Origin of the sequence: Glutamicibacter sp. NPDC088483, assembly GCF_044753145.1 — a bacterium.
Lineage (GTDB): Bacteria > Actinomycetota > Actinomycetes > Actinomycetales > Micrococcaceae > Glutamicibacter.
Map to the genome: position 1 here is coordinate 226397 of NZ_JBIVMP010000005.1, position 57671 is coordinate 284067.

Here is a 57671-nt window from a genome sequence, read left to right on the forward strand (position 1 = left end):
TGGCATGGCGGCGGCGCTCGCCGGAGCTGCACTGCTCGTAGTGCTGCTCTTCGTCATTGCTGTTGTAGTTACCCTGGTCAATGTATTGGCTCTCTGGTTGCCCGGTTGGGCAGCCGCATTGATCGTTGCAGGATTCTTCTTGCTGATTGCTGCCATCTTGGGATTGGTTGGATATGCCAAGGTCAAGAAGGCACTGCCGCTGAAACCGGAAGCAGCTATTCGCGGACTCCGCCACGACTTGGGCGTGCTCAAGGACGGCAGCGCCTTCGATGTCAGCACTCTTGATGAGCCGCTGAAGAAGAAGTCGGCTGAGGATGACGAGAAGGCTGAAAAGAAGAAGGAACCGAAGCCTCCGGCACCGAGTGTCGATGAGCTGATCCTTCGCACCAAGCGTCGCCGCCGCCAGATCCAGGCTCTGCGTGACAACCTGGGCGAGAGCGTGCAAGCGCCACTGGCCAAGATCGACAAGATTCGTTCCTTCACCCAGGGAGCTGGGGAAAAGTTCTCCGGAGCAGCTGCCAAGGCGAAGGGATTCGTTCGCCCTTCCTCGTCTTCGTCTTCCGAAGACCAATCGGAGGCTGACAGAGCCGGCTCAAACCGCTTAGAGCAGGCACGACCGTATATCGTGATGGCAGGTTCCGGGCTGGCGCTGATGGCTGTTGTCCGCGCATTGTTCAAGCGCTCCTAGGTCTTTCGCCGACGGGGCCAGGCATTAGCCGTACCAAGCGTGCGCGTGCCCCGTCGTATGAAAACTTAGGCTAGAAAGGCACTGACATGGTTTGGATCGCTATTGCAGCGGCACTATGCAGTGCCTTTTGTCTTGCCTTTGGAGCGCACTTCCAATCGCAGGCAGTCCGCAGTGCTGTTGGCGGTCTGGACCTGACAATTAAGAATGTCGGGAAGCTGGCCCGCAACAAACGCTGGATGAGCGGACTGGGGCTGATGGCTCTTGGCATGGCCTTGAATGTTTTCGCGCTAGCCAGCGCGCCCTTGACGGTGGTGCAGCCAATTGGTGCCATTGCATTGGTGATCACTGCGATGGTCAATGCCAAGGAAACCGACCTGACGATGAATCGTCCCACCGTATTGGCGATCATCAGCTGCATGGTGGGTTCGGTTGGCTTCGTGCTTCTGGCCGTCACTGCCACTAGCAGCAACCAGGAGGTAAACGACTACGAAGCGCACTTGATTGAAATGATCTTGGCGGTAGTCGTTGCCATCGTGGGATTGGCCACCATCTTCTTCCACAAGAAGCTCGGTGCGTTCTTCTTCATCCTCGGTGCTGGCGTTCTATTCGGATTCGTCGCCGTACTGGTTCGAACCATTGCAATCGCCGTGATGAATATCGGCGACGGCAGCTTTGTCCAGCTGCCTTGGCTGGCTGGCCTAGCGGTAGTTGTAGCTGGCCTTCTCGGCTCGTATTTTGTGCAAAAGGCCTACTCAAAGGGACCTCCTGACCTTGTCATCGCAGGGTTGACGGTGATTGACCCAATAATTGGCATTGCCATTGGAATCGGCATCCTCGGGGAGCTGCGTCCTGATGTTCCGGTACTGGTCACCGTGCTGATGCTGGTGGCTGCTGGTTTGGCTATCGTCGGTGTGACCGCACTGTCCAGGCATCACCCGGATGTTATTGAACGCCGGAACCAGTCTGAAGCAGAAAAATCCATGCCTGATTCCAAATAGACTGAAGCTGCAGATTTTAATAGAAACTACAACGCGTGTGAACGCCGAAGGATGCTCGTGGCCAAGGAAAAACCGCTGACCATCGTCATTGCTGCTGACACTTATCCGCCAGACGTCAACGGTGCAGCGATGTTTTGCTACCGGTTGGCTACTGCGATGCATGCACGCGGCCACCGGGTGCATGTGCTGGCGGCCCGTGGAGATAAGGGCAAGACCTACACCGAGATCCGTGATGAAGCAATTGTGCATCGTCTGGAATCGCATTCGGTACCTACCCACGAGTACTTCCGCATCGTGTTCCCGTGGGAAGTCAATCGGCAGATCAGCAAGCTGCTCTCGGATATCAAGCCCGATGTAGTCCATGCCCAGAGCCACTATATGATTGGCCAGCGCACGATCGGATGGGCTCGCAAGAACAAGGTTCGTTCCATCGCCACGAACCACTTCATGCCGGAAAACCTTGACCCATTCCTGCCTTTCCCGCAGTGGTTCAAGCGAATTGTCGCGCAGAATTCGTGGAGAGACATGGGGAAGATCTTTGGGCGGGCAGACGCCGTCACGACCCCGACTCCACTGGCGGCCAAGGCAATGCGTGAGCGTGCCAAACTGAGCCGGGTGCTTCCGCTGTCTAACGGGATCGAGATCGGCAACTACGAGCTGGCGGCAGGGGAAGAAATCATTAAAAACGAGTTCCCCACGATCTTGTTCGCAGGCCGTCTTGCCGTTGAGAAGAACATCAATGAACTCATCGAGGCATTGCCTTTAATGAGCCAGGTGCCGGATGCCATCATTGAAATTGTTGGCGGGGGAGAGCAACGCCCTCACTTGGAGAAGATCGCTGACGAATTGCAGCTGCGAGACCGTGTCCGTTTCCTTGGGCATGTAAGTGATGAACAACTGCGCCAGGCCTACCTGCGTTGCGATGTGTTCTGCCAACCAGGCACCGCCGAACTGCAGTCATTGGTAACCTTGGAAGCACTCTCGGCTTCCAAACCCGTCGTTCTGGCCAACGCGATGGCCCTGCCGCACCTGGTAGACGAAGGCATCAATGGTTACATGTTCACGCCGGGAGACCGGCAGGATCTGGCCAACAAGCTAGACCAGGTTCTGGCCTTGGATGAGCAGCGCCGTGCCAAGATGGGTGAAGCCGGGCATGAAAAGGTGAAGAACCACGCGCAGGAAAAGACGATGAACTCCTTCGAAGCCCTTTACCGCGGCCACGAAGTTTCCAGCCATTAATAGGTTCATCGTCATCGGGTGCGTCAAATCGGTGTTTCGGCTAGTGATGCCCTAGAATATTTCGAGTGTGGTTACACCGCTTCGGCGATGGGCCCATGTGGGGAGTTAGCTCAGTTGGTTAGAGCAGGGGACTCATAATCCCTTGGTCATGGGTTCAAGTCCCATACTCCCTACCAAACAAGATCGTCCAGCAGCTTATGCAAGAAAGCTGCTGGGCGATTTTTCGTTCCGGGGTATGGAAACTGGAAGAAGCAAGTTCCCGGCCATTGCGCGGTGCCAACTTGCAACTCTCATGGCAGTCCAAGGAACAGGCTGCGCGGCTGCGCGGCATGGAGCTCTCGCCAGGGGCAAGAACACGCAGAGGATCCGGTCTGCAAGACCCGCGACAGTAACCGTGGCTCTTCATGGTGCACCCCTGGGAGCCTTCACGGTCATTCGTGCAGCGGCAAGAGTATTGATGGACGCATGTCGCGGATCAGCAACACCGGGTCAATGTATTCTCCTTCGAGTCGCACGCCCCAGTGAATGCATCGGCCCGAGCAGTGCGCCCCGGTTGCTACCTGTCCCACCTTCGCGCCAGCCTCGACCCAATCGCCCACCGAGACTCCGGCGGCTACCGGTTCGATGCTGGTCTTGAATCCGGAACCGTGGTCGATGACCAGCACGGGTCGATCCACGATCACTGAAGCGAAGGCGACTTGGCCGCGCTGGGGCGCGAAGACCGAGTCTCCGGAGCTGGCAGCCAAATCCACGCCGCGATGACCGGGAAGCCAATTCTCCTCCGGCTTATCGAAGGGCTCCAGAATTTCCGGTTCGCCAGCTAGTGGCCAACGCCAGCCGTTGCCGGCGGCGAGTGCAGCTTGTGCTTGGACTGGTTGTGGCGCCGCAGTCAGGGGCGAGGCCGGAGGACCACTGAAGGCCAGCAGCAAAACCTGCAGCCCGGCGACTAGATACTTGGATTTCATGCTCTCAGGCTGGACCCAATAGCCGGATCTTGAGCAGTTGGAAGAGCGAATTGTGGGCAAGCGAATGGGCTGCAGATCACCGATATCGCCGTGTAAAGCGTTGAGTTCTCTGTAGTACACTTGAAACAGCAGTGTCCTGTCACAGGTGTGTCCAAAACTGGGTGCGTCGGGCAGGGGATTGACTTCGCGTATGAGTATCCACAGCTCCATGAGCTGTGGCCTGAGGTTCCAGTGGTCCGAGAGAATCGGTGGACCGAAGGCGAGATGCCAAGCATCTATCGGTATTCATGCTAGGGCGGATATCCACAATGGCTATCTGCATCAACCCGAACAAACAAGAGCAGTTACCGCGGGCGCATGCGCGCCCGGTCCGCCACTGCTGAAAGGAGTTGCGACATGCCAGTCGTAACCATGCGAGAGCTGCTTGACAGCGGCGTCCACTTCGGCCACCAGACCCGTCGCTGGAACCCAAAGATGAAGCGCTTCATTTTCACCGAGCGCAACGGCATCTACATCATCGACCTGCAGCAGTCGCTGTCGTTCATCGACCGCGCTTACGAGTTCGTCAAGCAGACCGTTGCCCACGGCGGCACCGTACTGTTCGTCGGTACCAAGAAGCAGGCTCAGGAATCGATCGCCGAGCAGGCTAACCGCGTTGGCCAGCCATACGTGAACCAGCGTTGGCTCGGCGGTATGCTGACCAACTTCCAGACCGTCTCCAAGCGCGTTCAGCGCATGAAGGAACTGGAAGAGATCAACTTCGAGGACGTTGCTGGCTCCGGTCACACCAAGAAGGAACTGCTGCTGCTGAAGCGCGAGCTGACCAAGTTGCAGAACAACCTCGGTGGTATCCGTAACCTGACCCGCACCCCTTCCGCTATCTGGATCGTTGACACCAAGAAGGAACACTTGGCTATCGACGAAGCACAGAAGCTGGGCATCCCAGTTGTGGCCATCCTGGACACCAACTGCGATCCGGACGAAGTTACCTACCCAATCCCAGGCAACGACGACGCAATCCGCTCCGTCAACTTGCTGACCCGCGTTGTTGCTGACGCTGTGGCCGAAGGCCTCATCGCCAAGAACAACAAGGCTGCCGGCAAGACCGAGGGTGCTGCTGAGCCAATGGCTGAGTGGGAGCGCGAGCTGCTTGAGGGCGAGAAGGCCAAGGCCGAAGCTCCAGCTGCAGAAGCTGCAACTGAAGCACCAGCTGCAGACGATGCAACTGAGGCACCAGAAGCCAAGTAGTCACCTCGGTGACTCCAGAAGTTTGCCTGGGCGCACTAGCGTGTAGCTCGGGGTGAACTTCACCAAGTCTTGTGGGACGGGCCGGAAATCCGACCCGTCCCATAAGCAAAATAAACTTGAAACTCCTAGCTGAATGGGATTGCACGTGGCAAACTACACCGCTGCTGATATCAAGGCACTGCGCGAGCGCACTGGCGCCGGCATGATGGACGTTAAGAAGGCACTGGACGAGGCTAACGGCGACGCCGAGAAGGCCATCGAGATCATCCGCGTCAAGGGCCTGAAGGGCGCTACCAAGCGCGAAGGCCGTTCGACCGCTGAAGGCCTGGTTGCTGCCAAGGTTGAAGGCAACGTCGGCGTCATGATCGAGATCAACTGCGAGACCGACTTCGTTGCCAAGAACGAGAAGTTCATTGCACTGGCCAACAAGGTCCTGGATGCCGCTGTGGCTTCCGGTGCTGCAGATGCAGAAGCACTGCTGGCTTACGAGCTGGACGGCAAGACCGTTGGCGACATCGTTATCGAAGAGGGCGCAATCCTCGGCGAGAAGGTTGTTGTACGCCGTGTTGCACGCATCGAGGGTGCCAAGGTTGCTTCGTACCTGCACAAGACCAGCAAGGACCTGCCAGCTCAGGTTGGCGTTCTGATGGCTGTTGACGCTGACAGCGAAGCTGCCGCAACCGTCGCACACGACGTTGCTGTCCACACCGCTGCAATGGCTCCTACCTTCCTGTCCCGCGAGGAGGTTCCAGCTGACAAGGTTGCCGACGAGCGCCGCATCGCAGACGAAACCGCTCGCGCGGAGGGCAAGCCAGAAGCTGCACTCACCAAGATCGTTGAAGGCCGCCTGACCGGTTTCTTCAAGGAAATCGTCTTGGTTGACCAGGCTTTCGCCAAGGACGCAAAGAAGTCCGTAGGCAAGGTCTTCGAAGAAGCTGGCACCAAGCCAGTTGCCTTCGCACGCTTCCGCGTTGGTGCCTAAGCTTTTACAGCTCTAAGCATTAGCCGTACGCATTAAGCGAACCGCGTTCAGGGCAACCTGAGTGCACAAGATCAAAGGGAGGTGAGCACCGAGAGAAAACTCGGTGACTCGCCTCCCTTTTCTTGAGCCCGGATCTCACGATAGCTTGGGATCTGGGAAGTAGTACCCCCAGCTTGATTCCGACCTCCAGGAGTAAGACACCTCATGCCAAGCACCCCAGAAACCAAACGACGCCGCGTACTGCTCAAGCTCTCCGGTGAAGTATTCGGCGGCGGCAAGATCGGCGTTGACCCGGATACCGTTCGCGGCATCGCCAAGCAGATCGCTGAAACCGTAGGCGAAGTAGAGGTCGCAATCGTGGTTGGCGGCGGCAATTTCTTCCGCGGCGCAGAACTCTCGGCCTCCGGCATGGACCGCTCGCGCGCAGACTACATGGGCATGCTTGGCACCGTCATGAACTGCCTGGCACTGCAGGACTTCCTGGAACAATGCGGCGTCGAAACCCGCGTCCAGTCGGCCATCGCCATGGCCCAGGTCGCAGAAAACTACATCCCACGCCGTGCCATCCGCCACATGGAAAAGGACCGCGTTGTCATCTTCGGCGCTGGTGCAGGCCTGCCGTACTTCTCCACCGACACCGTGGCCGCGCAGCGTGCCCTGGAAGTCGATGCTGACGAAGTTCTGATGGCCAAGTCGGGCGTCGATGGCGTGTACACCGCGGATCCGAAGAAGGATCCGACCGCCAAGAAGCTGGAGACCTTGACCTACAGCGACGCGCTGGTCAACGACATCCGCGTGATGGACCAGACCGCCATGACCATGTGCCAGGACAACAAGCTCAATATGCTGGTCTTCGGCATGGAAGGCGAAGGAAACGTGGCCGCGGCAATTCGCGGCGAGCGGATTGGCACCACCGTCACCGTCTAATCGGTGATCGTGGCTTAGGATTGAAGTAGATTTAATTTCCCGTAGCGGAAATACAGATGAAGTACTTGAGGAGTACCGGTGATTGACGAAACGCTGGCGGAAACCGCCGAAAAAATGGAACGCACCATTGAGGCCGCCAAGGAGGACTTCGCGACGATCCGTACCGGTCGCGCCCACCCAGGCATGTACTCGAAGGTCATGGTGGACTACTACGGTTCCCCGACCCCACTGCAGCAGTTGGCTTCCTTCGCAGTGCCAGAAGCACGCACCATCACCATCACCCCATTCGATGTGACCGCTATGCGCGCAATCGAAAAGGCTCTGGGCGATCCAGAAGTTGGGGCAAACCCATCTTCGGACGGAAAGATGATCCGCGTTGTCCTTCCAGTGCTGACCGAAGAACGCCGCAAGGAATACGTCAAGCTGGCCAAGGCCAAGGGTGAGGACGCCCGCGTTGCGCTGCGTAACCACCGCCGCAAGGCCAAGGACTCCATCGACAAGTTGGTCAAGGATGGCGAAATTGGCGAGGACGAGGGCACCCGTGCAGAAAAGGACCTCGACGCGCTGACCAAGAAGCACGTTGACGCAGTTGACGAGATCTTGAAGAAAAAAGAAGCAGAGCTGCTGGAAGTCTAATGCCAGGCTCGACAGACAACACTGAGGGCAACGCTTCGGCGGTGCCCTCAGTGGCATCCGGAGAATCCCAGCCCCTGACCCGACGTGAAGCTCGTGCCCAGCGCGAGGCTGCCGCCAAGGGGAAAAAACGCGGTTTCATGAAGAACCGCGCGGCTAGGGAAACTCCAGAACCTGCCACTGGAATCCAAGAACCGGTCACGACTGAACCGGCCAATCCGGTAGCTGCTCCAATGGCCACGCCAGCACCGGCACCAGCCGTGGAGCAAGTTGCCGGCACCGATGGCGTTTTGCCGACCCCTCAGCCAGGGGCTGGCGCGAACTCGGCAGCCGAGGCTTCCCCAGGCAAGGATGCAGCCGCTACGGCTGATACCGGGCAAGCGAAAGAGCGTGCCAAGGCAGCCTTCATGGCCGATACGTCCAAGCCAGTGACGGCTCCGGGGCCGGTAGCTGCCCAGCAGGCCGGACCAGCCGAGGAACCGGCTGAGCCCGTAGAACCGGCGGAACCCGGCAAAGCCAAGATCTTAGCGGCCCCAGCTGCCCGGGGTGGTAAGCCAGCGAAGGGCGAAGCGACCAAACCGGACGCCGAATCAGCGGCGCAGAATCCAGCGCCTGCCGAGGGCAAGGTGCCTGCTCCACCGGTTTCCGACTCCACGGACCTGGCCGAGACCGGCCAGCCCGACGCGGCAGAAGCAGACATCCCTGCCGAGCTGTTGGTAGGAACCCCGGAGCCGAAGAAATCGCGCGCCGGACGCAACCTGCCCGCGGCAATCGGCGTAGGCTTGCTGATGCTCGGCGTCGTCCTCGTTGGCCTGATGTGGTCGCAGCCGTTGCTGGTCATCGCGCTGATTGCGCTCAGCGGCATTGGCTGCTGGGAAGTTGCGAGAGCTACTACTCACGCCAAGACCGCGGTGCCTCAATTGCCGTTGTACCTGTCCTCGGTCTTGCTGCCGGTCAGTGCCATCTGGGGCGGGGTGGAAGCCCTTGGATTCAGCTACATTGCCTCTATCCTCATCGCTTTGCTCTTCCGGCTCATGGAAGGACTCAAGGGTGCTGTGGCCTCGGTGATGAGCAGCGTGTTCATCATCAGCTGGGTGCCGCTGCTGCTTTCCTTCGCCCTGCTGATTCTTGATTCCGAGAATGGCCAATGGCTCATTGCCACGCTTTTGCTGCTCGCGGTCGCCAACGACACCTTCGGCTACATCGTGGGTGTGCTAATAGGCAAGCATCCGATGGCGCCAAAGATTTCTCCGAAAAAGTCCTGGGAGGGCTTCGCCGGATCAATGATCGGTTCGATGGCTATTGGTGCTTGCGCAATGCACTTCTGGCTGGAAATGCCATGGTGGACGGGCGTCATCTTGGCGTTCTTCACCACCATTGCCGCGACCACTGGCGACTTCGCGGAATCCATGGTTAAACGTGAACTGGGCATCAAGGACATGAGCAACTTGCTGCCGGGCCATGGCGGAATCATGGATCGCTTGGACTCGATTTTGTTTGTCATTCCTCTGGGCTACGTGATTTCGCATGTGCTGGCCTGGAGCGTCGAAGTCTTCTGACCGGTCCCGCCAGCGGGTGTGATCCTCTACTGGAATACACTGGCTGGTGTGGCCATTAAGCCAACTATTGGCCCAAGCCAATAGAATATGAGGGGTATCGCCTTACCGGGGTACCCAACTGATATCTCTCTAGAGAAAAAGGAACTGTCGTGTCGCAGCAGCAAGATGCTCCGTTTTCCCGCGTACCGGACTCGGAATTCGGCTACAACGCAAAGCAAGTTGATGCATTCCTGAGCCGTGCCCGCGCCACCTTCAACGGTGGAGGAAACGACGACAGTGTGGTCACCAGCCACCTGATCCGCCGCACCACTTTTGCGCCGCAGAAGGGCGGGTACCAGGCCCGCGAAGTCGATGGCGCGCTGGACCGCTTGGAAGATGTCTTTGCCAAGCGCGAGCGCGACGACTTGATTGCCCATCAGGGCGAGGAGGTCTGGCTGCAGCAGGTAGGCCGCCTGGCCGCGATCCTGCGTGGCCGCCTGCACCGTGCCAAGGGTGAGCGTTTCCGTCGCCCGTCGCGTTCCAACGCGTCGAGCTACAACATCGAAGATGTCGATCGCCTATGCGATCAGCTCATCGACTATTTCGAGAACGACGTGCCCATGGCCGTTGACACCGTACGCCGCGTGGAATTCCGCTCTTCGCAGGGAACCGATGGCTACGAGGAATCGCAGGTCGATGCATTCCTTGACCGCGTGGTCGAGCTGATGGCTTCGATCGACTAGCAGCTGTCTCCAGCGCAAACGCATTGCCGCGCAGGGCAGTGGGAAATTCTTCCCGCTGCCCTGCGCGGCTTTTTGCATTCTTGGCGACGCGCTGGCCGATAAGGCTAGGGCCGGGTCTGTTCATAGTGGGCCAACCAGTTTCGCAGCATTTCTTCGAGCACAGGACGATCAGCGGGGGCCAGCTGGTCCACGAGGCGCTTTTCGTTGCGCATGTGGGCGGTAAACGCTTCATCGATTTTCTTCTTGCCGCTAGCCGTCAAGGAGATGCGGCGCCCACGCCTGTCATCACCGGATAGCGCGCGGGTGACCCAGCCGTTGCTGACCAGCTTGTCGAGCCGCTTGGTCATGGCTCCGGTGGTCACCATCGTCTGCTGTGCCAGCTCGCCGGGGGCCAGGGAGTGGGGTTCTCCTGCCCGCCGCAAGGCCGCGAGCACATCGAATTCGGCTTCGGTCAGCCCATGCTCTGCATAAACCGTGCAGAGCTCCTCGGTCAGGTAATTAGCCAAGCGATGCAGCCGGCCGATGATTCCCTGGGGAGCTGGGTCGAGATCCGGCCGTTGTTCTGCCCACTGCTGTTGAATGCGCGATACGTGGTCGTTTTGCTCCATGCCTTTATTATATCTTCCAAGGAAGCTAAAGTATCTTCCATGGAAGATACTTTGAATTCTGCGGGGCACCGGCTTCGAACGCTGGGCTGGGTAGCACTGACCGCGATAGCCCCGATCGCGTGGGGCTCCAATTACTATGTCACCAAGGAATTTCTTCCCGACGGCTCAGCGCTCTGGGGTGCGGCGATCCGCGCATTGCCGGCGGGCTTGGTGTTGCTGGGGCTAGCCAGGAAACTCCCGCAGGGCAGCTGGTGGTGGAAATCCGCGGTTCTGGGAGTGCTGAATATCGGTGCCTTCTTTGCCCTGATCTACGTGGTGGCGCAACTTTTGCCATCGGGTGTCGCTGCTACGACCATGGCGATTTCTGCCGGTGTGCTCATGCTGTTCGCATGGCTATTGCTCGGTGAACGTCCTGCACGTTGGCCTTTGGTTGGGGCCCTCTTGGGCTTCGTCGGCGTGGGCATCATGGTATTCGATGCACAGGCCGGCATCGATATCCTGGGGATCGTCTTGTCGCTGGTAGCAATGGTCCTATCCAGTGCCGGGTTCATCCTGACCAAACGATGGTCTGAAGGGATGCCGATTATCCGTGTCACCGCCTGGCAGCTGGTGGCCGGAGGGGCAGTACTGGTCCCCTGCGCGCTGTTCGTGCATGGAGCACCCCCTGAGCTTGACCTGCAGGCGATGGCGGGCTTCGGCTATGTCAGCCTCATTGCCACCGCGGCTGCCTATCTTGCCTGGTTCACCGGGCTGCGCCATCTCCCTGCATCGTCAGTTGGCCTCATTGGCCTGCTCAATCCAGTGACAGGGGTCCTGCTGGGAACATTGCTGGCAGCGGAAAGCCTCGGCCTCCAAAGCCTGATCGGGATGGGCTTGGTTCTCGGCGGAGTCCTTCTGGGGCTGGCCAAGGGATCCCGGCGCAGATCAGCTTCGGCACGCGAAGCATCTGGCCGCGACGCGCCTGCCGGAGAATCCGTGGAGACTGGCTAGAACTTCGTCCGCCAGTCCGGGACATGGAGCAACGCCATGACGCGTTCAACGTTGGCGGGCACGCTCCGCTTGGTGCTGCGCGATACGAAGATCATCACCATGAAGGCCAAGGGAACACTCCACGCCGCAGGCTGGCGCAAGAGGTGGATCCAGATCTCATCTTCCTGGGGCAGGAAGGCGCCGGTCATCAAGGCCAGCCCGCAGGAGATGCCGCCAGCCAGCAGTCCGGCAACAGCACCTCGAGCGGTCAGTGAACGCCACCAAATGCCCAAGAGCAGCAGCGGGCAGATGGTGGATGCAGTGAAGGCGAAGACGTTTCCAATGGCGCCCGCCAAGGCCAATGAATTGGTCACCACCGCGACCAGGACGGGCAGGGCGGTGGCCAGCACGGTAGAGATCCTGAAGCCCCGCACGGTACCCGAGAAGAATTCCTGGGACAGCGCACCAGCCAGGGATACCACCAAACCGGAGGTGGTGGAGAGGAAAGCTGCGAATGCGCCACCGACGACAATTGCGGTCAAGGCGTCGCCCAGGAATCCGTCGAAGAGGCGCCCGGGCAAGAGCAGGATGGTGGCATCGGTTTCATTGGTGGCACCGAGCTCCGGGGTGTAGAGCAAGCCCAGCACGCCCAAAGTCGTCGGCAAGAGGTAGAACGCGGAGAGCAGGCACAGCACAATCACCGTGGTGGTACGCGCAGTCTGGCCTGTGGGGTTCGTGTAGAAGCGCACCAGCACATGCGGCAGCCCCAGGGTGCCGAAGAGCAATGCCAAGATGATGGATACCGTCTCGTAGAGGTTCATCGCGTTCACGGACTCCAGCTGCGCATACAGGGCCTGGGCATGCCCGGATGCCGAATGCTCGGGGATGGCCCGCCCCAGCAGGAAAATCGTGGGAATAACCAAGGCCGCCAGCTTGAACCAGTACTGGAAGGCCTGGACGAAGGTCACCGAGCGCATCCCGCCGGACAGCACCGTCACGCAGACAACCGCGGCAACAATGACCGGACCGGCCCAACTCGGGAATCCGGTAGCGATGGATAGGGTCAGGGCTGCTCCGTGCATTTGCGGAACGATATAGAGCCAGCAGATCACCACCACCAGATAGGTGGTGATTTTCCGCAGCATCGGCGAGCCTTCGAAACGGATCTGCGCGAAATCGGGAATTGTGTATGCCCGGGAACGTCGCAGGGGAGCGGCAACAAACAGGAGCAGCATCAAGTAGCCTGCGGTGTAGCCGATGGGGAACCACAAACCTGATTGCCCAGAGAGCACAATCAGCCCGGCAACGCCCAGGAACGAAGCTGCCGACAGGTATTCGCCGCCAATCGCAGAGGCATTCCACCACGGGCGTACGGTGCGTGAAGCTACGTAGAAGTCGGAAGTCGTGCGGGACAGGCGCAGGCCGTGGAAGGCAATCAGCATGGTGGTGAGGCAAACGATCACCAGGGAGGAAACGGACAGCAGGCTAGCCACGGCTGATGCTCCGATACCGTTCTTCATTGCGTCCCGCGGCCCTGTTGTAGAGCATTCCGGCCACGATGATCAGTGGATACATGCCGATGCCCAAAACCCACCATGGCAGGGGCAGGCCTAGCAGGTGGATGTCCTCGAAGACCGGCCAAAAGACGAGCAATGCACTGATGCCTACCAGCATCGCCAGCAGGCCCGCCGCGACGGCACAGGCCAGCCGCAGCTGGGAGCGGATCAGCTGGCGAACATAGAATTCTTCTGCTGTGTGCTCGGGACGGTCGGGGGAGACAGTCAAGGATGCATCCTGCGGAGCCTGGACACGCACGCGTTTTGGACGCTGCTCAGCGAAACGTCCGGGCATGAGGGGCTCTCGCCGGCTGTTGTCTTGGGGAAGGTGCTCCACGGAAGGCCAACAGCTTCCTACAGCGGGCGGACGCGGTTGGCAGCCAAGCGTTCCCGCAGGTATGGCAACGCGCGACGAGAAATCGGAAGTTCGGTGCTGTTGACCAGCACAGCGGCCTTGCCGGTCTGCAAGCGAACGGTTTCGATCTTATCCATGCACACCAGGTAGGAACGGTGGATCCGAACGAAACCGGACTCGCCCCACTGCTGTTCCAAATCGTTGAGCGGAACCCGGATGAGATAGCTCGAATCCTTGGTGTGCAGCCGGGCGTAGTCTCCCTGGGCTTGAACGTAGGCGATATCCGCCCGAGGGATCAGCTTGGTGATGCCTCCCTGGTCCACCGTGATCATTTCAGGCTTGGCAGGGGTCTCCTCGACCAGCTCGCAGATGCGGCGAACGGATTCGGCCAGGCGCTGCGGGCGAATGGGCTTGAGCACGTAGTCGATGGCGGCCAACTCGAATGCTTGCAGCGCTTGATCTTCATCGGCGGTGACAAAAACAATCAGTGGGGGATTGGTGAAGCGGGAGATGACGCGGGCAATATCCAAGCCTGACAAAGCCGGCATGTGGATGTCGAGGAAAAGTGCGTCGACAGTATTTTCCTCCAGCGCCTTCAGCGCCGCGGCACCAGAGGTGGCGCGGTGAATTTTCCCGATGCGGGAATCCTGGCTGAGCAGAAAAGCGATTTCTTCTACCGCTGGAAGTTCATCATCGGCGACCACCACGTTAATCATGCGAAAATTCTACCGTTTATTGGATTTTTCTATGCATCGGAAGTGATCGTGTTGGGCGGACGGAACTTCGGGACACGCAAAGTGATCAGCGTTCCGGCCCCCGGCGCGGTCTCCACCACCAGTCCATTGGAATTGCCGTAGAGCTGGCGCATGCGCAGGTCGACGTTGCGCAGGCCTACGTGCATATTCGGGGTATCGCCAGCTAGCACACTGGACAGCTGCTCGGGATCCATGCCCATGCCGTCATCTTCCACGCTGATAACTGCGTGCATTCCGTCTTCGGTGGCCGTGATGGAGATGACTCCGCCATCTGGCCGGGCTTCGAGTCCATGGCGTACCGCGTTTTCAACCAGCGGCTGCAAGGCCAGGAAGGGAATTTGCGTGGGCAGCACCTCGGGAGCGATCTGCAAGGAGACCTTGATGCGCTCACCGAAACGGGCCTTTTCCAGCAACAGGTAGCGGTCAATGGCTTCCAGTTCCTCGGCCAGGGTGGTGAATTCACCGCGGCGGCGGAAAGAGTACCGGGTGAAGTCGGCGAATTCTATGACCAGCTCACGGGCTCGAGCGGGATCCGTATTGATGAACGAAGCGATCGCATTCAGCGAGTTGTAGATGAAGTGCGGGGAGATTTGAGCGCGCAAGGCACGCATCTGCGCTTCGAGCAGCATGGCCTTGGATTCATCGAGCTGGGCGGTGGACACCTGCGCGGATACAAAGACCGCTACCTCGGAAACTGCCCGAACGAAGCTGGCGCCGGCCCTGCGTGATAGCGCGGTCACCGTTCCCACGCTTTGATCTCCTACGGTGATCGGAGCGGACACGAAGTCCATGCCGGAGGAACGTTCTACCTGGGTTTTGCCGGTTGCCAGCGCGCTTTTGGAAACCTTGGAGGCTGCTTCTTCGAGTTCCGCGGTGAAATCGGCCCCTGCATCGGTGGCCAGCACATGGGTGGTGTCGCTGATCAGCAATACCTGGCAGTTCAAGAGCCTGCGCAGCGCCTTGGCGCTTTTGGCCGCCCCGTCCTCAGTCAGGCCGCGCTCCAAATGGGGAACCGCAACGGACATGTGGTGCAACGTCTTGTAGGTGGCTTCCTCGACGTCGGTACCCATTTCCTTGGTGGAGCGGGAAATCCTGAAACCGATGTAGCCGACAAGAGCGATTCCGACCATCGCAATGGCGACGATCAGGGTGACTTGCAGCGCTGGAGACATGTATCCCATCTTAGGGCCCTGCCTGATCTGCCGACCGTTCAGCGCGCCATGCTGCGCCGTTGGGCGCAGAAAGCAGTCCGTTGAGCCACGAGGTGTGCAAGCCCCCTAGTCGCCAACGGGTTTATCGCCAATAGTGAACTTAGTCACAAAACCGATGTGCGCCCAGTCACATCATCAACTCGCTCAAGGAGGGCATCATGAGTGCCAACCCGGAACACGGCGTCGCTGCTGACGTTGATTTCGTCAAGGAGAGCCAATCCGAGGAATTCCAGGAACTGCGAAAGACCCACCGCAGTTTTGTTTTCCCGATGGCAGTCTTCTTCCTCGTCTGGTATTTCGCCTATGTGCTGCTAGCCGACTACTTCCACGACTTCATGTCCATCAAGGTTCTCGGCAATATCAACATGGGTATTGTTCTCGGGTTGCTGCAGTTCGTGTCGACCTTCGCGATCACCGCGGCCTACGTCAGTTTCTCGAATAAGAAGCTCGACCCCAAGGCAACCAAGATCCGTGAACGCCTAGAGAGCGAGGGAGTGAACTAAATGAACCAGCTCAGTATCCTGGCCCAGGCCGCGGGAGAGTCGACCCAGGTCGGCAACCCCTTGGTCAATATCGCCATCTTCCTGGCCTTCGTGGGCGTCACCATGGTGATCGTGCTCCGCGCCTCCAAGAACAACAAGACCGCTGCGGATTACTATGCAGGCGGCCGTTCCTTCACGGGAACGCAGAACGGCACCGCAATTGCCGGTGACTACCTCTCGGCAGCCTCCTTCCTGGGCATCGTTGGCGCTATCGCCATCCAGGGCTACGACGGCTTCCTCTACTCGATCGGCTTCCTGGTTGCTTGGCTGGTTGCCTTGCTGCTGGTTGCGGAGCTGCTGCGCAACACCGGCAAATTCACCATGGCCGATGTGCTGTCCTTCCGCCTCAAGCAGCGTCCGGTGCGCATCGCCGCGGCCATCTCCACGCTGGCAGTGTGCGTCTTCTACCTGCTGGCGCAGATGGCTGGCGCCGGCGCGCTGGTTTCCCTGTTGCTGGGTATTGACGAGAAGCTGGGACAGTCGCTGGTGATCGTTATCGTTGGCGCATTGATGATCCTCTATGTGCTGGTTGGCGGCATGAAGGGCACCACCTGGGTGCAGATCATCAAGGCCTGCCTGCTGATCGCCGGCGCGCTGATCATGACCGTGTGGACGCTGGCCATGTTCGGCTTCAACTTCTCCGACCTGCTGGGCAAGGCAGCTGAAGTAGCCGGCAACCCCGAGATCCTGAATCCGGGCATGAAGTACGGTGTTTCTGAAACTGCCAAGCTGGACTTCATCTCGCTGGCCCTGGCCTTGGTGCTTGGCACCGCCGGCCTGCCGCACGTGCTGATGCGCTTCTACACCGTTCCTACCGCGAAGGAAGCCCGCAAGTCCGTCGTCTGGGCTATCTGGCTGATCGGCGCCTTCTACCTGTTCACCCTGGTGCTGGGCTTCGGCGCCGGTGCACTGATTGGCCCGGATCGAATCCAGGCGGCTCCAGGCGGCGTGAACTCTGCGGCACCGCTGCTGGCCTACGAATTGGGCGGCACAGTGCTGCTGGGCCTGATCTCTGCAGTGGCCTTCGCAACCATCCTTGCTGTGGTGGCGGGCTTGACCATCACCGCGGCGGCATCCTTCGCCCATGACGTGTACGCGTCGGTGATTGCCAAGGGCAAGTCCACTCCAGAGAAGGAAATGAAGATTGCCCGCCGCACGGTCTTGGTTATCGGAGTCTTCGCTATCGCTGGCGGCATCGGTGCCCAGGGGCAGAACGTGGCCTTCCTGGTGGCATTGGCCTTCGCGGTGGCCGCTTCGGCTAACCTGCCAACCATCTTGTACTCGCTGTTCTGGAAGGGCTTCAAGACCCGCGGCGCAGTGTGGTCCATGTACGGCGGCCTGGGTTCGGCTTTGCTGCTGATCATCTTCTCGCCAGTGTTCTCGGGCTCGGAGACCGCAATGATCCCAAGCATCGATATGGTGATCTTCCCGCTGGCTAACCCGGGTATCGTCTCCATTCCGCTGGCCTTCTTCCTAGGCTGGCTGGGCTCGGTTACCGACAAGCGTGTCGAGGACATTACCAAGCAGGCGGAAATGGAAGTTCGTTCGCTGACCGGTGTCGGTGCCGAGAAGGCAGTCGACCACTAAGGCGAAGAATTCATAAAACTCAATAGCGAAGTTCCGGGAACCAGCCAGCAGGCTGGTTCCCGGAACTTTTTGCTGCCCTGTGCGCTACGCGTTATTGGCTAGCGAGTGCTGAAGCAAAGCGGTGGTGCGGTAGGGGACGAGCTCGGCCATGGATAGTGCCGAGTCCGCACGATTCACTCCGTCTATATGCAGCAGCTGTCCATGGACCCGAAACAGCTCCTCGGCGTCTTTGGCCGCTACCCGCACCAAGATGTCGGCAGAGCCGGTGAGCCCGTGTGCTTCAAGCACCTCGGGGATGGCTTCGAGCTTGGCGGCGATATCCCCGAGATGGCGTTGCTCAACATGCAGCTCGACAAAGGAAAGCAGCCCGTAGCCCAGCACTTCGGGCGGGATGCGGCGGTCAATGGAATCAAGAACTTCATTCTCCAGGCGGGTCATCCGCGTCTGCACGGTATTTCGCCCGAGGTTCAAAGCCGTGGCGATAGCCGAGCCGGTGCGTTTGGCTGCGGTCGAGAGGGCCAGCAGGATGCGCCGGTCGGTAGTGTCCAGAAGTTGCATAATGTGCACGTTAGCACTGACCGGTTCTCATAAACAGTGCGTTTTGCTCTAATTCCAAAAACACCATTGTGCATCCTGCCTTGCGTGAGTAGCATCACATTAAGCGGTGTTTGTGAATGAAAACCCGCAACCGACTACGTGAGAGTAAGGATGCCGATCGTGTCCACACAGCACATTGACGTAGCCGCCGGATGCCTACCCACGCATCAGCTGCTGAACGTCGACGGGAAACGAATCCCGGACGAAGAACTTGACCATTATCTGAAGGACCTCAAAGAAGCGGACCTTGCAGATTTCCTTCGCGACATGGTGGTCCTGCGCCGCATGGACAATGAAGCCACCGCATTGCAGCGCCAGGGCCAGCTAGGACTCTGGGCCCCGTTGCTCGGCCAGGAAGCCGCACAAATCGGCTCGGTCCGCGCCACCGAAGCGGATGACTTCATTTTCCCTTCCTACCGCGAGCATGGCGTCGCATGGGCCAGGGGAGTGAAAGCAGAAGATCTGCTCAGCGTGTGGCGCGGGGCCCAGGCCAGCGGCTGGGATCCGAATGAAGTCAATATTGCTTGCCAGCAGATTGTCATTGGCTCCCAGGCTTTGCACGCAGCCGGATACGGAATGGGAATCAAATTCGACGGGGGCAAGCAAGTTTCTGTGGCCTACTTTGGCGATGGCGCCACCAGCCAGGGCGACGTGAGCGAAGCCATGGTCTTCGCCGCCAGCTACCAGGCGCCAGTGCTGTTCTTCTGCCAGAACAACCAGTGGGCCATTTCCGAACCAGTCCACCTGCAAAGCCGCACCCAGATTGCCGACCGTGCCCACGGCTTCGGGCTGAAGACCTGGCGGGTGGATGGCAATGACATCCTTGCAGTCTACGCAGCCACCAAGGCCGCCCTGAATCACGCGCGCAACGGCCTGGGCCCAACCTTCATTGAAGCGGTCACCTATCGCATGGGGTCGCACACCACCGCCGATGATCCAACCCGCTACCGCAAGAGCGAGCAGCTCGAAGAGTGGAAAGCCAAGGACCCTATCGACCGCCTGGTGAAGTACCTGCATGAGATGGGTGCCGATGTGCAGTCCTACGAGCAGCGTGCCCAGAACGCAGCCGATGATCTGGCCGCGAAGCTTCGCGCCGCGATCACCACCATGGAGGACCCCAAGGTGGAAGAGCTGTTCACCAATGTATATGCCGAGAAGCACGAACCAACCGAACGCGCAGCCAAGAACTATCTGGACTACTTGGCAGATTTTGAAGGTGGAGAGTAACTGTGGTAACCACCATGCTCAAGGCGCTGAACAAGTCGCTGCACGATGCCCTGGACGAGGACGAGAAAGTCATCCTGCTTGGTGAAGACATCGGAACCCTCGGCGGCGTCTTCCGGGTCACCGATGGCCTGAAATCCAAATTCGGCGAGCACCGCGTCGTCGATACCCCGCTGGCAGAATCCGGCATTGTCGGCAGCGCCATCGGCCTGGCCTACCGAGGCTATCGCCCAGTAGTGGAGATCCAGTTTGACGGCTTCACCTACCCGGCCTTTGACCAGCTAGTTTCCCAGCTGGCTAAATTGCATTACCGTTCCCGGGGCCGTGTGAAGATGCCGGTGACAGTTCGAATTCCCTACGGCGGAGGAATCGGTTCACCGGAGCACCACTCCGAATCGCCGGAAGCATATTTCGCCCACACCGCCGGTCTGCGCGTCTTCGCGCCTTCAAGTGTCGAAGATGCCTATAGCATGTTGCGCCAGGCCATCGATTGCGATGATCCGGTCATCTTCTTCGAGCCGAAGCGCCGCTACCACGAGAAAAGCACGGCTGAACTTCTGGCTCCAACGCCAGACGGATCGCCAAAGGCCAAGATCATCCGACCCGGTGAAGATGTCACCGTGGTCGGCTATGGCCCGACCACCTACACCTTGGTGGATGCGGCCAAGGCCGCAGAAGATGAAGGCACCAGTCTGGAGGTCATCGACCTGCGCACCTTGGATCCGTTGGATATCGACACCGTGGCCGAATCCGTCAAGCGCACCGGCAAGCTGGTTGTAGTCCATGAAGCCAGCCGCACCAGCGGTATTGGTGCAGAAATCTGTGCCGAAATCACCGAGCGCTGCTTCGACTATCTGGAGCACGCCCCATTGCGCGTCACCGGATTCGATATTCCGTATCCGCCATCGCGGCTCGAAAGCCACCACCTGCCCGATTTGGATCGAGTGATGCACGCGGTCGATACCGTGATGCGCCACCACGAGGCAACCGAAGGAGCTGCCAAGTGATGACCGCCCACACATTCAAACTCCCGGACCTCGGCGAAGGGCTCACCGAGTCCGAGGTGCTGAATTGGAAAATCAAGGTTGGCGAGCATGTTGCGCTCAACCAGATCATTGCCGAAGTTGAAACCGCCAAGGCAGTGGTTGAACTGCCCTCGCCGTATGCCGGCTTCGTTCAGGCTCTGCATGCCACCGAAGGTGAAACAGTGCAGGTTGGCGGTCCGCTGGTCACTTTTGATCAGGAGCCAGGCGCTTCCGGCGGGCAGCCGCCAGCAGCAGGTCCCGGAAATCATGGGGAAAGTGCGGCCTTCGAGCGCACCCCAACCCTCGTTGGCTACGGTGCCCCGGCAGACACCGGCAACCGTCCAACGCGAAAAGCTCGTGGCTCCCGCAACGGGGGAGCGGCGCAATTGGCGGAACCAGTTGCATCCGCACCGGATGCCGCGCCGGCCAGTCCTGAGCGCGAACAACATGAGACGACTCGATGCACACCGCCCGTACGCAAGCTGGCACGCGATCATGGAGTCGATATTTCGGCGCTCGCCGGCAGCGGCGAGGGTGGGCTGGTGCTGCGTAGGGATGTTCAGCAGGCCATCGATTCCGTAGGTACCAGCACCTCATCGGCAAGGGGAAATGAGCCAGCGTCCTCGCCGGATGTGGACCGCCATGTGAAGATCACCGCCGTCCGCAGAGCCACAGCCAAAGCGATGGTGCAGTCGGCGTTTACTGCACCGCATGCCACCGAGTTCCTCACTATTGACGTCACCGAATCCATGGCGTTGGTGGAAAGAATGCGTTCGCATCGCTTGCTGAAGGACCGGAAACTCAACATCACAACGTTGGCGGCGCTCGTGGTGACGAGATTGCTGAAGACTTATTCTGCGCTGAACTCGACGTGGGATGAAAAGGCTGACGAAATCATTGAGTTCGGGTCAGTGAATCTGGGCATGGCTGTGGCAAGTGACCGCGGCTTGCTGGTTCCGGTGCTGAAAAATGCCCAAGCCAAGACGTTGCCCGTATTGGCAACTGAACTCAGCGAGATTATTCTCCAGGGCCGCGAAGGAACGTTGTCACCAGCCCAATTGACCGGTGGCACATTCTCCATTACCAATGTGGGGGTTTTCGGCGTGGATGCCGGGACCCCGATTCTACCTCCGGGGCAGGCTGGAATCCTGGCATTAGGCCAAGTGAAACGAAGGCCTTGGGAATACCAAGACCAAGTTGCCCTTCGCCATACCATGACTTTGGCTTTGTCCTTCGATCACAGAGTGGTTGACGGCAAGGAAGCAAGCGAGTTCCTCGCAGGTGTCGGCTCGGTATTGGAAGACCCCGGAATGATGAATATTTTTATTTGAGCTTAAATAAAAACTGACCCGGCTGAAGTTATTTCAGCCGGGTGAGTAACCCGATTTCAAGCATTGCTTTCATGACTATTCATTGGTTGTTTCGCAATGTTTGATGTAATCTCATTCACTACGTGCTATAGCTCACGCTTGCCTGCACGGCTCTGCGAAATGCAGAAGCAGCAACGATCTGTTGAGGAGAAATAGGATGCGATACTCGCACGCATCTAAGGCTGTCGTTTTATCTGCAGCCTTGGCGCTGACCCTGTCCGCTTGTGGCGGCGGTTCCAATGAAACCGCCGGTGGCGAAGGTGACGGCTCGTACGTCGTCACCGCAAACACCACCGAACCGCAGAATGGCCTTCTGCCGGCTAACACCAACGAAGTTGGCGGCGGCCGCGTAATGGACCTGATCTTCACCGGTTTGGTCAGCTATGACGCAAAGGGCGCTCCGGTCAATGAACTCGCTGAGTCCATCGAAACCGAAGACTCCCAGAACTACACCATCAAGCTGAAGGCCGGACATACCTTCTCGGATGGTTCCCCAGTAACTGCTGCTTCGTTCGTGGATGCCTGGAACTTCGGCGCCGCGGCAAAGAACGCACAGCTGAACTCGTACTTCTTCGAATCCATCAAGGGCTTCGATGAGGTCAACAAGGAAGGCTCCAAGAAGGAAGAGATGGAAGGCCTGAAGGTAGTGGATGACACCACCTTCACCGTCGAGCTGTCCCAGCCTGAGTCCGACTTCCCGCTGCGCTTGGGCTACACGGCGTTCATGCCGTTGCCGGAAGCGGCCTTCGAGGATCCAAAGGCCTTTGGCGAAAAGCCAATCGGCAACGGCCCATACACGTTGACCGAGTGGAACCACGATGTGAACCTGAAGCTGGACGTCAACGAGAGCTACGACGGACCACGCAAGGCGGCTAACGCCGGTATTGACTTCAAGGTCTACCAGTCCACCGACTCGGCGTACAGCGATCTGCAGTCCAACAACTTGGACGTGCTGGACCAGATCCCGCCAAGCTCGCTGGCTTCCTACGAGACTGATCTGGGCGACCGCTCGATCAACTCGCCCTACGCTGGCAACGCAACCATTACCATTCCGGGTTACCTGGAGCACTTCAAGCAGGGTGAAGAGGGCAACCTCCGCCGTGCAGCGATCTCCCGCGCCATTGACCGCCAGCTGATCATCGACAAGGTGTACAACGGCGGCAAGATCAAGGCCGACGACTTCACCGCACCGGTACTTGAAGGCTATAACGCAGAGGTTCCAGGCAGCGAAGTCCTGGACTTCGACGGGGCTGAAGCCAAGAAGCTGTGGGAAGAGGCTGATGCAATCAGCAAGTGGGACTCCGGCGATGAATTCTCCGTCGGCTACAACGTTGATGGCGCTGGCAACAAGGAATATGTCGAAGCTGTCGTCAACCAGTTGAAGAGCAACCTGGGCATCAACGCCGTGGCCAAGCCATTCAGCTCCTTCAAGGAATTGCGCGAGAAGGTCACCAGCTACGAGATGACCGGTGCATTCCGTACCGGTTGGCAGGCCGACTACCCATCGCTATACAACTTCCTTGGTCCACTATTCGGTACCGGGGCTGGTTCGAATGACGGCAAGTACTCCAGCAAGGAATTCGACGCCAAGCTGACCGAGGGCCTGTCCGCCACGGATCCTGTTGAGGGTGCGAAGATCTTCAACGAAGCACAGGAAATCCTGTTCAAGGATCTGCCGGCTATCCCGCTGTGGTACCAGGCAGTTCAGGGTGGTTGGAGCGAAAACGTGGATAACGTCGAGTTCGGCTGGAACGGTGTTCCTATGTACCAGCAAATCACTGGCAAATAAGTTTCCTTCAGCATTCGGCCTAATCAGAGCGAATAGAAGCTGAAAACTCGTCAAGGGAGATCCGAGCAGCTCAGGGTCTCCCTTTGGCGTGTCCGTCCTGCCTCGCAAAAATAAACGTCGATTACTTTATCGACGGAAAGAGGATAAAAATGGCCTTGTGCCCTCATGTGTCTCGAGGTGAGATGCAAGCATGTTAAGTTTTACCCTGAAGAGAATCGCGCAGCTGATCCCGGTGTTTATCGGTGCTACTTTGCTGGTGTACTTCTTGGTTTTCGCGACTCCCGGTGACCCAATCGCGGCACTCTCCGGCGGCAAGCCAATGAGTGATGCCACCAAAGCGGCCCTAACTGCGCAATACAACTTGGATAAGCCTTTTTGGGTCCAATACGGCCTGTACTTGAAGAACCTGGTGACTTTGGACCTGGGAACTTCATTCTCGGGCCAAGAAGTCAAGGAGATGCTCGCACGAGCATTCCCTGTCACTGCACGCCTGGCGATACTGGCGTTGCTGATCGAATCTGTCTTCGGCATCATCTTCGGCGTCATCGCCGGCATGCGCAAGGGCAAATTGTTCGACTCGACCGTCCTGATCGCATCGCTGCTGGTCATCGCAGTTCCAACCTTCGTACTGGGCTTCCTGCTCCAGTACGTGGTCGGAGTCAAGCTCGAATGGGCAAAGCCAACCGTTTCCGGTTCGGCAACCTGGGGCGAACTGATCCTGCCGGCCTTGGTCCTGGGACTCGTTTCTCTGGCTTACGTTTTGCGACTGACGCGTACCTCCATCATTGAGAACAAAACCGCTGACTATGTGCGCACCGCAACTGCCAAGGGCCTGAGCCGCAACCGCGTTGTCACCGTGCACATCTTGCGCAACTCGCTGATTCCAGTCGTGACCTACCTTGGCGCCGACTTGGGCGCACTCATGGGCGGCGCCATTGTTACCGAGGGTATCTTCAATGTCCCCGGTGTCGGCCACTTGCTCTACCAGGCAATCCAGAAGGGCGAAACCCCGACGGTGGTTGCCGTTGTAGGCGTCTTGGTGATCGTCTTCGTGATCGCCAACCTGATCGTGGATATGCTGTACGCACTGCTTGACCCAAGGATCCGTTATGCCTGAGAACCAGAACTTTAATCCCGAAGACGGCCTTCCCATCCGAAACACCCGTGCCGGCAAAGTTTCCAAGTACAAAATTGAGCACTACGTGGCCCCATTGGAGGAGACTCCGCTGCAGGCGGTGGATTCTGTCAAGGAAACCGGCAAGCCATTGTCCATGTGGGCTGAAGCATGGCGTTCACTGCGCAAGCAACCGCTGTTCATCATCTCCACGCTTCTGATCATCGCCGTCGTGGTTGTAGCTGCGTTCCCGCAGCTGTTCACGTCCATTGATCCGACTGGCAACCAGGCATGCTTGCTGGAAAATTCCAATGAGCCAGCACGCCAAGGACATATCATGGGCTTCAACCTGCAGGGTTGCGATATCTACGCCCGTACGATCTACGGCACGCGTGCTTCGCTGCTCGTAGGCGTATTCACTACCCTCATCGTGGTGCTGCTCGGCGGTGCCATTGGCGCCCTGGCAGGCTACTACGGCGGCTGGATCGACACCATCCTGGCTCGTCTGGGCGATATCTTCTTCGCGCTGCCGCTGATCCTTGGCGCCATCATCGTGATGCAGCTTCCTGCCTTCCGTGAAAACCGAAGCGTTTGGACGGTTATCATCACCCTTGCGATCTTCGGCTGGCCGCAGCTGGCACGCATTACCCGCGGCGCAGTGATCGAGGCCCGCAACGCGGACTTCGTGAAGGCCTCGCGCGCGTTGGGCCTGTCCAAGTTCAGCGCTTTGGTCAAGCACGTCATCCCGAACTCGTTGGCACCGATCATTGTTGTTGCCACGGTGAACCTCGGCGTATACATCGTTGCCGAGGCCACGCTGTCCTTCCTGGGCGTCGGGCTTCCGCCAGACGTCATGAGCTGGGGCAACGATATTTCCTCCGCACGTACCCAGCTGCGCAATAACCCGACCATGCTGATGTGGCCAGCACTGTTCCTTTCGGTAACGGTATTGAGCTTCATCATGCTCGGCGATGCAGTGCGCGACGCACTGGATCCGAAGGCCCGGAAGGGAGCCTAAGCAATGACTCAGAGTGCAACTCCCAAGCCTCTGCTGGAAGTCAAGGACCTGGCGATCACTTTCTCCACTCCTGACGGTCCAGTGCACGCAGTGCGCGACGCCAACTTCACCGTGATGCCCGGGGAAACCGTGGCCATCGTGGGCGAGTCCGGTTCCGGCAAGTCAACTTCGGCACTGGCTGCTATCGGCCTGTTGGCCGGCAACGGCAAGGTCTCATCCGGCCAGATTCTTTTTGACGGCGAGGACATCGCCCAAGCGAGCGAAAAGCGATTCGTAGAGCTGCGCGGCAACCATATTGGCATGGTTCCGCAGGATCCGATGTCCAACTTGAACCCGGTCTGGAAGATCGGGTTCCAGGTCAAGGAAACCCTGAAAGCCAACGGCTTGGCGGGGGATAACCCGAACAAGCGTGTAGCCCAGGTCTTGGCCGATGCAGGTTTGCCCGATCCGGAGACGCGTGCGAGGCAGTACCCGCACGAATTCTCCGGTGGCATGCGTCAGCGTGCGCTGATCGCCATTGGCCTGGCCTGCCGCCCGCGCCTGCTGATTGCCGATGAGCCAACCAGCGCACTGGACGTCACCGTGCAGCAGCAGATCCTGGACCATCTGGACACCATGACCAGTGAACTGGGCACCGCCGTGCTGCTGATTACCCACGACCTGGGCTTGGCAGCAGAGCGTGCCGAGAAGGTCGTCGTGATGTACAAGGGGCGTGTCGTCGAATATGGCCCAGCGCTGGAGATTCTGCGCAACCCCAAGCACCCGTACACCCAGCGCCTGATCAACTCGGCTCCATCGTTGTCAGCACAGCGTGGAGACAAGCACGAGGCGATTGTTGATGAGGTAATTCCGGGCAAGGCCGAGCCGCTGCTGAAGGTCAGCAACCTGACGAAGGTCTTCGATATCCGCAAGGGGTTCGGCAAGAAGGAGAAGTTCACCGCGGTGGACAACGTGTCCTTCGAGATCCCCAAGGGCACCACCACCGCCGTGGTAGGCGAGTCCGGTTCCGGCAAGTCCACCATCGCCCAGATGGTGCTCAACCTGTTGGACAAGACCGAGGGCGAGATCATCTTTGATGGCGAACAGATTGGCAACCTGAGCGAGAAGCACTTGTTCAAGTACCGCCGACGTGTCCAGCCGATTTTCCAGGATCCGTACGGATCCTTGGATCCGATGTACTCGATATTCCGAACCATCGAAGAACCACTGCGCATTCACGGTATTGGTAACGCGGCATCACGGGAGAAGAAGGTCAAGGAACTGCTGGATCAGGTTTCCATGCCGGCATCCACCATGCACCGCTTCCCGAACGAGCTGTCCGGTGGACAGCGCCAGCGCATCGCGATCGCGCGTGCTCTGGCCTTGCAGCCGGAAATGATCGTTTGCGATGAGGCTGTTTCGGCGTTGGACGTGCTGGTGCAGGCCCAGGTGTTGGAGCTGCTCGATGAGCTGCAACGCGAAATGGGCCTTACCTACCTGTTCATTACCCACGACCTGGCTGTAGTCCGCCAGATCGCGGACAACGTATGCGTGATGGAACACGGAAAGATCGTCGAACAGGGAACGACGGACGAGATTTTCGATGCGCCAAAGAGTGCATATACCCGCAACCTGCTGGCTGCGATCCCTGGAGCTTCGCTGATCTAGCAGCTCGGAAATCCGCTGAATGGGCCGGTGAAACCGTAAGGTTTCACCGGCCCATTTTGCGCTTAACCTGAGCTCAAGCAACGTCATATTCAACGAATATTTCAGATTTAATCAATCTGAAACAAACGTTGCAAAAATGTTATAAATCACTCCGCGAGTCAACATGCATGAAACAGTTGCCCGATTGATTTTTCCCAATCTGAAAGAAATCCTTGAAATCTCGGGGATGTGAGCTGGATCTCGTAAACCCGTGGGTAACAAGCGCGTTGCGAATGACTCTCAGGGGGAGAGTCGCGGCAATATCTGAAGCGCTTCTTTCTATATCCAAGCCAGAAAATTCGGGTTAGTCTATTGCTCAATGGATTGATCATGTGATCTGATCCACATTGGATCCACCGATCCAGCACTCGTATCGTTCAAGAACTCAAGGAGGCGAAATGCGGTTTCAGCGCGTTTCGAAAGCAGTAGCTGTAGGCGCAGCACTGGCCCTGGCCCTTTCGGCTTGTGCACCAGGCGGCGGAGACACAGGCGCCGATGCATCAAAGGATGCTGGCGCAGGTGGCGGCAACGGTTCGGCAGAAGCAGCAAACAGCGGCAAAGCCGATCTGGGTGATATCAAGACTGCCGAAGACAATATCAACGTCACCGTAGGTGCCCCGGAATTCCTGAGCTACAACGGCTTTACTCCGAACACCTATTCCACCTACAACTCGGCCATCGTGGACCGGATGTTCGCTGGGTTCAGCTACTTCGGTACTGACGGCACGCTGTACCCCAACGAGGCCTTGGGCAGCTATGAGAAGGTGAGCGACGATCCGCTCACCATCAAGTACACCATCAACGAAGAAGCCAAATGGTCCGATGGCACGCCGATCACCGTAGCCGACTCCGTGCTGGCATGGGCAGTGCAGAACCTGAACCTCAACGAAGGTGCCAAGGACAAGCCGCTGTTCAACTCGGTCTCTGTTGATCTCGGCGACACTGTTCCAGCTGGTCCGCAGGGCGACTGGGATGGCAAGGAATTCACTGTTGAATTCGCCGAGCCTGACCCGGACTGGGCCCTCCAGTCATGGATGCTCCACCCAGCACATGTGGTGGCCGAAGAGTCGGGCATGAGCACCGAAGAGCTCGTCAAAGCCATTCTCGGTGGGGAGTCCGACAAGCTGAAGAAGGCTGCCGATTTCTGGAACGAAGGCTGGATGACTGACCCGGGCAAGCTGCCCGATGAGAAGATCTCGCCTGTATCCGGCCCCTACAAGCTGGGTAGCTGGAAAGCTGGAGAGTCCGTAACCCTGGTTGCCAACGAGAACTACTATGGCCCCGCGCCTGCAACCAAGGAACTGACCTTCCGCTTCCTTGAAGACGCAAGCATGGTCCAGGCATTGCAGAATAAAGACGTTGACGTCATTAACCCGCAGCCCACCGTTGATACGCTCGCGCAGCTGGAGAATCTTGGCGACGCTGTAGCAATCCAGAAGGGCGACACCCTGACCTGGGAGCACCTTGACTTCAACTTCGCCAAGGGCAACGAAATGACCAATCTGGAACTGCGCAAGGCCTTTGCCATGTGTGTTCCACGTCAGCAGATTGTTGACAACCTGATCAAGCCGCTGAACCCTGACGCCATCGTGATGAACTCCCGCGAAGTCTTCCCGTTCCAGGATAACTACCAGGAAGTAGTGGACGCATCCTACGACGGCCGCTACGACCAGGTGGATATCGAAGGCGCCAAGAAGATCCTCGAAGAGCAGGACGCTGTGGGTACCGAAGTACGCATCGGCTACTCGGCACCTAATGAACGCCGCGCCAACCAGGTCTCGGCCATCAAGTCCTCCTGCGATGAAGCGGGCTTCAAGATCGAGGACACCGGTTCGGCTGACTTCTTCTCGCCAAACGGTGCGCAAGACCGTGGCGACTACGAAGTAGCACTGTTCGCTTGGGCAGGTTCCGGCCAGATCAGTTCCGGCCAGAACATCTACGCCACCGGCAAGCCGCAGAACTTCGGCCAGTACTCGAACGCTGAAGTCGATGCAGCATGGGCGACCCTGGCAAGCTCGCTGGACCCGGCTGTCCATGCCGAGCAGACCAAGAAGATCGAGAAGCTGTTGTGGGATGACCTGTTCGGCATCCCGGTATTCGCCCACCCAGGCTTGAGCGCCTCGGGTTCGGATATCCAAAATGTCCGTCACACCGCAACGCAGGACCAGATCGTCTGGAACGCCGAGCAGTGGGTACGTGCTGAGTAATTGCCCCTAGGCAACGTACTTGCACAATGTGAGTGAGCACATGTGGGGCCCGATCAAAAATCGGGCCCCGCAGTGTGTTCAAAGGTCCCCAACCTCAAGGGCCGGCTCACTTCCGTGAGATGAAAGTAGGACATTAGAACCGTGTGGAAATTTATCGCCAAGAGACTAGGCTCAGCACTTGCCGTGCTGTTCGCCGCATCGCTCTTGCTCTACGTACTGGTAATCAATTCAGGTGACCCGCTCAAGGACCTCCGCGAAAGCAACGCGGATAACCGCGAGTACTTGATGGCCCAGCGTGTGGAATACATGAACCTGGATGCACCCTGGTACGGACGCTACTGGGACTGGCTGACCGGCGCCAGCAAATGCCTGATTGGCCAATGCGACCTGGGACAGAATATCAACGGCGTAGAGGTCTCCGGCTTGCTGGCCAACGCCGCATCGTCCACCTTGCGGCTGGTAGTGCTCGCTACGGTGATCGCCGCGGTTCTGGGTATCGCCATTGGCGTTTTGACTGCAATCCGCCAGTACTCCGGCCTGGATTACATCGTTACCTTCATGACCTTCCTCTTCTTCTCGCTTCCCGTCTTCTGGGCAGCTGTGCTGCTCAAGGAGTACCTGGCAATCAGCTACAACGACTGGCTGGCGGATCCGCAGATATCCCTGGGGTCATCCATAGCCATAGGCATCGTCGTCGGACTCGTCCTGCAGATGTTCCTCGGGGGCTCCTTGAAGCGCCGTGGCATCACCTTCATAGCTGCCGCTGTTTTCGTCCCGCTGGTGCTGCAGTACAGCATTTGGCTGAATTTCTACCGCTACCCGCAAATGGGCCCCGCAATCATCATCGTGCTGACGGCACTCGTGGCCTTGAGCGCCACTGCCATGAGCGTTGGCCTGAAGGAAAAGCGCGTGCTGTACCCGGCGCTGATTACCGTCGTGCTGGTCTTGGCCATGTACTACGCGACCTTCTACATGCTGCTGGAACCAAACGCATGGATCCTCTTGTTCGGATTGGTCCTCGCGGTAGCGATTCCGGCAGTAGTCGGGCGCTTCATGGGCGGCCGCTTGCGCAAAGCAGCGATGTCCGTCTCCGTAGCCACCGGTGTTGTCGGTGCAGGATTGACCGTTGTCGATCACATGTTCCGCGCCTGGCCTGGTTTCCTGGACGTCAAGGGACGCCCCATCGCGACCATCGGGTCGTCCACTGCTAACCTCGAAGGCGGTTTCTGGGATCACTTCCTGGATAACGGCACCCAGTTGCTGATGCCGACCATCCTGCTTGCAGTGATTTCTTTGGCTAGCTATTCGCGCTACACGCGTTCTTCCATGCTCGAAGTGCAGCGCCAGGACTACATCCGCACCGCCCGTTCCAAGGGATTGAGCGAACGCACCGTGATTTTCCGGCACGCGTTCCGCAACGCGATGATCCCCATCGCCACCATTGCAGCCTTCGACTTCGCCGGCCTGATCGGCGGCGCCGTGATCACCGAGCGCGTCTTCGGCTGGAAGGGCATGGGCGAAATGTTCGCAACCGGCCTGGATCATGTCGACCCGGCACCTGTGATGGCGTTCTTCCTGGTTACCGGTACCGCCGCAATCATTTTCAACTTGCTGGCGGATATCGTTTACGCCCTGCTTGACCCACGAATCCGAGTCTAGGAGGCATGGACCAATGAACATCCTTCATGCCTGCAACCCTAAGGACCAGCGATGAGCACCCCGAACAAGAACTTGAACGAGAACGAGCCGCAGAACCTGAATTCCGTGGCCGAGGTGGAAGACGCCAAGCTGGCCCAAATCCACGAAAAGCCGAAGAGCCAGGGACGCATTGTTCTCGAGCGCTTCGTCAGCCACAAGCCGGCGATGATTTCCGCAGTGATCCTGGTCGTCATCACCGTTTTCGCTTTCAGCTCCATTGGCTGGGGACCGATCCCCGGCTGGTGGGGACAGAACTTCTACCACGCTGGTGCCGTTGTGGATGGCGGCAAGCCGACCTTGAGTCTGGTCCCCGCCTGGCTCGGCGGCGAAGGCATCCGCATCGGCGAGCACCCCTTCGGGCAGGACTCGGTCGGCAAGGACTACTTCGCCCTGGTCATGAACGGCACGCAGAAGTCCATCATTATCGGCGTTGTGGTTGGCTTGGTCGCCACTGTCCTGGGAACCGTCATCGGTGCTGTTGCCGGCTACTTCCGCGGATGGGTCGACGAAATCCTGATGCGCATCACTGACCTGTTCATCGTGATCCCATTGTTGGTCCTGGCCGCTGTTCTGGGCAAGATGGCTGGTGCATCCACCGGTTCCATCATCATCCTGGCCCTCGTGCTCGGCCTGGTGACCTGGACCGGCTTGGCCCGACTGGTGCGCGGTGAAATCCTTTCGCTGCGCGAACGCGAATACGTTGCTGCCGCCCAGGCCATGGGTTCGAAGACCAGCCGCGTGATCTTCAAGCACCTGATCCCCAACACCATGGGCGTGATCATCGTGAACGCAACCTTCGCGATCGCTGGCGCGATCCTGCTGGAGTCCTCGCTGTCCTACCTGGGCTTCGGCGTGAAGGCTCCAGAATCCTCGCTGGGCCTGCTGATCAGCCAGTACCAGAACGCCTTCACCACCCGCCCGTATTTGTTCTGGTGGCCAGGCATGATCATCGTTACCATCGCCCTGTCGGTGAACTTCTTGGGTGACGGCTTGCGCGATGCGTTCGACCCGCGCCAAATCGGAAAGAAGCGCCGCCGCCGCGCCGGCCTGTTCGCCCTTCCAACCCGCAAGGAGAAGCCATGAGCCACGCAGCACCAATGAACGAACAAGGCTCAGATGGCTACGCGCTGAGCTTCACCGACCTCAACGTCGTCTTTGCCACCGGTGGTGCAGACGTCCACGCAGTCAAGGGCTTGTCCTTGACCGTCCGCCCCGGGCAGGTCGTGGCGCTGGTTGGCGAGTCCGGTTCCGGCAAGTCCGTCACCTCAACTGCGGCGATGGGCCTGCTGCCGGAAAACGCCAATGTCTCAGGTGCCGCCAAGGTCGGCAACGTCAACGTGGTTGGCCTGGACGAAGGCAAGCTGCGCAAGATGCGTGCCACCGACATCGCGATGGTCTTCCAGGAGCCCATGACTGCGCTGAACCCGGTGCTGACCATTGAGCGGCAGTTGACTGAAGCGCTGGAACTGCACGACATCGCCTATGGCAAGGAAGCAACCGACCGGGCCATCGAGCTGCTGGACATGGTGGGCATCCCGGATCCCGCCAAGCGCGTCAAGCAGTACCCGCACCAGTTTTCCGGCGGCCAGCGCCAACGTATCGTCATTGCCATGGCGATATCCTGCGATCCCAAGGTGATCATCGCCGATGAGCCAACCACCGCACTGGATGTAACGGTGCAGGCAGAAATTCTCGATCTGCTGCGCGAGCTGAAGGATCGACTGAATACCGGCATCTTGCTGATCACCCACAACATGGGTGTTGTCGCGGATATGGCCGATGAAGTGGCCGTGATGTTCCAGGGCAACCTCGTCGAGACCGGCACCGTGGAGCAAGTTCTGCTGCGCCCGGAACATCCATACACCCAGCGCCTGCTGGCCGCGGTACCGCGCTTGTCTGCTCCGGCTGTTACTACTGCGACGCCCCCGCACAGCTCCGAAACTGCGCCTCCAGGACGCGAGCTGGTGCTGGAAGCCAAGGACCTCGTGCTGGAATACGACATGCGGGGAAAGATCTTCCGCGCCGTGGAAGAGGTGAGCTTCGATATTGCCAAGGGCGAAGTCCTAGGCATTGTGGGCGAGTCCGGCTCTGGCAAATCCACCGTCGCCAAGGCGGTGCTCGGCTTGTTGCCTGTGGCTAGCGGCAGCTTGTCGGTCCAGGGCCATGATCTGCCGAAACTTTCCCCGAAGGAAGCCCGTGCGGTTCGCAAGAAAATCGGCGTCATCTTCCAGGACCCGGCAGCATCCTTGAACCCGCGTTTCCCTATTGGCGATTGCATCACCGAACCGATGGTGGTTCACAAGGTTGGCAGCAAAGCAGGGCGCATCAAGCGTGCTGAAGAACTGCTCGATGCGGTGAAGCTGCCGCGCAACGTAATCAACCGATACCCCCACGAGCTCTCAGGCGGCCAGCGTCAGCGTGTTTGCATTGCTCGCGCGTTGACCTTGAACCCCGAGCTGCTGATTGCCGATGAGCCAACTAGTGCTTTGGATGTTTCGGTGCAGGCAGTCGTATTGGAAATGCTGCAGGACCTGCAACGGGACTTCAACTTCGCGTGCCTCTTTGTCAGCCATGATCTGGCTGTCGTTGACATGCTGGCTGATGCGGTCGTAGTGATGCAGTCAGGCAGGGCGGTTGAGCAGGGCATGGTGGATACCGTGCTGCATGCCCCAACGCACGACTACACCAAACGCCTGTTGGCCGCGGCTCCGGTGCCGGATCCGCATGAGCAGGCAGTACGCCGTGAGGCTTGGCGCTTGCTGAACAGCACGAAGTAGATGCTGAGCTGAACGACGAATAAGGGGGCTCGTTTCCAGATCTTTCACTGGAAGCGGGCCCCTTCCGTCTGCCCGGGAGAGCTGGACATGGCGAAAGCGGATTCCCCGGATCCGGCCTCGGTCCGGGAAAGCGATACAAGTACTTGCGGGCCTACGAGCAGGTGCTGGGCGGCGGAACTTGGACCAGCTGAACGAGAGGGAGTGCCTCGGGCTCAACACTCATCGCTGCAGGAATCACAGGATGACCCGCACTGGCGTTCTTGCACGGATCGTGCAGCAGAAAACCAGCTCGGGCGGAACCCGCAGACGCCTGCCTGGGGCTTTGCGCCGGGCGCGGGACGATGCTGATCCAGGAAAGGACCAAGGGAACCTCGGCGGTAGAGGCCCGTTAATAGGCAAAAGCTGGCTCTCTGCCGAGAGCCAGCTTTTGCCTATCTTTTGGAATCTAGTCCAGCTGCATGACGTTTTCGGTAACGACCTCTGCGCGGGCGTTGGAGAAGATCTGCTCGGTGCCAACGGTCTTGAACCCTCGGCGTTCCAGGACCTTGATGGAACCTAGATTGTCCTGGACCACATGCGCGGTCAATGGGCGCTTGGTGTATTCGGCGAGGAAGGTGTCTACCGCGCTGGTGGTCAGTCCCTTGCCCCAGTACTTGGTCGAAGTCCAGAAATTGATCTCTGGTACTTCGCCGTCGAAGACCAGAATGGATCCAACGACTTCGCCCTCATGCTCGATGGTGCGAACCAGAACATTCGGATCGTTCAGAATCGAGTTCCAGTGGTGGTCGAATACCGCGCGGTCGGCTGGGTTACGCGCTTGATAAGCGGCCATGAGGTTCGCCTCGGGTTCTTGCTGATGAGCGAAGAATGCGTCCAAGTCGGAAGGGCGGACTTCTCGTAGCTGCACGATAAAGGCCTTTCAATCGTGTGGGTCAGCGTGCCGGTATTGGCACACCAGTGAACAATGGCTTGAAACCTACACTACCGGGGAAGTGAGTGCGGCGAGTGCCATGTTGGACAATAACGGCTTCAGGCCGGACTTTTTAGTCCTCGGCGAGTGTGCGGAATGAGCAGTCGAGTTCAGCAAGCCGAAGACGGCGTGCGCGCGGAATCTGTGCGACTGCTTGCTTCCGGTGGGATGCAATTTGGCCAGTTCCGTAGTCCAAAGCCCGATATAGGAGTTCTGGAGTTTGCGGACTAATGCCAGTTCGGCCTTCGGGAGCGATTTCAAATCACGGTCCTGGACCTGCAAAATATCCGGGCGGGACAGCGAGAAGTCAGTGTGGAAATCAACCAGACGCGAAAGCACCTCCAGGGGAGTGCCGCCGGCTTCCGTGGCCGTGCAGCCCCCGGCATAGATATCTTTGGACATATCTACTAGCAGAGCGATAAGCACTGCCTGCTTGCCGGCGAAATGCCGGTACACGGCCGGACCGGAGATGCCGCAGGCAGCGCCCAGATCCTCCAGCGAAACACCCGCGTAGCCATTCAAGGCGAACAGTCGAGTGGCTTCGCGCAAGAGTGCTTCTCGTCGTTCAGCTTTGGCGCGCTCACGCTCTGTTGGTTCATTGAGCGACTGGTATTTGCTCGCCAACACAATCAACTCCTTACGTTTGCCAAGCCTCGGTCTGGACAAGTGTGACCGCTGCCACTAATGTCAAAAATGTAGCTGTTTACCCACCCGTAGGCAGCAACCAGTTAATAAATATTAACCATACGCGTCGCGGCGTGTGCTTCCAAGAAACTCACGCAACTGGCGCAGAACATGACCGCCACCGGTTTATGCACATCCCGCAGCCGATGCCGGTTCGTCCCTCAACGAAGAGAGAGCCTGATGATTGATCTCGAACTCGACGACCAGTATCAAGACCTGGTCGACATGGTCCGCGAATTCGCCCAGGAAGTCGTAGCCCCGCAGAGCGCGCAGAACGATGCCAACCATGCGTTCCCCTATGACATCGTCAAGCAAATGGGGCAGATGGGTCTCTTCGGGCTGCCAGTCTCCGAAGAATACGGCGGTTCCGGCGGCGACTACTTCCACCTCGCGCTGGCGCTCGAAGAACTGGGCAAGGTAGACCAGTCGGTAGCCATCACTCTCGAAGCCGGCGTCTCCCTGGGAGCTATGCCGATCTACCGCTTTGGCAGCGAGGGCCAGAAGCAGAAGTGGCTGCCAGCCCTGGCCGCCGGCGAACGCTTGGCCGGTTTTGGCCTGACCGAACCCGGTGCAGGCTCCGACGCCTCAGCTTCCTTGACCAAAGCGAAACTGGAAAATGGCGAATGGGTTATCGATGGCGCCAAAGAATTCATAACCAACTCCGGTACCGACATCACTTCCCTCGTCACGGCCACCGCTGTCACCGGTGTCGACGAAGCAACCGGCAAGAAGGAAATCTCGGCAATCATCGTGCCGACGGGAACCGAAGGATTCACCGCGGAGAAGGCCTACGACAAGGTGGGTTGGCGTGCCAGTGACACCCATCCGCTGAGCTTCAGCAGCGTGCGAGTTCCGGAGGAGAACCTGCTTGGCGAGCGCGGACGCGGATACGCCTACTTCTTGGAAATTCTCGATGAGGGACGTATCGCCATCGCGGCGTTGGCCACCGGAGCCGCCCAGGGTTGCCTCGACGAGGCGGTGAAGTATGCCAAGACACGGACTTCCTTCGGCCAGGCCATCGGCCAGTACCAAGGCATCTCCTTCATGATCGCTCGCATGGCTTCGCGCGCCCACACGGCCCGTCTGGCCTACTACGCGGCGGCGGCGAAGATGCTCGCCGGCAAGGACTTCAAGATCGAAGCCGCGCATGCCAAGCTGATTGCCAGCGAAGCGGCGATGGATAACGCCCGTGATGCTACCCAGATCTTTGGCGGCTACGGATTCATGAATGAGTCATTGGTTGCACGGCACTACCGCGATTCGAAGATCCTGGAAATCGGCGAAGGAACCACGCAGGTCCAGCAGATGCTCATTGCCCGCAGCTTAGGTCTCTGATTCTTGCCAGAGGGGGCGCTGCATCCTGATTTTGGGGTGTGGCGCTCTTTGGGCGCTCACAGTAAAACGAACCATAATGGGTAGGGTGAGCTCCCAGAAAACTTTCATTCCAGCCGGACATCCCCGTCGCGTCAGCCTGATCGGTTCCACCGGTTCCATCGGCACGCAGGGACTGGACGTCATCGAAAACGCATCCGGACAATTCTCCGTGGCAGCGCTGTCCGGTGGGTACAACCTTGAATTACTGGCTCGCCAGGCAATTAAGCACCGCCCTGCGCTCGTTGGCAGCGCCGTGGAATCCAAGGAGGAGCTTGCCGCGGCCATTAAGAGAGCCGCAGAAGATGCATCGGTAACCGGATACACTCCCGAGCTGGTGGCCGGCGCGCATGCGGCAACCGAGGTTGCCGCTTTCGCCGAGGCCGACGTGGTGCTCAATGGCATCACCGGTGCCATTGGCCTAGCCCCGACCATTGCTGCCTTGGAAGCCGGCCACCTGCTGGCACTGGCCAATAAGGAATCCCTGATCATCGGAGGCCAGGTAGTCAAGCGGATCGCGGCACCAGGCCAGATCTCGCCCGTTGATTCCGAGCACTCCGCCCTCGCCCAGGCCCTGCGCTCTGGCGCGTCCGAGGAAGTGGCCAAGCTGCTGGTGACTGCCTCTGGCGGTCCATTCTTCGGCTACAGCCATGAGCAGCTGCGTGATGTCACCCCCGCCCAGGCGCTGGCTCATCCAACCTGGGACATGGGGCGCATGGTCACCACCAACTCGGCCACCATGGTCAACAAGGCTTTGGAAGTCATCGAAGCCCACCTGCTGTTCGACGTGCCACTGGAAAAGATCGAGCCTGTGGTGCATCGCCAGTCAATCATTCACTCGATGGTGGAGTTCATCGACGGTTCGGTGATCGCCCAGGCGTCGCCGCCGGATATGCGCCTGCCGATCGCTTTGGGCATTAATTGGCCGCATCGGGTTGCCGGTGCCGCGAAGGCTTGCGATTTCTCCACCGCAGCAAGCTGGACCTTCGAACCACTGGATGAGGAGGTCTTCAGCGCTGTAAAGCTTGCCAAGCAGGCCGCAGCGTCGTCGGGAACGCATATGGCTGTCTATAACGCCGCCAACGAAATTGCAGTGGATGCCTTCCATGATGGAAAGATCCGCTTCACCGACATCGTTGAGACCGTGGAACGGGCCTTGGACGAGTACACCCCGATGAGCGCAGCGCTATCGGTCGAAACAGTGCTGGAAACAGACCGCTGGGCCCGCGCCCATGCAACGAAGATCATCGAGGCCAAAGCATGAGCGCATTGCTGTTCATCGGCGGCGTCCTATTCATGGTGGTAGCCGTCGGGCTGTCCATTGCACTGCATGAAATCGGGCACCTGGTACCCGCGAAACTGTTCAAGCTGCGCGTTCCGCAGTACATGATCGGTTTCGGCAAAACGCTGGTTTCCTTCAAGCGTGGCGAAACGCAATACGGCATCAAGGCCCTGCCCCTGGGCGGCTACATCTCGATGGTGGGCATGTACCCGCCACGCGACCAGGTCGTCTCGGATGCTTCCGGGAAGAAGCCGAATCTCTTCCAGAGAGTCTTCGGACAGATGGTGGATGACGCACGCTCGCAGGCCAACGAGAACGTGCTGCCCAGCGATGAAGGCCGGCTGTTCTACCAGCTGCCGATCTACAAGCGCGTCATCATCATGCTCGGTGGCCCAATCATGAACCTGGTCATCGGGTTCGTGGTGATCGGCATCGTGCTGACCAGCTTCGGCCAGGCTACGCCAACCACCACAGTCTCCGAGGTGTACCAGTGCATTGCCAGCGCACAGAACGCAGAGCAGGCCGAATGCACCGACAAGGATGTCCCAGCGCCGGCTTACGAGGCAGGCCTCCTGCCAGGGGACACGATCACCGCCGTAAACGGCACCGCTGTTGCGGAAGCTGAATGGAATAAGCTCACCGATGTCATCCGCGATCATCCAGGAGAACCCATCACCCTGGACTATGCCCGCGACGGGCAGATTCGCACCACCGAGCTGACTCCGTACCTGACCGAACGCCCGGCGACCGACGAAAATGGCTACGTGCTGCTCGATGAGCAGGGCGAATACATCATGACCAAGGTCGGTTTCGTCGGGATGGGCTCCTTGCAGCGGGACCTGACCCAGCCGCTGAGCGCGGTTCCCGGCGTGATCGGGGATCAGTTGCTGAGAATTGGCGATGTCATCTTGCACCTGCCCCAGCGGATGGTGGATGTCGCCCAAGCTGCTTTTGGCAGCGAGGAACGCGACCCGAATGGGCCGGTGTCCATCGTGGGCGTTGGGCGCATTGCCGGAGAGATCAGCGCGGAGGATTCCATCTCGGTAGCTGACAAATTCGCAACCTTGCTGTCATTGGTGGGCGGTTTGAACTTGGCCCTGTTCGCCTTCAACCTGATCCCGCTGCTGCCGCTGGATGGCGGCCACGTGGTGGGCGCGCTGTATGAGGGGCTGAAGCGCACAGTTGCCAGGATCTTCAGGATCAAGAAGGTACGGCCTGTGGACACGGTCAAGCTTTTGCCGCTGACTTATGTCGTGGTGGTAGCGATGCTGGTCATGGGCGGGCTCTTAATATATGCGGATATCTTCAAGCCGATACAGCTGTTCTAAGCAGGGAGAAATATGCTGTAGGCATGACTGTTTTTGCTGTTGAATACGCGTACGCCGAGAACTCCACCGAGCTGCGCAATGAACACCGTCCAGCACACCGCCAGTACCTTTGCGGCTTCCTCGGCGAAGGTGCGGTACGCCTTCTTGCTTCGGGGCCGACCCCGGTCAACGACGGCGCGCTGTTGATCTTCGCGGCAGAATCGCAAGCTGCGCTGGACGAAGTGCTTTCCAATGATCCTTTCCAGAAGGTTGGCGGAGTCGGCGCGGCCACCGTCACCGAATGGAACCCGGTAATTGGCCTGCTGGAGGATTTCGCGTCCTAGACGATAGGTACCTTGCACCAGCCTCCGCTGTTCTTTTCCGAGAACAGCGGAGGCTGCCTGCATTAAACGGCTTGGATGGCGCAGACTGGTAGGGGAGAGGAAGTGGAAAACATCATGGATGTGCAGATCACGTCAACGCTGGCGATCCCTGCAGCCGAGCTGAACTGGCATTTTTCCCGTTCCTCGGGCCCCGGCGGGCAGCATGTGAATACCTCGGACTCCCGGGTGGAACTCACCTGGGTAATTGGCGCTTCGCGGGCCTTGTCCGACTGGCAGCGTCAGCGCTTGCTGGCGAAGCTCGGACCTCGCTTGGTGGCCGGGGCCATCGTCGTGACTGCTTCCGAAGAACGATCGCAATGGCGCAACCGCCAGCTCGCCCAAGAGAAGTTGGGGCGCATCGTGGAAAAAGCGCTGGCGCCGGATGCACCGGCACGCAAGGCAACGAAACCTACCCGCGGTTCTCACCGGCGCAGGCTGAGTGCCAAAGCTACTCGCTCAGCCACCAAGCAACTTCGCCGCAAACCAGGGATGGACTGATCCCAGCGATCAGCTACTGTGCTTCATGTCACTTTGCTGCACGGAATGGTTGGGGTGGGGAAACGGTTGAAAGTAGGTGAAGCGTCAGCTTTCTATTATTTCTGCCTTTAGGAGAACACCCTATGACCACCAAGGTCCTCACCCTCGTCGGTTCCCTGCGCAACGGTTCGACCAACCAGCAGCTGGCCGAAGCCACTTCGCACAACGCACCTGAAGGCATGGAAGTTTCCGTGTTCAGCGGCTTGGAGAACATTCCTTTCTACAACGAGGACCACGACGTGGAAGGTGGCGTTCCTGCCGCCGCCCAGGCCCTGCGCGACGCAGCCGGTGACGCCGATGCGCTGATGCTGGTCACTCCTGAGTACAACGGCACCATGCCAGCTGTCCTGAAGAACGCCATTGACTGGCTGTCCCGCCCCTTCGGCGCCGGTGCGCTCAAGGACATGCCAACCGTGGTCGTTGGCACCGCTTTCGGACAGTACGGTGGCGTCTGGGCGCAGGACGAAGCGCGCAAGGCACTGAACATCGCCGGCGCCAACGTGCTGGAAAACGTCAAGCTGGCTATCCCTAACTCGGTAGTACGCTTCGCTGAACTGCACCCGAAGGATGACGCTGAAGTTGTCGAGCAGGTCTCTGGCGTGCTGAGCAGCATCAAGGAAATCGCCGAAGCCAACTAGGTTTTCACGATCCCCGGAAGCTCAATAGTGCAAGAAAGGCCACGGTAACCGTGGCCTTTCTCGCATGAGTACCCGCTCACCGCGATACGGTGACATACTTGGACTAGAGAAATACCCACAATCTATTCGGAGGCGTCCATTGACTTCGGTCAGCCTAGGCATGCCGGCAGGCCCACCGCCGGTACTCGCACCACGTCGCAAGACTCGCCAGTTCCAGGTTGGATCCGTAGGTGTCGGCTCCGACTCGCCGATTTCGGTTCAGTCGATGACTACCACCAAGACCCACGACATCAACGCCACCTTGCAGCAGATTGCCGAGCTGACCGCTGCCGGCTGCGACATCGTGCGTGTGGCCTGCCCAACGGATAAGGATGCGGAAGCGCTGAAGATCATTGCGATGAAGTCGCAGATCCCGGTGATCGCCGATATCCACTTCCAGCCAAAGTACGTCTACGCTGCCATCGAAGCAGGCTGTGGCGCGGTGCGCGTGAACCCCGGCAATATCCGCCAGTTCGATGACCAGGTCAAGGAAATCGCGCAGGCCGCCAAGGACCACGGCACCTCCATTCGCATCGGCGTCAATGCTGGCTCGCTGGATCGCCGCTTGCTGCAGAAGTACGGCAAGGCCACCCCTGAAGCGCTGGTTGAATCAGCTGTTTGGGAAGCTTCCCTGTTTGAAGAGCATGGATTCCATGACTTCAAGATCTCGGTAAAGCACAACGACCCTGTGATCATGGTCCGTGCCTACGAGATGCTGGCCGAACGCGGGGACTGGCCACTGCACCTGGGCGTGACCGAAGCCGGTCCAGCATTCCAGGGCACCATCAAGTCCGCCACCGCTTTCGGTGCACTGCTCTCCAAGGGCATTGGCGACACCATTCGCGTATCGCTGTCCGCTCCACCGGTAGAAGAGGTGAAGGTCGGCAACCAGATTCTGGAATCGCTGAACCTGCGCCCCCGCAAGCTGGACATCGTTTCTTGCCCGTCCTGCGGTCGTGCCCAGGTGGATGTTTACACCTTGGCCGAGCAGGTTACCGCTGGGCTCGAAGGCATGAAGGCTCCATTGCGCGTGGCAGTAATGGGCTGCGTTGTCAACGGACCGGGCGAAGCCCGCGACGCTGACCTCGGCGTTGCCTCCGGCAATGGCAAGGGGCAGATCTTCGTTAAGGGCGAAGTCATCAAGACCGTCCCGGAAGATCAAATTGTTGAGACTTTGATTGAAGAAGCCAACCGTTTGGCAGCAGAAATGGGACTGGACAATGACGAGAATCCTTCCTCGGGTTCTCCCATGGTCTCCGTCAGCTAGAACTAGCCGCCGGAGCGTCGAGGGAGAGCCGCGCATCTTGGGCCGTCGTGATACGACAGCCCTCATTGAGCTGCTCGATCGCGACCCCGTCGCCAATATATTCACCCGTTCGCAGGTGAGCATCCACCGGTCAGCAGTCCCAGACGGGTTTGCGCACATCGTTGGCTTGGACGGCAGCGAAGGTCTTGAATCGGCATGCTGGGTGGGCGCTAATATGGCGCCCACCGCCATGCCGGAGTCCGATGCCCAGAAGTACGCCATGCATGCCATCGATTCCCGACAGCGATTCGCCTCGGTATTCGGTCCGGCAGAAACAGTTCTGGCCATGCATGACGTCTTGCGGGATGGTCCGCAAGAAATTTTTGATGTCCGGGAAAATCAGCCATTAATGGCCATCACCCAAATCCCGGAGGGAATTCGCCGCAACCGGATTCGGCCGGCTCAGGTTCAGGAATTCGACCTAGTCCTGCCTGCCAGCGCTGCCATGTTCGAAGAAGAACTTGGATATTCGCCGTTGGAAAACGGGGGAAGCTTCTACCGCAACCGTGTACGCCAGTTAATTCGTGAGGGGCACACGCTCATGGACTGCGACCAGCGCGGCAACGTGATTTTCAAGGCTGATTTAGGCACCGTCACCGACGAAGTAGTGCAAATCCAAGGTGTTTGGGTGAACCCGATGTATCGCGGCCAAGGCTTGGCTGCCGGCTACATGGCCTCCACGGTGGACTACGCGATGCAGTTCGCTCCTGTAGTGAGCCTGTACGTCAACGACTACAACACCGCTGCAATCAAGACTTATCAGCGCATCGGCTTTGAACAGGTCGGCACCTTCGCAACGATCCTGTTCTGAACAGCAGTGGCACGGGCAACGTGGAAATCAACCGGTTCTGCTCTTGAGCCACCTGCAGCTACTTCGCCAGAAACAATTCCGCCTTACCGCGGATCTGGCTGGCTGCAAAGAATCCCGCAGGTGAAGGCGAAAACGAAGTTGATTGTGGATCCCGGTTCATCGTCAGTTGTGCAACGTTCTCATGACTAATACGGCGCTATAACGGGCCATTCGGTATTCGCGGCAGTCAGTGCTCCAGCTGCGCGGCCAATGAAGCCCGAGCATCGACAAATAAAGTCGCATGAACGACTGTTGCCGGAAGTTGAGCTTATCGCCGCGACCCACTTAGCCGCTATGAGTCCCCATTACCTGCTTTTCCTTTGTATCGCTGGCGAAGCTCGAGTGGCGGGAAACCTGTTTAGCATCCTTTGAGGACTTTCGCTTAGCTGCGGCAAGCATCCATTTCTCCGGCTAATGGAGAGCAATCCATTCGCTTAATGACCCGGCAAGGGAAACGGGGCCCAGGTGCTATGCAACTTGGGCTATTTCTTCTTCCGCTCAACGCGGGAGCAACAATGCCCATCGAATGATCATCAGTCTTCTAGACTCGAAAGTGTAAACGTGATGGTGATGGGAAAATTTGTGGTTCAAGCCATTGGTACTAAAGCGTATTTGGGTGCTGCTATGGGCGCAGCAGTACTCCTCATTGGTGGGTGCAGTTCGCCAGAAGTCGAAACCGGTGCCTCGACGGTCGCCCCAGTCCAGCTCGACGACGGACAGCTGGAAAATCTGCTTGAGGATTTCGCCAAAGACGAAGAAAACTCCCATGTCATCAACGACAAACAGCTACGCAAGAGCATTCCGCAAGCACAGGAGTGGATAGAGGACGTCCAAGTGAATCCCAGTAAATGCGGAGTTACCTTTGCTGAGCCGGTCGCAGATCAATTGCAGAGCGCCACGATGGGCGCCATCGAATTCGAGGACAGCTACCTATCTGTTGCAATCTACAAAGACCCTGAAGTTTTGCAAGCGCAATGGGTTGCCAAAACTGAGGCCAATGCTGATTGCTCGCGTTACACAGTCAAATTAGGCAATGAGACTCGCGCTTACCACATTGCAAAGCAGCCTATTGATTCTGCTGCAGGATTGGCCGACGGGTATGTAATTACCAGCAGTGATGGGTCGTCCACCAAACAGCAGCTCATCATTCGCTCCGCTAATTCGAACGTTCTGCTCGGCATTCAGCGTTCCACTTCTGCCGCGAACACCGCGAACGAAGTTGAAGAAGCATCCGGGATCCTCCAAGAACTCATGAACCGACTTACCCAGTAGTTCATTTCAAGACGCCATCGGTCTTCCGGTGGCAATTACGGAAAGCAATAGATGACTAAGCGTTTAGCCCTCTGGGCATTGCCATTGGCCACGACCATGATGCTGGCTGGATGTTCTTCGAATTCCGCGACAGAACCAGCGGAAACGGCTGTTTCGACGGCCCCGGCGGAAAGCAAGAAGACTTCTGCCTCGGGTGATGTGCTCAGTGCGGAGCAGGTAGAGTCCATTGCTTCCAAGCTTTTGGAAGGCGACAACGCAGTCCAGATAGTTGGCAATGAGCAGATGCAGAAGCAACTGGAAGTTGCCAAGAACGCTGAAACTCCCAGCGGAATCAAGCCGGAAAAGTGTGCCGAGATGAATGCCAAGTATTCAGTTACCGACTTGACGGCATCGGTATCCGCAACGGCGACCAGTTCCTCCGAATCCGTCGGCAAAGTCGTGCAGGTCTTCTCGTTGACCGACGAGGCCACCCGCAAGAACGTATCGGAGGCATTGACGCTGGATGATCTGGAGGGATGTGAAAAGGCCACTGTTGAGCTGGGCGGCGAGGAAATCGAAACTCAACGCCAGATCCTGCCGCTGGACGTCGAAGCGGATCAATCGTTGACCATGTCCACCCAGATGGATGCGGGTGGCGGACAGCTACTGACCTCGGTCGTTGTGCAGGCTCTGCAAGATGGCAATTTCGTGCTGGTTACCCTGCAGACCGGTTCGCAGCAACCAGCTGAACTGGCCGCACAGGCAGTGGAGCTGGCAGATCGGGCGTTCGCCGAAATCGAGGCGGCTCAGTAGCCGAACGGGCGGGGTATCCGTTTTATGGACTCTCCAACATCAGTTGGCCTTGCACCGAGGAGTGCAGAGCTCGTGGTTTAGCAGCCAACATGCCTTTTCCTCGAAGCAGCGTACCTCCGAGTCATATTGGCCCCCTTGGCAGATGAACGATAAATCAACTGCTGGGACCTTGTTTCTGTGCGGTGCCTGCCGATTTCTCTTTGACTGGTGCTTTTCCTGGCAACGGGTGGCAAGCGACCAACCCTTAACCATTCAAGTGAACTTTGGACTCTATTCCATTCGCTGCAACACTCTCTCATAGTCCTTTTATTTCCAACACATTGTGAAATACTGTGGATGGCTTATCATCACCAATGTGAGGAAATCACCATGAAGAAGCGTTCACTCTGGGTGCTGCCTGTAGCAGTTGCCCTTGCCTTGACCGGTTGCAGCTCGAATTCAGGGACCGAGGGCGCTGCTGGCTCTTCGGAGGCCCCTCAGGAGCAGGAAAGCGCGGGGGTGCCAGCGCTGACTGCTGAGCAAGCCGCTGCAGTTGCCAAAACCTTGGGTGGAGACGGACCGAATGTGCAGGTTCTGGATAGCGATGCACTTAGCGGCTCATTGGAAAGCGCCAAGGGCCTGATCGATCAGATGGAGATCGAACCTGCGAAGTGCGCCGAGTTCGTCTCGCAGCAGGGGACCCAGGACCTGGACGGCGTCAACATGGCCGCAGCGATCGTCGTTGGCGAAACAGGCGAGAGCAACAGCTACTCCGTCGCTGGCTACGAGGATACTGCCAAGCTGGATGCAATCAAGGACATGGTAGATGCCAAGGACCTGCAGGGCTGCGAGGACTTCTCGATGAGTGTTGCGGGCCAGAAAGTTTCTGCCTCGGCCAAGATCCTGGATGCTGAATCCGATGCGGACAAGACCATCGTAACCCACACTGCCATGACCATGAATGGCGAAGAGGTCCCAGGCGGTTCTTACCAGATTCAGGGCGTAGTCGGTGAAAATGTTGTGGCCGTTTCCCGCACCCAAACTGGCGAACAAGCTGATGGCGAGGCTGTGAAAGCACTCGTTGAGGAACTGAACAAGGCAGTTGAAGAGGTTAAGGCCACGGCCAAGTAGGCCTCCTTCAGCCGTTGAAGGCTCTTCTGGTTCCAAGGGAATCAGAAGAGCCTTCACTTCTTTGCGCGGCAAATGCTTCCCAATGATGCGCGAGTCATGGCATTCTCAATGGATGACCCTGGAACACGGTGCGCCACGCAAATCCATCGAGGCTGCCTTGACTGCGGGCGAGGATCCGACGCGCAAAGCCCGAAGCTTGAAGTCCCTGCATCAGCTCTGGGCCGAAGGTGCGTGCATCCCTGAAGTGGTTCGGCCAGTGGTGGCGCGTTCATGGTCCCGGGCCGGCAAGCTTGGAACAGATATCGTTCCTTTGGATACTTCTGAAATACGCGAGCGCAGGCAGACCAACGAAGAACTCAACGGACTGGTCGAGCTCTTCAAGGAGCGTTTGCTCTCCTTGGCCACCCAGGCGGGAAACCAGCTGGTCATCTCCGACGAGCAAGGATTCGTGCTCTGGGTGCTCGGGCCCTCTGCAGTACGCCGCCGAAGTGACGGCATCGGATTTGTCGCCGGTGCACGCTGGCGCGAAAGCGACGTGGGCACTAATGGGATCGGCGCGGCAATGGCCGAGCGTGCCCCGGTGCAGATTTTCGGCCCGGAGCATGCCCGGGAAGAACAGCACAACTGGGTCTGCACATCGGCGCCGGTCATGAATCCTGCCACCTCGGCGCTGATTGGCACGATCACGCTGGCAGGCTCGTTCCGCACGGCGCATCCGCACTCCTTGGCTCTGGTCTCATCCGTGGCCCGAGAAGCAGAATTATTCCTGCAAACCGAGCATGAATTGAAAATGCAGAAGCTCCAGCTTTCCACCCAACTGCCCGAAGGCGAGTACGTCCTAGTTGACGTGCAAGGCTCCATAGCCGCCGCCCAAGGCTACAGTGTTGGATCCAAGCTCAATTTGCCGATGTCCATGGAAGAAGGGCGGAACTGGATTTCCGGGCTGGGATCAATTGATGCGCGGCGGACACCGGGAGGCTGGCTGCTGCAAAGGGCAGAAGGCCAGGTGAGCCTCCAGCTGTACGCAGGAGCTTCACTGCAGGCTATTGTCCATTCGCCCGGTGGGGCGACGCGCATCAACTTGAGCGCGAAGCATTGGCAGATCCTTGAGCTGCTGGCTGCGAACCCTCACGGAGTGAGCTCAGGGCAGTTGGCGAGCCTGTGGCCTGCGGATACGCCGAACGTCACCATCCGCGCCGAAATATCCCGCTTGCGTTCCAAGCTGCGTGGCCTGATCGCCTCACGTCCCTACCGGATCGTGGTCCCGGTGAGCAGCCACTAGCAATCCCGGAGCAGCTGCAACCTATTGCAACGCTTTTCTTTTGTGACGCAGATCATATTCTTTCATTAGTCGCGGAGGGCCCGAATGGCCATCCATTGAATCCCGATGAAGAGATGAGACGCAAATGACTGACAATGATTGCTTGTTGCAAGCCCGGAGCTGGTTCCATTCCTTGCAGATAGCGTTGGAAGCGGGTGACGCGCCAGCAGCTGTACAGCTATTTTCGGAGGAGTGCTACTGGCGGGATCTGGCCTCGATGACATGGAACCTTCACACCAGCGAGGGCCGTGACGGGATCGAGAAGATGCTGCTTGGCGTTGAACGAGGCGCGTGGCCGCGGAACATCGAAGTCACCAGCGCACAAGAGGCTGACGGCGTCATTGAAGCCTGGTACACGTTCGAGAACGACGCATTCAACGGGCTTGGATTACTCCGCTTGCGCGATGGGAAGGCCTGGACCCTGCTGAGCACCGCGCAGGGCCTGCGCAAATTCCCCGAACCTGCTGGTCCGCGCCGCGAACTGGGCGCCGAGCACGGCGTAGCGATGAGCAAGGAAAACTGGCTTGATCGGCGCACCGCGCAGCAGCAGTCCCTGGGGATCACCGACCAGCCCTACACGCTGATTGTCGGCGGCGGCCAAGGCGGCATAGGCTTGGCCGCTCGGCTCAAGCGCATGGGTGTTCCTGCCCTGGTCATCGATAGGCATCCGCGTCCCGGTGACCAATGGCGTTCGCGCTACCATTCCTTGGCGCTGCACGATCCGGTCTGGTATGACCATATGCCCTACATTGATTTCCCCGACCACTGGCCGGTGTTCACGCCCAAGGACAAGATGGGGGATTGGCTGGAAAGCTACACCAAGCTCATGGAGCTGGACTATTGGTCCCTGACTGAAGCGACCAGCGTCCGGCAGGATCCGGAAGGAGAGGGGTGGATCGTCGAGGTAGAACGCGACGGAGTACCGTTGACCCTGCGTCCCACCCAGCTGGTGCTGGCCACTGGCATGTCCGGTATTCCGAACATTCCCCAGTACCCGGGAGCCGAGATCTTCAAAGGAGAGCAGAACCATTCCTCCAAGCATCCAGGCGGCGAACGGTACGCGGGCAAGAACGTCGTGGTCATCGGCGCCAACAACTCCGCACACGATATCTGCGCGGATCTGGTGCAAAACGGGGCCAAGCCGACTATGGTCCAACGTTCCAGCACGCATATCGTGCGCTCCGAATCGCTGATGAAGCATGTGCTGGGCGGACTGTACTCGGAAGAAGCCCTCGCTGCCGGCATAGACCACAACAAGGCAGACCTGATCTTCGCCTCCATCCCGTACAAAGTCCTCCCGGAATTCCATAAGCCGGTCTTCGAGAAAATCCAGCAGGAAGATGCGCACTTCTACAAGTCGCTGGCGGATGCGGGATTCGAGCTGGACTTCGGCGACGACGGTTCAGGGCTGTTCCTCAAGTACCTGCGCCGCGGCTCGGGGTACTACATCAACATCGGTGCCAGCGAGCTGGTGGCCGACGGATCGATTGCTTTGGCCCATGGCGAGGTATCGCACTTGACCGAAGAATCGGTGGTGCTGGCTGATGGCACTAGGCTGCCGGCGGACGCGGTGGTCTACGCCACCGGTTACGGCTCGATGAACGGATGGGCGGCGAAGCTCATCTCCCAGGAAGTCGCGGATGAAGTCGGAAAATGCTGGGGCCTGGGGTCGGGGACCGCCAAGGATCCGGGTCCATGGCAGGGGGAGCTGCGCAATATGTGGAAGCCCACCAAGGTCAAGAACCTCTGGTTCCACGGAGGCAACCTGCACCAGTCCAGGCATTATTCGAAGTATCTGGGCTTGCAGCTCAAGGCACGGTACGAGGGCATCGGAACTCCGGTGTATGCGCTCGCCGAAACCTATCATCAATCCTGATAACACCGTTTCCCTGCCCGTGAATCGGTTTCCCGGACCCGGAGCAAGCGCTGTATGGCGCTTCCTCCGGGTCACCCGCGCGTCTGCCACGTGGCGGTTTTCGGGCCTTATCCGGACGTTTCGTTGAACTGCAACGGCCTGGAAATCGCACAACGAATTGAACGGAAAGCCGGATGAACCATGATTCCCATGCTCCTGGCACCTGCGCAGTTATTGAATCGGCGCAGATCGCGGATGCCGCAATAACGCCGGTGCACCGGCCTGCGCGCCGCAGCCGACCCAGCTGCACCATGCTTCCGCGTAAGCCTCGCCATGGGTGCTTGCAAGTACAAATCGGCGGGGAACTGGCACCCGACTGGGATGTCCTTTGCTGGCAGCGACTCAACGAAACAGAACCCTGCAGCGCCCACCATCTATCCAGAGGCCCGCATCCGGCCCCGGGCACGCAACACGATTCCGCGCAAGCCCTTGAATTTATTGGGAAGTGGCCGAAAGCTGTAGCATTGATTAAGGCCAATTTTGCGGCCAAAACCCATTTGATTTTGCATAGCTAGTCGGCATCCGAAATTATTTCTGAAGTCGACGGACGGAAAAGGACACCCCGAGTGGTTTTGAAGCTTTCCACTACCTTCTTGCGCACCTTGCGTGAAGATCCGGTTGACGCCGAAGTCGCCAGCCACAAGTTGTTGGTACGCGCCGGTTACATCCGTCGTGCGGCCCCGGGCATCTACACCTGGTTGCCGTTGGGTTTGAAGGTCCTTGCGCGCGTTGAAGCTATTGTTCGCGAGGAAATGAACGCTATCGGCGGCCAGGAAGTCCACTTCCCAGCGCTGCTGCCACGTGAACCTTACGAACAGACCGGCCGTTGGACCGAATACGGCGAAGGCCTGTTCCGTCTCAAGGACCGCAAAGATGCAGACTACCTCTTGGCACCGACCCATGAGGAAATGTTCACGCTGCTGGTGAAGGATCTGTACAACTCGTACAAGGATCTTCCGGTCTACCTGTACCAGATCCAGAACAAGTACCGCGACGAAGCACGTCCACGCGCGGGCCTGCTGCGTGGCCGCGAATTCATCATGAAGGATTCGTACTCCTTCAACATCGATGATGAAGGCCTGGACGAAGCCTACATGGCTCACCGCGGCGCCTACCTGAAGATCTTCGAGCGCCTGGGTCTGGAAGTTATTCCGGTCTTCGCGCAGGCTGGTGCCATGGGCGGCTCCAAGTCCGAGGAATTCCTGCATCCAACAGCTATTGGCGAGGATACCTTCGTCCGTTCGGCCGGCGGTTACGCAGCCAACGTGGAAGCTGTCACCACGGTAGTGCCAGCGTCCATCGATTACGCCAACGCACCTGCGTTCGAAGTTGTCGATACCCCGGATACCCCGACCATCGAGACGCTGGTTGCCGCGGCCAACGAGCTGCGCCCACGCGAGTCCGGTGTTTGGGAAGCCAAGGACACCCTGAAAAACGTTGTCCTGGCGGTGACCGATCCAGAAGGCAACCGCCAGTTGGTAGTCATCGGTGTTCCAGGCGACCGCCAGGTGGACCTGAAGCGTGTCGAAGCTACCGTGGGTGCCCCGCTGGGCATCATCGGCGAGGTCCAGGTTGAAGCCGCTAGCGGTGAAGACTTGGCCAAGCACCCGGAATTGATTGCCGGCTACATCGGCCCAGGCAACGGCCTGGATCAGGCTGTTCTGGGTACCGAAGGCACCAGCGGCATCACCTACCTGGTTGATCCTCGCGTAGTATCCGGTACCTCGTGGATCACCGGCGCCAACGAAAAGGGCAAGCACGTTTTCGGCTTGGTGGCCGAGCGCGACTTCGGCTTTGACGGCACCATCGAGTCGGTCAACGTGCTAGAGGGCGACCCGGCACCGGACGGCTCGGGCCCATTGCGCACCGAACGCGGTATCGAAATGGGTCATATCTTCCAGCTTGGCCGCAAGTACGCTGAGGCTCTGGATCTGCGGGTCCTGGACCAGAACGGCAAGCTGAAGGTTGTCACCATGGGCTCCTACGGCATTGGCGTCACCCGTGCGGTAGCAGCACTGGCCGAGGCTTACCATGACGAAAACGGTCTGGCATGGCCAAAGCAGGTTGCTCCAGCCGACGTCCACATGGTCGTTACCGGCAAGGGCCCAGAGCTGCTTGAGGCTGCTGAGAAGTTGGCCGCAGAACTAGAATCGGCCGGTTTGGAAGTTATCTTGGATGACCGTCCAAAGGTGTCCGCGGGCGTGAAGTTCTCGGATGCCGAACTGATCGGCATTCCAACCATCGTTGTTGTGGGCCGTGGACTTGCTGAGGGCGTAGTTGAGGTCAAGGATCGTGCCACCGGCGAACGCCGCGATGTCAAGGTCGAGGACGTTGTCGCTGAGCTGAGCGCCTAAAAGGCTGTAGCCAATAACTGAATAGGGGAGTAGCGCGGTGCAAGAGTTCTTGGAATTGCTGTCCGTCAACGGTGAACCCGTCTCCTTCTGGCCCCTGGTGTTGCTGCTTCTTGCAGCTTTGGGCGCTGGATGGATTGACGCGGTAGTTGGCGGTGGCGGCCTGATTCAATTGCCCGCGCTGCTTCTTTTCCCCGGCATCACACCGGTGCAGGCGCTGGCCACGAATAAGCTGGGCTCAATCTTCGGAACGGCTACCAGCGCGGTGACGTACTACCGGCGCACCAGCCCGGATTTGAAGACCGCTATTCCGATGGCATTGACTGCCATGCTCGGTGCCTTCGGCGGAGCTGCGCTGGCCACAATTCTTCCCTCTGGAGCCATTCAGCCCATCATTATCGCAGCGCTCATTGCGGTGCTGCTGTTCACGATCCTGAAGCCCAAAGCCGGGGAGCTGTCGCGCCTGCGCTACGCCGGGCATGGGCATTATCTTCGAGCCATCCTGATTGGGCTGCTGATTGGCGGCTACGACGGGATGATCGGTCCCGGGACTGGATCGTTCTTGATCATCGCCATGGTGACAGTGCTGGGTTACAACTTCTTGCAGTCCTCCGCCAAGGCGAAGATCGTTAACCTTTGCACCAACGCAGGTGCTCTGCTGCTCTTCATCCCCACGGGGCACGTTCTAGTCGCATTAGGCCTGGCCATGGGCGTGATGAATATGCTCGGAGGCTATCTCGGGGCGCGCATGGCGATCTCCAAGGGCAGCGCCTTTATTCGCATTGTTTTCGTGATCGTCGTTTCGGCACTGATCATCAAGCTCGGCTCGGACCTGATCCTCGCCGGCAAGTGATAGCTTTAGCGGCCGCTAGCTGCTGATGTGTCGATTGGCGGGTATCCGGCGTAGTGCTGGACATGCTGGGGTTCAATGGCATGGACCATGGAACTGGTCGCCATTTGCGCGATCCTGAAAGTCAAGAAGCTGGAACCCATTGCAGTTTTGTAGAGTTGGGAAACCGTAGTGTGGCTTGCCAGCGGATCTACAACCTTCAACGCTGTGCAACCGATGGATACATACAGGAACCACAAATCGTTGTTCTCCGGATCGAGAGTAGCGATCAGAGCTGGCGGCTGGTGCGCGGCCACGAGCGACATGACGTCGTTGACTGTTTCCTCAGGTTGCGCAATGACAATAGGCATGCCTTGGACCCAACCATGTGAACTGAGTTGCGCCCGACCTTGCCTTGAACCGATCACTTCGCTGACCAGTTCTGCTGTCTTCGAACGCATGAATCGACCTGACATTACCCAACCTCCAATTGACGACCTAGCCACAAGTTGTTAGTTCCCCAATAAGTGGAAGAAAGCGGAGAATCCCGCTCCGTGTTATGGGAGCCAAATTCCGTATCTCAAGCACTTGATATTCACGATAGCCCCTTTTGGCGCGAATATCGAGAGCCAGTGAATAGGAACGAGATTCATATATCTTTGAAATCATTCCATGGCGGAGGAAATGGTGGTCGTTGATAAATTGGTTTCGGGTAATACCCCGTAAAACCCGCATGCCATATGCGGGTTATATCTTATAGTGCGGATGGAAATTACGGATCATCCGTGAATTTTAGTGCGCCTCGCGCTGTTTTGGCTCTACCCGAACCCGTGCTCTATTTCGACTCAGGGCAATTAGCAGTCGTGATTATTTCGTGATAATTCAACGAAACGTGAAATACGGCTAAATTCTAGCTGAATCCAAAACTATTTCCCGACTTCGCCAGTCTCAAGGATGCGGTATTCCTCATTCGATCCCTGCTGGCCATTGAGAGTCTGGAAAGCGACGGCGGAAATTTTTGCGCCGGCTGCACCATCGCTAACGCCCGCTGCTACGACCAATGCATCAGCAAAGTCCCCTTCGGCTTCCGCGGATAGGGCAGCCAGGTCTTCGAGGCCGCCTTTGGGTAGCGCATAGGCGGGTTCACGCAGGTCTGCGCACTGTTCGTCAACGGTCGCACGCAGGCCGCGAAGCTGGCGTCCCAGCTCGCTGCGTCGAGCTTCGATGGCTTCCTTGGCGCTGTCGGCACCACGTGCAGCCGTGAGCTGCAGAACGAAATCTAGTGCATAGCCGCGGTCCAGGGCCCGGGCGACGGCCGTTGGTTCGATGTTCTGCGCTTCGGTGATTTCCTTCGCGGGGTCCAGCAGCTCCTCCTTAGGCAGGCAGGCTACTGGCTGGTCTTTCTGCTCTTCTTCACCCGAGACTGCACTCAGTGGCAAGGCCAAGTCCAAATCACGCTCTTCTCCCAAAGATGCAACAGCGCTGCGGGCGTCCAGATTGATCTGGAAAGCAATCTGGGCCAGCTTCGAATCCCTGGACAGCGACGGTTCTGCGAAGGCAGGCATCACTGACGATGCGTCGGCGACATTCGTGGCAAGCGCAACCAGCGCGTCGGGGGAGAAGCTTTGCGGCAATGCCGCAGGCTCTTGGTCGTCGAAGCGCAATTCACCGAGCACCGCTGACCCCTGCGACAAGGAAGTCGCCAATGCGGATAGCCTCGAAGCGTTATCCTCGGGTGCCAGCTGGGCCATGGCTTGGGCCTGAGATGCCAGGTCTGCCAGCTTTGCTCCGTATTCCCACGTCATGCGGGCATCGGCGCTGGCCTCATTGACCTGTTCGGGCAGGCCCCGCTCCACCAGGGCGCCTCGGAAGATGGTGCTGCCAATGCCCCACGTCACGGCAACGGCAACTGCACCAGCCAGTACCGGAGCAATCCAGCCTGGAGCGCGGCGTACTTGCCTGTCGGTGCGACGGGCGGAATGGGGCGATTTTTCAGTCATAGCGTTTCGATCATGCCATGATCAATGCAGGTAAAGAGGGCAATAGCGGTGTCGAGCGCCACGATGGATAGAAAATGGGCGTGAGTTCCTTCACCTGTGCCCGTTTAGATGTTCTCAATGAGCGGAACGCAATATAGGCTTAACGGACAACATCGAATAGCGTGGGAGGATATCCATGACCGGAATGCCGGCCGATACCGAACAGGAAGCGCAGCGTCTGACTGCATTGCTCTCCAAGGAAGTAGAATCCCACGGGCTTCTCCTGGAGGAAGTCGCCTTGCGTCCCTCCGGCAAGCAGATGATCGTGCAGATCATCGTCGACAAGGCCGACGGTCACGAAACGCTGACTCTCGATGAACTTGGTGAAGTTACCACCACCATCTCCAACGCTCTGGACAAGGACGCCGTCTACGCATCGTCGGCTCCTTACGAACTCGAAGTCAGTTCCCCAGGACTCTCCCGCCCATTGACTGCCCAGCGCCACTGGATCCGCGCCCTCAACCGCATGGTCAAGATTTCGCTGGCCGACGGCACGAAGCTTCGCGGGCGCCTGCTTGAGGTCAACGACGGCGACGTGTTGATTGCTGAGCACCGCGAGCCGGCCAAGAAGGGCATGAAGGTCAAGGTGCTCGATCCTGCGGCCTATGCCTTTGAAAATATCCGTAAAGCTGTTGTCGATCCAGAGCTGAACTTCGATGACGCACTATTTGACACTGCCGATACTGAAGATTTGGAGGGCTAAGCGTGGATATCGATCTGAATGCGCTGCGCATCCTGGAAAAAGACCGCGACATCCCAATGGATGTTTTGATTCCGACCATCGAGTCGGCACTGCTGCTGGCTTACAACAAGACCGAAGGCGCCATGCCTGGCGCCCGCGCGCACATTGAGCGCAGCAACGGCCATGTGGCGATCCTGGTAGAGGACCGCGACAACGCCGGCGTGCTGCTGGGCGAATTCGACGACACCCCGCACGGTTTCGGCCGCATCGCCGCCTCCACCGCCCGCCAGGTAATCATGCAGCGCCTGCGTGAAGCTGAAGATGCGCAGGTTGTCGGCGAGTTCGCAGCCCGCGTTGGCACCCTGATCTCCGGCGTCATCCAGCAGGGCTACTCCTCGCATATGGTGCAGGTCAAGATCGGTGATCTGGAAGCGCTGCTGCCACCAGTTGAGCAGTCCCCAGGCGAGAAGTACCAGCACGGAAACCGCCTGCGCGCCTACGTTGTTTCCGCTGAGCGCGGCAACAAGGGCCCAGCCGTTACCCTGTCCCGTTCTCACCCGAACCTGGTTCGCCTGCTGTTCGAAATGGAAGTTCCAGAAATCGCTGACGGCACCGTCACGGTCGAGGCACTGGCTCGTGAAGCTGGCCACCGTACCAAGATTGCTGTGCGCGCAACCAAGGCCGGTGTCAACGCCAAGGGCGCTTGCATCGGTGAAATGGGAACCCGCGTGCGCGCCGTGATGAACGAACTGAACGACGAGAAGATCGACATCGTTGACTACAACGAGGATCCAGCGAAGTTCATCGCCGCGGCCCTGTCTCCATCGAAGGTCGTCTCGGTAGAGATCCTGGACGAAGCCGAACGCCGTGCTCGCGTGGTTGTTCCCGACTCCCAGCTCTCGCTGGCAATCGGCAAGGAAGGCCAGAACGCTCGCCTTGCTGCCAAGTTGACCGGCTGGCGCATTGACATCCTGGCTGCCTCGGGCGGCAAGGAACCGCAGCTCTAAGCAGCTGCGGGAAATAATTCCAGTTCAGCGTGTTGGAAGCCTAGCTGCGTGTGAGCCACAACTCATGCGTGCTATGGCGTCCAAACGCGCTAGACTAGTAGATGGCTCGTAATAACTAGGGAAGGTGGCGACGGCGCTCGCATGAAGCTGCATCAGCAACGCACGTGCATTGGCTGTCGAACCGTAACCAGTAAAAATGAGCTGCTCCGTTGGGTCCTGAAAGACGGTACACCGCTGCATGCGGTGAGTTTGGATCAACAGGGTTCCGCTTCCGGGCGGGGCACTTGGACCCACGGGACCGAAAAGTGTGTGCAGCAAGCGGTGCAGCGCCGGGCGTTCGCGCGGGCCTTCAGGTCTGCGGTAGACGATTCGCAGGTGCTGCAGGAATTCACTGCATACGAAGATCAGCTGGCAAGCAACCAGCTATCTGGCAAACATGATGAAAGCGGGTCAGAAATCTGATGGCAACCCGATGAGTCGGCAATGCTGAGCGCACAACGATGAACAATCAGTTCTGCGTGATCCACCGTGCGACGGAAGAATTTCACGAATTACACAGCTGATCTGCCAGACCGCTGATCTAAAGATTTATCTTTTGATACCGGGGTTTGAGCAGATCACATCGACACAGGAGAGATGTGGCTAAACCCCGCGTTCACGAGCTCGCTAAAGAGCTCGGAATCACTTCAAAAGAAGCACTAACCAAGTTGCAGGACATGGGCGAATTCGTTCGCTCGGCATCCTCGACCGTTGAACCGCCAGTAGCGCGCAAGCTGCGCGACGCATTCCCAGGTTCCAACGGTGCCGCTAAGCCAGCAGCTGCTGCCAAGCCAGCCGCCGCCAAGCCAGCGACCCCTGGAGCACCGAAGTCGGCTTCCAAGCCGGCTGCTACCCCAGGTGCCTCGGCCCCGAAGCCAGGCGTTAAGCCAGCTGCGGC

General features: G+C 58.7%; 53 protein-coding genes and 1 tRNA gene (2 of these 54 running past the window's edge). 43 read left to right on the forward strand and 11 right to left on the reverse strand.

Translation table 11 applies throughout. From position 1 onward, the window contains the following. The 4 genes from ACIP6G_RS12220 to ACIP6G_RS12235 form a co-directional block, all read left to right on the forward strand. Positions 1-688, forward strand: partial view of a phage holin family protein gene (locus tag ACIP6G_RS12220; protein WP_400290335.1) — the 3' portion only. It extends 158 nt beyond the left edge of the window; the window shows 688 of its 846 coding nt (coding positions 159-846); the start codon falls outside the window, past its left edge; its stop codon occupies positions 686-688. Positions 689-774: 86 nt separating this feature from the next. Continuing rightward, entirely contained in the window at positions 775-1686 is a 912-nt protein-coding gene (locus tag ACIP6G_RS12225) for a DMT family transporter (RefSeq protein ID WP_105657236.1), read from the forward strand. Positions 1687-1737: 51 nt separating this feature from the next. Beyond that, positions 1738-2925 (forward strand): glycosyltransferase, encoded by a 1188-nt coding sequence (locus tag ACIP6G_RS12230; RefSeq protein WP_400290337.1) that lies wholly within the window; start codon positions 1738-1740, stop codon positions 2923-2925. A 99-nt stretch (positions 2926-3024) separates the two neighbouring features. Further along, a tRNA-Ile gene (locus ACIP6G_RS12235) sits at positions 3025-3101 on the forward strand. Between the two features lie 255 nt (positions 3102-3356). Here ACIP6G_RS12235 and ACIP6G_RS12240 read toward each other — a convergent pair. Continuing rightward, positions 3357-3890: a M23 family metallopeptidase gene (locus ACIP6G_RS12240; protein ID WP_105661809.1), complete on the reverse strand. Its 534-nt coding sequence runs from the start codon at positions 3888-3890 to the stop codon at positions 3357-3359. Positions 3891-4286: 396 nt separating this feature from the next. Here ACIP6G_RS12240 and rpsB point away from each other — a divergent pair, with 396 nt between their 5' ends. From rpsB to ACIP6G_RS12270, 6 genes are all read left to right on the forward strand, one after another. Next, positions 4287-5138 carry a 30S ribosomal protein S2 gene (gene rpsB, locus ACIP6G_RS12245; protein ID WP_105661810.1) on the forward strand — a complete coding sequence of 284 codons (852 nt, stop codon included), beginning with the start codon at positions 4287-4289 and terminating at the stop codon, positions 5136-5138. A gap of 145 nt (positions 5139-5283) precedes the next feature. Then, positions 5284-6120 carry a translation elongation factor Ts gene (gene tsf, locus ACIP6G_RS12250; RefSeq protein WP_105657303.1) on the forward strand — a complete coding sequence of 279 codons (837 nt, stop codon included), beginning with the start codon at positions 5284-5286 and terminating at the stop codon, positions 6118-6120. Positions 6121-6324: 204 nt separating this feature from the next. Continuing rightward, the gene (gene pyrH, locus ACIP6G_RS12255; RefSeq protein ID WP_105657240.1) at positions 6325-7047 is read left to right on the forward strand and encodes a UMP kinase; all 723 of its coding nucleotides are present in this window, start codon (positions 6325-6327) and stop codon (positions 7045-7047) included. Between the two features lie 78 nt (positions 7048-7125). After that, a complete protein-coding gene (gene frr, locus ACIP6G_RS12260; RefSeq protein WP_105657241.1) occupies positions 7126-7683 on the forward strand; it encodes a ribosome recycling factor in 558 nt (185 codons plus the stop codon). Continuing rightward, on the forward strand, positions 7683-9239 hold the full coding sequence (locus tag ACIP6G_RS12265) for a phosphatidate cytidylyltransferase (RefSeq protein WP_400290341.1): 1557 nt from the start codon (positions 7683-7685) through the stop codon (positions 9237-9239). Before frr ends, ACIP6G_RS12265 begins: the two co-directional genes overlap by 1 nt. Positions 9240-9388: 149 nt before the next feature. Beyond that, a complete protein-coding gene (locus tag ACIP6G_RS12270; protein WP_105657242.1) occupies positions 9389-9961 on the forward strand; it encodes a DivIVA domain-containing protein in 573 nt (190 codons plus the stop codon). A gap of 104 nt (positions 9962-10065) precedes the next feature. On the opposite strand, the gene ACIP6G_RS12275 is transcribed toward ACIP6G_RS12270, so the two are convergent. Then, complete coding sequence (locus ACIP6G_RS12275; RefSeq protein WP_105661811.1) at positions 10066-10569, reverse strand: MarR family winged helix-turn-helix transcriptional regulator; 504 nt, start codon at positions 10567-10569, stop codon at positions 10066-10068. A 39-nt stretch (positions 10570-10608) separates the two neighbouring features. On the opposite strand from ACIP6G_RS12275, the gene ACIP6G_RS12280 reads away from it, so the two are divergent. Beyond that, positions 10609-11559: a DMT family transporter gene (locus tag ACIP6G_RS12280; RefSeq protein WP_400290343.1), complete on the forward strand. Its 951-nt coding sequence runs from the start codon at positions 10609-10611 to the stop codon at positions 11557-11559. Here the strand turns inward: ACIP6G_RS12280 and ACIP6G_RS12285 are convergent. From ACIP6G_RS12285 to ACIP6G_RS12300, 4 genes are read right to left on the reverse strand one after another with little or no spacing between them, the layout of a single operon-like run. After that, positions 11556-13031, reverse strand: a complete 1476-nt coding sequence (locus ACIP6G_RS12285; protein ID WP_400290345.1) for a cation acetate symporter — start codon at positions 13029-13031, stop codon at positions 11556-11558. The genes ACIP6G_RS12280 and ACIP6G_RS12285 overlap by 4 nt on opposite strands. After that, entirely contained in the window at positions 13024-13389 is a 366-nt protein-coding gene (locus ACIP6G_RS12290; RefSeq protein WP_105657246.1) for a hypothetical protein, read from the reverse strand. Before ACIP6G_RS12290 ends, ACIP6G_RS12285 begins: the two co-directional genes overlap by 8 nt. Positions 13390-13448: 59 nt before the next feature. Beyond that, positions 13449-14165 (reverse strand): LytTR family DNA-binding domain-containing protein, encoded by a 717-nt coding sequence (locus ACIP6G_RS12295; protein WP_105657247.1) that lies wholly within the window; start codon positions 14163-14165, stop codon positions 13449-13451. Positions 14166-14194: 29 nt separating this feature from the next. Beyond that, positions 14195-15376, reverse strand: a complete 1182-nt coding sequence (locus ACIP6G_RS12300; protein WP_105657305.1) for a sensor histidine kinase — start codon at positions 15374-15376, stop codon at positions 14195-14197. Between the two features lie 197 nt (positions 15377-15573). On the opposite strand from ACIP6G_RS12300, the gene ACIP6G_RS12305 reads away from it, so the two are divergent. Both ACIP6G_RS12305 and ACIP6G_RS12310 read left to right on the forward strand, forming a co-directional pair. Continuing rightward, on the forward strand, positions 15574-15918 hold the full coding sequence (locus tag ACIP6G_RS12305) for a DUF485 domain-containing protein (RefSeq protein WP_105657248.1): 345 nt from the start codon (positions 15574-15576) through the stop codon (positions 15916-15918). Then, positions 15919-17544: a cation acetate symporter gene (locus tag ACIP6G_RS12310; RefSeq protein WP_105657249.1), complete on the forward strand. Its 1626-nt coding sequence runs from the start codon at positions 15919-15921 to the stop codon at positions 17542-17544. 84 nt (positions 17545-17628) lie between these two features. Here the strand turns inward: ACIP6G_RS12310 and ACIP6G_RS12315 are convergent, their stop codons facing one another. Beyond that, on the reverse strand, positions 17629-18102 hold the full coding sequence (locus tag ACIP6G_RS12315) for an Lrp/AsnC family transcriptional regulator (RefSeq protein ID WP_105661916.1): 474 nt from the start codon (positions 18100-18102) through the stop codon (positions 17629-17631). A 150-nt stretch (positions 18103-18252) separates the two neighbouring features. Here ACIP6G_RS12315 and pdhA point away from each other — a divergent pair, with 150 nt between their 5' ends. From pdhA to ACIP6G_RS12370, 11 genes are all read left to right on the forward strand, one after another. Continuing rightward, on the forward strand, positions 18253-19368 hold the full coding sequence (gene pdhA, locus ACIP6G_RS12320) for a pyruvate dehydrogenase (acetyl-transferring) E1 component subunit alpha (RefSeq protein ID WP_105661813.1): 1116 nt from the start codon (positions 18253-18255) through the stop codon (positions 19366-19368). Between the two features lie 14 nt (positions 19369-19382). Then, complete coding sequence (locus ACIP6G_RS12325; RefSeq protein ID WP_332594836.1) at positions 19383-20372, forward strand: alpha-ketoacid dehydrogenase subunit beta; 990 nt, start codon at positions 19383-19385, stop codon at positions 20370-20372. Beyond that, on the forward strand, positions 20372-21721 hold the full coding sequence (locus tag ACIP6G_RS12330) for a dihydrolipoamide acetyltransferase family protein (protein ID WP_400290351.1): 1350 nt from the start codon (positions 20372-20374) through the stop codon (positions 21719-21721). Before ACIP6G_RS12325 ends, ACIP6G_RS12330 begins: the two co-directional genes overlap by 1 nt. Positions 21722-21917: 196 nt before the next feature. Further along, entirely contained in the window at positions 21918-23549 is a 1632-nt protein-coding gene (locus tag ACIP6G_RS12335) for an ABC transporter substrate-binding protein (RefSeq protein ID WP_105657253.1), read from the forward strand. 190 nt (positions 23550-23739) lie between these two features. Then, positions 23740-24666: an ABC transporter permease gene (locus ACIP6G_RS12340; RefSeq protein ID WP_332727079.1), complete on the forward strand. Its 927-nt coding sequence runs from the start codon at positions 23740-23742 to the stop codon at positions 24664-24666. Continuing rightward, entirely contained in the window at positions 24659-25681 is a 1023-nt protein-coding gene (locus ACIP6G_RS12345; RefSeq protein ID WP_286134154.1) for an ABC transporter permease, read from the forward strand. The genes ACIP6G_RS12340 and ACIP6G_RS12345 overlap by 8 nt, the downstream gene beginning before the upstream one ends. A 3-nt stretch (positions 25682-25684) precedes the next feature. Continuing rightward, entirely contained in the window at positions 25685-27328 is a 1644-nt protein-coding gene (locus tag ACIP6G_RS12350) for an ABC transporter ATP-binding protein (protein ID WP_105657255.1), read from the forward strand. Between the two features lie 437 nt (positions 27329-27765). Beyond that, entirely contained in the window at positions 27766-29574 is a 1809-nt protein-coding gene (locus ACIP6G_RS12355; protein ID WP_400290355.1) for an ABC transporter family substrate-binding protein, read from the forward strand. Between the two features lie 141 nt (positions 29575-29715). Next, complete coding sequence (locus ACIP6G_RS12360; RefSeq protein ID WP_105661818.1) at positions 29716-31233, forward strand: ABC transporter permease; 1518 nt, start codon at positions 29716-29718, stop codon at positions 31231-31233. 51 nt (positions 31234-31284) lie between these two features. Beyond that, entirely contained in the window at positions 31285-32355 is a 1071-nt protein-coding gene (locus ACIP6G_RS12365; RefSeq protein ID WP_105657258.1) for an ABC transporter permease, read from the forward strand. Further along, entirely contained in the window at positions 32352-34049 is a 1698-nt protein-coding gene (locus ACIP6G_RS12370) for an ABC transporter ATP-binding protein (RefSeq protein WP_400290358.1), read from the forward strand. The genes ACIP6G_RS12365 and ACIP6G_RS12370 overlap by 4 nt, the downstream gene beginning before the upstream one ends. Positions 34050-34494: 445 nt before the next feature. On the opposite strand, the gene ACIP6G_RS12375 is transcribed toward ACIP6G_RS12370, so the two are convergent. Together ACIP6G_RS12375 and ACIP6G_RS12380 are read right to left on the reverse strand one after the other, a co-directional pair. Further along, positions 34495-34956 carry a GNAT family N-acetyltransferase gene (locus ACIP6G_RS12375; RefSeq protein WP_105657260.1) on the reverse strand — a complete coding sequence of 154 codons (462 nt, stop codon included), beginning with the start codon at positions 34954-34956 and terminating at the stop codon, positions 34495-34497. A gap of 69 nt (positions 34957-35025) precedes the next feature. Beyond that, positions 35026-35646 (reverse strand): TetR/AcrR family transcriptional regulator, encoded by a 621-nt coding sequence (locus ACIP6G_RS12380; protein ID WP_105657261.1) that lies wholly within the window; start codon positions 35644-35646, stop codon positions 35026-35028. A gap of 237 nt (positions 35647-35883) precedes the next feature. Between ACIP6G_RS12380 and ACIP6G_RS12385 the strand changes: the two genes are divergently transcribed. From ACIP6G_RS12385 to ACIP6G_RS12455, 15 genes are all read left to right on the forward strand, one after another. After that, on the forward strand, positions 35884-37038 hold the full coding sequence (locus tag ACIP6G_RS12385) for an acyl-CoA dehydrogenase family protein (RefSeq protein WP_105657262.1): 1155 nt from the start codon (positions 35884-35886) through the stop codon (positions 37036-37038). A gap of 76 nt (positions 37039-37114) precedes the next feature. After that, on the forward strand, positions 37115-38338 hold the full coding sequence (dxr, locus tag ACIP6G_RS12390) for a 1-deoxy-D-xylulose-5-phosphate reductoisomerase (RefSeq protein WP_400290361.1): 1224 nt from the start codon (positions 37115-37117) through the stop codon (positions 38336-38338). Further along, the gene (locus ACIP6G_RS12395; RefSeq protein WP_400290363.1) at positions 38335-39684 is read left to right on the forward strand and encodes a M50 family metallopeptidase; all 1350 of its coding nucleotides are present in this window, start codon (positions 38335-38337) and stop codon (positions 39682-39684) included. The genes dxr and ACIP6G_RS12395 overlap by 4 nt, the downstream gene beginning before the upstream one ends. A gap of 23 nt (positions 39685-39707) precedes the next feature. Continuing rightward, positions 39708-40007, forward strand: coding sequence for a YciI family protein (locus ACIP6G_RS12400; protein WP_400290364.1), 300 nt, complete (start codon positions 39708-39710; stop codon positions 40005-40007). A 114-nt stretch (positions 40008-40121) separates the two neighbouring features. Continuing rightward, positions 40122-40544, forward strand: a complete 423-nt coding sequence (gene arfB / locus ACIP6G_RS12405; protein ID WP_105661823.1) for an alternative ribosome rescue aminoacyl-tRNA hydrolase ArfB — start codon at positions 40122-40124, stop codon at positions 40542-40544. A 122-nt stretch (positions 40545-40666) separates the two neighbouring features. Further along, on the forward strand, positions 40667-41221 hold the full coding sequence (locus tag ACIP6G_RS12410; RefSeq protein WP_105657266.1) for an NAD(P)H-dependent oxidoreductase: 555 nt from the start codon (positions 40667-40669) through the stop codon (positions 41219-41221). Positions 41222-41360: 139 nt separating this feature from the next. Continuing rightward, positions 41361-42527 (forward strand): flavodoxin-dependent (E)-4-hydroxy-3-methylbut-2-enyl-diphosphate synthase, encoded by a 1167-nt coding sequence (gene ispG, locus ACIP6G_RS12415; RefSeq protein WP_105657267.1) that lies wholly within the window; start codon positions 41361-41363, stop codon positions 42525-42527. Between the two features lie 37 nt (positions 42528-42564). Continuing rightward, the gene (locus ACIP6G_RS12420; protein WP_332502584.1) at positions 42565-43377 is read left to right on the forward strand and encodes a GNAT family N-acetyltransferase; all 813 of its coding nucleotides are present in this window, start codon (positions 42565-42567) and stop codon (positions 43375-43377) included. 516 nt (positions 43378-43893) lie between these two features. Continuing rightward, entirely contained in the window at positions 43894-44688 is a 795-nt protein-coding gene (locus ACIP6G_RS12425) for a hypothetical protein (protein WP_400290368.1), read from the forward strand. A 51-nt stretch (positions 44689-44739) separates the two neighbouring features. Next, on the forward strand, positions 44740-45480 hold the full coding sequence (locus ACIP6G_RS12430) for a hypothetical protein (protein ID WP_332486588.1): 741 nt from the start codon (positions 44740-44742) through the stop codon (positions 45478-45480). Between the two features lie 369 nt (positions 45481-45849). Beyond that, a complete protein-coding gene (locus tag ACIP6G_RS12435) occupies positions 45850-46590 on the forward strand; it encodes a hypothetical protein (protein WP_105657272.1) in 741 nt (246 codons plus the stop codon). A 112-nt stretch (positions 46591-46702) separates the two neighbouring features. Further along, positions 46703-47872 (forward strand): GAF domain-containing protein, encoded by a 1170-nt coding sequence (locus ACIP6G_RS12440; RefSeq protein WP_400290370.1) that lies wholly within the window; start codon positions 46703-46705, stop codon positions 47870-47872. Between the two features lie 124 nt (positions 47873-47996). Continuing rightward, positions 47997-49787, forward strand: coding sequence for an NAD(P)-binding domain-containing protein (locus tag ACIP6G_RS12445; RefSeq protein ID WP_400290372.1), 1791 nt, complete (start codon positions 47997-47999; stop codon positions 49785-49787). Between the two features lie 605 nt (positions 49788-50392). Continuing rightward, on the forward strand, positions 50393-52180 hold the full coding sequence (locus ACIP6G_RS12450; RefSeq protein WP_332728082.1) for a proline--tRNA ligase: 1788 nt from the start codon (positions 50393-50395) through the stop codon (positions 52178-52180). A 37-nt stretch (positions 52181-52217) separates the two neighbouring features. Further along, positions 52218-53030: a TSUP family transporter gene (locus tag ACIP6G_RS12455; RefSeq protein WP_181148826.1), complete on the forward strand. Its 813-nt coding sequence runs from the start codon at positions 52218-52220 to the stop codon at positions 53028-53030. A gap of 5 nt (positions 53031-53035) precedes the next feature. On the opposite strand, the gene ACIP6G_RS12460 is transcribed toward ACIP6G_RS12455, so the two are convergent. Both ACIP6G_RS12460 and ACIP6G_RS12465 read right to left on the reverse strand, forming a co-directional pair. Further along, on the reverse strand, positions 53036-53377 hold the full coding sequence (locus ACIP6G_RS12460) for a hypothetical protein (protein ID WP_400290375.1): 342 nt from the start codon (positions 53375-53377) through the stop codon (positions 53036-53038). Positions 53378-53932: 555 nt separating this feature from the next. After that, positions 53933-55006, reverse strand: coding sequence for a hypothetical protein (locus ACIP6G_RS12465; protein WP_400290378.1), 1074 nt, complete (start codon positions 55004-55006; stop codon positions 53933-53935). 175 nt (positions 55007-55181) lie between these two features. Here ACIP6G_RS12465 and rimP point away from each other — a divergent pair, with 175 nt between their 5' ends. From rimP to infB, 4 genes are all read left to right on the forward strand, one after another. Next, a complete protein-coding gene (rimP, locus tag ACIP6G_RS12470) occupies positions 55182-55748 on the forward strand; it encodes a ribosome maturation factor RimP (protein ID WP_105657278.1) in 567 nt (188 codons plus the stop codon). A 2-nt stretch (positions 55749-55750) separates the two neighbouring features. Then, a complete protein-coding gene (nusA, locus tag ACIP6G_RS12475; RefSeq protein ID WP_105661830.1) occupies positions 55751-56734 on the forward strand; it encodes a transcription termination factor NusA in 984 nt (327 codons plus the stop codon). 141 nt (positions 56735-56875) lie between these two features. Then, positions 56876-57196, forward strand: a complete 321-nt coding sequence (locus tag ACIP6G_RS12480; RefSeq protein ID WP_105657280.1) for a YlxR family protein — start codon at positions 56876-56878, stop codon at positions 57194-57196. A gap of 176 nt (positions 57197-57372) precedes the next feature. Continuing rightward, positions 57373-57671 carry the 5' portion of a translation initiation factor IF-2 gene (gene infB / locus ACIP6G_RS12485; protein ID WP_133832994.1) on the forward strand. 2677 nt of this gene lie beyond the right edge of the window, so 299 of the gene's 2976 nt are visible here — the first part of the coding sequence; its start codon is at positions 57373-57375; its stop codon lies off the right edge, out of view.

Bases quoted from the DNA above. Each gene is read 5' to 3' on its own strand.
- ACIP6G_RS12295 (WP_105657247.1), bottom strand. From the start codon at position 14,165: ATGATTAACGTGGTGGTCGCCGATGATGAACTTCCAGCGGTAGAAGAA.
- ACIP6G_RS12340 (WP_332727079.1), top strand. From the start codon at position 23,740: ATGTTAAGTTTTACCCTGAAGAGAATCGCGCAGCTGATCCCGGTGTTT.
- arfB (WP_105661823.1), top strand. From the start codon at position 40,122: ATGGATGTGCAGATCACGTCAACGCTGGCGATCCCTGCAGCCGAGCTG.
- pdhA (WP_105661813.1), top strand. From the start codon at position 18,253: ATGCCGATCGTGTCCACACAGCACATTGACGTAGCCGCCGGATGCCTA.
- ACIP6G_RS12440 (WP_400290370.1), top strand. From the start codon at position 46,703: ATGACCCTGGAACACGGTGCGCCACGCAAATCCATCGAGGCTGCCTTG.
- pyrH (WP_105657240.1), top strand. From the start codon at position 6,325: ATGCCAAGCACCCCAGAAACCAAACGACGCCGCGTACTGCTCAAGCTC.
- ACIP6G_RS12370 (WP_400290358.1), top strand. From the start codon at position 32,352: ATGAGCCACGCAGCACCAATGAACGAACAAGGCTCAGATGGCTACGCG.
- ACIP6G_RS12315 (WP_105661916.1), bottom strand. From the start codon at position 18,102: ATGCAACTTCTGGACACTACCGACCGGCGCATCCTGCTGGCCCTCTCG.
- ACIP6G_RS12400 (WP_400290364.1), top strand. From the start codon at position 39,708: ATGACTGTTTTTGCTGTTGAATACGCGTACGCCGAGAACTCCACCGAG.
- ACIP6G_RS12410 (WP_105657266.1), top strand. From the start codon at position 40,667: ATGACCACCAAGGTCCTCACCCTCGTCGGTTCCCTGCGCAACGGTTCG.
- ACIP6G_RS12335 (WP_105657253.1), top strand. From the start codon at position 21,918: ATGCGATACTCGCACGCATCTAAGGCTGTCGTTTTATCTGCAGCCTTG.
- ACIP6G_RS12265 (WP_400290341.1), top strand. From the start codon at position 7,683: ATGCCAGGCTCGACAGACAACACTGAGGGCAACGCTTCGGCGGTGCCC.
- ACIP6G_RS12305 (WP_105657248.1), top strand. From the start codon at position 15,574: ATGAGTGCCAACCCGGAACACGGCGTCGCTGCTGACGTTGATTTCGTC.
- ACIP6G_RS12290 (WP_105657246.1), bottom strand. From the start codon at position 13,389: ATGCCCGGACGTTTCGCTGAGCAGCGTCCAAAACGCGTGCGTGTCCAG.
- ACIP6G_RS12275 (WP_105661811.1), bottom strand. From the start codon at position 10,569: ATGGAGCAAAACGACCACGTATCGCGCATTCAACAGCAGTGGGCAGAA.
- ACIP6G_RS12225 (WP_105657236.1), top strand. From the start codon at position 775: ATGGTTTGGATCGCTATTGCAGCGGCACTATGCAGTGCCTTTTGTCTT.
- ACIP6G_RS12465 (WP_400290378.1), bottom strand. From the start codon at position 55,006: ATGACTGAAAAATCGCCCCATTCCGCCCGTCGCACCGACAGGCAAGTA.
- ACIP6G_RS12365 (WP_105657258.1), top strand. From the start codon at position 31,285: ATGAGCACCCCGAACAAGAACTTGAACGAGAACGAGCCGCAGAACCTG.
- ACIP6G_RS12240 (WP_105661809.1), bottom strand. From the start codon at position 3,890: ATGAAATCCAAGTATCTAGTCGCCGGGCTGCAGGTTTTGCTGCTGGCC.
- ACIP6G_RS12350 (WP_105657255.1), top strand. From the start codon at position 25,685: ATGACTCAGAGTGCAACTCCCAAGCCTCTGCTGGAAGTCAAGGACCTG.
- ACIP6G_RS12325 (WP_332594836.1), top strand. From the start codon at position 19,383: ATGCTCAAGGCGCTGAACAAGTCGCTGCACGATGCCCTGGACGAGGAC.
- rimP (WP_105657278.1), top strand. From the start codon at position 55,182: ATGACCGGAATGCCGGCCGATACCGAACAGGAAGCGCAGCGTCTGACT.
- ACIP6G_RS12355 (WP_400290355.1), top strand. From the start codon at position 27,766: ATGCGGTTTCAGCGCGTTTCGAAAGCAGTAGCTGTAGGCGCAGCACTG.
- ACIP6G_RS12330 (WP_400290351.1), top strand. From the start codon at position 20,372: ATGACCGCCCACACATTCAAACTCCCGGACCTCGGCGAAGGGCTCACC.
- ACIP6G_RS12280 (WP_400290343.1), top strand. From the start codon at position 10,609: ATGGAAGATACTTTGAATTCTGCGGGGCACCGGCTTCGAACGCTGGGC.
- ACIP6G_RS12460 (WP_400290375.1), bottom strand. From the start codon at position 53,377: ATGCCTATTGTCATTGCGCAACCTGAGGAAACAGTCAACGACGTCATG.
- ACIP6G_RS12345 (WP_286134154.1), top strand. From the start codon at position 24,659: ATGCCTGAGAACCAGAACTTTAATCCCGAAGACGGCCTTCCCATCCGA.
- rpsB (WP_105661810.1), top strand. From the start codon at position 4,287: ATGCCAGTCGTAACCATGCGAGAGCTGCTTGACAGCGGCGTCCACTTC.
- ACIP6G_RS12445 (WP_400290372.1), top strand. From the start codon at position 47,997: ATGACTGACAATGATTGCTTGTTGCAAGCCCGGAGCTGGTTCCATTCC.
- ACIP6G_RS12310 (WP_105657249.1), top strand. From the start codon at position 15,919: ATGAACCAGCTCAGTATCCTGGCCCAGGCCGCGGGAGAGTCGACCCAG.
- ACIP6G_RS12230 (WP_400290337.1), top strand. From the start codon at position 1,738: ATGCTCGTGGCCAAGGAAAAACCGCTGACCATCGTCATTGCTGCTGAC.
- dxr (WP_400290361.1), top strand. From the start codon at position 37,115: ATGGGTAGGGTGAGCTCCCAGAAAACTTTCATTCCAGCCGGACATCCC.
- ACIP6G_RS12430 (WP_332486588.1), top strand. From the start codon at position 44,740: ATGACTAAGCGTTTAGCCCTCTGGGCATTGCCATTGGCCACGACCATG.
- ACIP6G_RS12480 (WP_105657280.1), top strand. From the start codon at position 56,876: ATGAAGCTGCATCAGCAACGCACGTGCATTGGCTGTCGAACCGTAACC.
- ACIP6G_RS12300 (WP_105657305.1), bottom strand. From the start codon at position 15,376: ATGTCTCCAGCGCTGCAAGTCACCCTGATCGTCGCCATTGCGATGGTC.
- ACIP6G_RS12385 (WP_105657262.1), top strand. From the start codon at position 35,884: ATGATTGATCTCGAACTCGACGACCAGTATCAAGACCTGGTCGACATG.
- ACIP6G_RS12395 (WP_400290363.1), top strand. From the start codon at position 38,335: ATGAGCGCATTGCTGTTCATCGGCGGCGTCCTATTCATGGTGGTAGCC.
- ACIP6G_RS12435 (WP_105657272.1), top strand. From the start codon at position 45,850: ATGAAGAAGCGTTCACTCTGGGTGCTGCCTGTAGCAGTTGCCCTTGCC.